Annotated in this window: 49 protein-coding genes (1 of these 49 running past the window's edge); 9 read left to right on the forward strand and 40 right to left on the reverse strand. The window is 71.2% G+C overall.

The features are described from left to right. The 6 genes from LQ940_RS18605 to LQ940_RS18630 all read right to left on the reverse strand — a co-directional run. A protein-coding gene (locus tag LQ940_RS18605; RefSeq protein ID WP_231241489.1) for an ABC transporter ATP-binding protein crosses the window boundary here: on the reverse strand, positions 1 to 253 show its 5' end (the start). The gene continues 557 nt to the left of window position 1, outside the view; 253 of the gene's 810 nt are visible here — the first part of the coding sequence; the start codon lies at positions 251 to 253; its stop codon lies off the left edge, out of view. Further along, positions 250 to 2,187 carry a dipeptide/oligopeptide/nickel ABC transporter permease/ATP-binding protein gene (locus LQ940_RS18610; protein ID WP_231241490.1) on the reverse strand — a complete coding sequence of 646 codons (1,938 nt, stop codon included), beginning with the start codon at positions 2,185 to 2,187 and terminating at the stop codon, positions 250 to 252. The genes LQ940_RS18605 and LQ940_RS18610 overlap by 4 nt, the downstream gene beginning before the upstream one ends. 2 nt (positions 2,188 to 2,189) lie before the next feature. Then, positions 2,190 to 3,188, reverse strand: coding sequence for an ABC transporter permease (locus LQ940_RS18615; RefSeq protein ID WP_231241491.1), 999 nt, complete (start codon positions 3,186 to 3,188; stop codon positions 2,190 to 2,192). 3 nt (positions 3,189 to 3,191) lie between these two features. Then, positions 3,192 to 4,739 carry an ABC transporter substrate-binding protein gene (locus LQ940_RS18620; RefSeq protein ID WP_231241492.1) on the reverse strand — a complete coding sequence of 516 codons (1,548 nt, stop codon included), beginning with the start codon at positions 4,737 to 4,739 and terminating at the stop codon, positions 3,192 to 3,194. Positions 4,740 to 4,787: 48 nt separating this feature from the next. Next, positions 4,788 to 6,176 carry a serine hydrolase domain-containing protein gene (locus LQ940_RS18625; protein ID WP_231241493.1) on the reverse strand — a complete coding sequence of 463 codons (1,389 nt, stop codon included), beginning with the start codon at positions 6,174 to 6,176 and terminating at the stop codon, positions 4,788 to 4,790. Positions 6,177 to 6,290: 114 nt separating this feature from the next. Further along, positions 6,291 to 7,481, reverse strand: coding sequence for a saccharopine dehydrogenase family protein (locus tag LQ940_RS18630; protein ID WP_231241494.1), 1,191 nt, complete (start codon positions 7,479 to 7,481; stop codon positions 6,291 to 6,293). Between the two features lie 102 nt (positions 7,482 to 7,583). On the opposite strand from LQ940_RS18630, the gene LQ940_RS18635 reads away from it, so the two are divergent. The 4 genes from LQ940_RS18635 (at position 7,584) to LQ940_RS18650 (ending at position 11,288) form a co-directional block, all read left to right on the forward strand. After that, positions 7,584 to 8,108, forward strand: coding sequence for a SigE family RNA polymerase sigma factor (locus LQ940_RS18635; protein WP_231241495.1), 525 nt, complete (start codon positions 7,584 to 7,586; stop codon positions 8,106 to 8,108). Continuing rightward, positions 8,105 to 10,099, forward strand: a complete 1,995-nt coding sequence (locus LQ940_RS18640; protein WP_231241496.1) for a beta-propeller domain-containing protein — start codon at positions 8,105 to 8,107, stop codon at positions 10,097 to 10,099. The genes LQ940_RS18635 and LQ940_RS18640 overlap by 4 nt, the downstream gene beginning before the upstream one ends. 91 nt (positions 10,100 to 10,190) lie before the next feature. Further along, the gene (locus tag LQ940_RS18645; protein ID WP_231241497.1) at positions 10,191 to 10,460 is read left to right on the forward strand and encodes a DUF2277 domain-containing protein; all 270 of its coding nucleotides are present in this window, start codon (positions 10,191 to 10,193) and stop codon (positions 10,458 to 10,460) included. 6 nt (positions 10,461 to 10,466) lie between these two features. Then, positions 10,467 to 11,288, forward strand: a complete 822-nt coding sequence (locus LQ940_RS18650) for a Sir2 family NAD-dependent protein deacetylase (RefSeq protein ID WP_231241498.1) — start codon at positions 10,467 to 10,469, stop codon at positions 11,286 to 11,288. 10 nt (positions 11,289 to 11,298) lie between these two features. Here the strand turns inward: LQ940_RS18650 and LQ940_RS18655 are convergent, their stop codons facing one another. Beyond that, the gene (locus LQ940_RS18655; protein ID WP_231241499.1) at positions 11,299 to 11,988 is read right to left on the reverse strand and encodes a metal-dependent transcriptional regulator; all 690 of its coding nucleotides are present in this window, start codon (positions 11,986 to 11,988) and stop codon (positions 11,299 to 11,301) included. Between the two features lie 47 nt (positions 11,989 to 12,035). On the opposite strand from LQ940_RS18655, the gene LQ940_RS18660 reads away from it, so the two are divergent. The 3 genes from LQ940_RS18660 to LQ940_RS18670 are packed head-to-tail and all read left to right on the forward strand — an operon-like array spanning position 12,036 to position 15,693. After that, positions 12,036 to 13,358 (forward strand): cryptochrome/photolyase family protein, encoded by a 1,323-nt coding sequence (locus LQ940_RS18660; protein ID WP_231241500.1) that lies wholly within the window; start codon positions 12,036 to 12,038, stop codon positions 13,356 to 13,358. Beyond that, positions 13,355 to 14,131, forward strand: coding sequence for a hypothetical protein (locus LQ940_RS18665; protein WP_231241501.1), 777 nt, complete (start codon positions 13,355 to 13,357; stop codon positions 14,129 to 14,131). The genes LQ940_RS18660 and LQ940_RS18665 overlap by 4 nt, the downstream gene beginning before the upstream one ends. After that, positions 14,128 to 15,693: a glycoside hydrolase family 13 protein gene (locus LQ940_RS18670; RefSeq protein ID WP_231241502.1), complete on the forward strand. Its 1,566-nt coding sequence runs from the start codon at positions 14,128 to 14,130 to the stop codon at positions 15,691 to 15,693. Before LQ940_RS18665 ends, LQ940_RS18670 begins: the two co-directional genes overlap by 4 nt. Here the strand turns inward: LQ940_RS18670 and LQ940_RS18675 are convergent. The 9 genes from LQ940_RS18675 to pdxH form a co-directional block, all read right to left on the reverse strand. Further along, positions 15,680 to 16,255: a hypothetical protein gene (locus tag LQ940_RS18675; RefSeq protein ID WP_231241503.1), complete on the reverse strand. Its 576-nt coding sequence runs from the start codon at positions 16,253 to 16,255 to the stop codon at positions 15,680 to 15,682. The genes LQ940_RS18670 and LQ940_RS18675 overlap by 14 nt on opposite strands. An 88-nt stretch (positions 16,256 to 16,343) precedes the next feature. Continuing rightward, positions 16,344 to 16,952: a signal peptidase I gene (locus LQ940_RS18680; protein ID WP_231241504.1), complete on the reverse strand. Its 609-nt coding sequence runs from the start codon at positions 16,950 to 16,952 to the stop codon at positions 16,344 to 16,346. Between the two features lie 3 nt (positions 16,953 to 16,955). Then, positions 16,956 to 17,507: a hypothetical protein gene (locus tag LQ940_RS18685; protein WP_231241505.1), complete on the reverse strand. Its 552-nt coding sequence runs from the start codon at positions 17,505 to 17,507 to the stop codon at positions 16,956 to 16,958. A gap of 265 nt (positions 17,508 to 17,772) precedes the next feature. Then, complete coding sequence (locus LQ940_RS18690) at positions 17,773 to 18,264, reverse strand: MarR family winged helix-turn-helix transcriptional regulator (protein ID WP_231241506.1); 492 nt, start codon at positions 18,262 to 18,264, stop codon at positions 17,773 to 17,775. Beyond that, positions 18,261 to 19,865 carry an MDR family MFS transporter gene (locus tag LQ940_RS18695; protein WP_308217421.1) on the reverse strand — a complete coding sequence of 535 codons (1,605 nt, stop codon included), beginning with the start codon at positions 19,863 to 19,865 and terminating at the stop codon, positions 18,261 to 18,263. The genes LQ940_RS18690 and LQ940_RS18695 overlap by 4 nt, the downstream gene beginning before the upstream one ends. A gap of 365 nt (positions 19,866 to 20,230) precedes the next feature. Further along, complete coding sequence (locus LQ940_RS18700; protein WP_374229485.1) at positions 20,231 to 22,099, reverse strand: ABC transporter ATP-binding protein; 1,869 nt, start codon at positions 22,097 to 22,099, stop codon at positions 20,231 to 20,233. Next, entirely contained in the window at positions 22,096 to 23,829 is a 1,734-nt protein-coding gene (locus LQ940_RS18705; RefSeq protein ID WP_231241507.1) for an ABC transporter ATP-binding protein, read from the reverse strand. Before LQ940_RS18705 ends, LQ940_RS18700 begins: the two co-directional genes overlap by 4 nt. Beyond that, positions 23,829 to 24,410 carry a TetR/AcrR family transcriptional regulator gene (locus LQ940_RS18710; protein WP_231241508.1) on the reverse strand — a complete coding sequence of 194 codons (582 nt, stop codon included), beginning with the start codon at positions 24,408 to 24,410 and terminating at the stop codon, positions 23,829 to 23,831. The genes LQ940_RS18705 and LQ940_RS18710 overlap by 1 nt, the downstream gene beginning before the upstream one ends. A gap of 137 nt (positions 24,411 to 24,547) precedes the next feature. Then, positions 24,548 to 25,204 carry a pyridoxamine 5'-phosphate oxidase gene (gene pdxH / locus LQ940_RS18715; protein ID WP_231241509.1) on the reverse strand — a complete coding sequence of 219 codons (657 nt, stop codon included), beginning with the start codon at positions 25,202 to 25,204 and terminating at the stop codon, positions 24,548 to 24,550. A gap of 77 nt (positions 25,205 to 25,281) precedes the next feature. Here pdxH and LQ940_RS18720 point away from each other — a divergent pair, with 77 nt between their 5' ends. Further along, positions 25,282 to 26,385, forward strand: coding sequence for a citrate synthase 2 (locus tag LQ940_RS18720; RefSeq protein ID WP_231241510.1), 1,104 nt, complete (start codon positions 25,282 to 25,284; stop codon positions 26,383 to 26,385). A 54-nt stretch (positions 26,386 to 26,439) separates the two neighbouring features. On the opposite strand, the gene LQ940_RS18725 is transcribed toward LQ940_RS18720, so the two are convergent. Continuing rightward, a complete protein-coding gene (locus tag LQ940_RS18725; protein WP_231241511.1) occupies positions 26,440 to 26,910 on the reverse strand; it encodes a GNAT family N-acetyltransferase in 471 nt (156 codons plus the stop codon). Positions 26,911 to 27,012: 102 nt separating this feature from the next. Here LQ940_RS18725 and serC point away from each other — a divergent pair, with 102 nt between their 5' ends. Next, a complete protein-coding gene (serC, locus tag LQ940_RS18730; RefSeq protein WP_231241512.1) occupies positions 27,013 to 28,137 on the forward strand; it encodes a phosphoserine transaminase in 1,125 nt (374 codons plus the stop codon). A 70-nt stretch (positions 28,138 to 28,207) separates the two neighbouring features. Here the strand turns inward: serC and LQ940_RS18735 are convergent, their stop codons facing one another. The 23 genes from LQ940_RS18735 to rplJ all read right to left on the reverse strand — a co-directional run bounded on the left by LQ940_RS18735 (position 28,208) and on the right by rplJ (position 57,519). Then, entirely contained in the window at positions 28,208 to 28,705 is a 498-nt protein-coding gene (locus tag LQ940_RS18735; protein WP_231241513.1) for an O-acetyl-ADP-ribose deacetylase, read from the reverse strand. Position 28,706: 1 nt separating this feature from the next. Continuing rightward, positions 28,707 to 29,711 (reverse strand): DNA topoisomerase IB, encoded by a 1,005-nt coding sequence (locus tag LQ940_RS18740; protein WP_231241514.1) that lies wholly within the window; start codon positions 29,709 to 29,711, stop codon positions 28,707 to 28,709. Positions 29,712 to 29,761: 50 nt separating this feature from the next. Next, entirely contained in the window at positions 29,762 to 30,763 is a 1,002-nt protein-coding gene (locus LQ940_RS18745) for a hypothetical protein (protein ID WP_231241515.1), read from the reverse strand. Further along, positions 30,760 to 31,965 (reverse strand): class I SAM-dependent methyltransferase, encoded by a 1,206-nt coding sequence (locus LQ940_RS18750; protein ID WP_231241516.1) that lies wholly within the window; start codon positions 31,963 to 31,965, stop codon positions 30,760 to 30,762. Before LQ940_RS18750 ends, LQ940_RS18745 begins: the two co-directional genes overlap by 4 nt. Positions 31,966 to 32,047: 82 nt before the next feature. Continuing rightward, positions 32,048 to 34,810, reverse strand: coding sequence for an FAD-binding and (Fe-S)-binding domain-containing protein (locus LQ940_RS18755; protein ID WP_231241517.1), 2,763 nt, complete (start codon positions 34,808 to 34,810; stop codon positions 32,048 to 32,050). A gap of 21 nt (positions 34,811 to 34,831) precedes the next feature. Beyond that, entirely contained in the window at positions 34,832 to 35,725 is an 894-nt protein-coding gene (locus LQ940_RS18760) for an NUDIX hydrolase (RefSeq protein ID WP_231241518.1), read from the reverse strand. Beyond that, entirely contained in the window at positions 35,722 to 36,960 is a 1,239-nt protein-coding gene (locus LQ940_RS18765; protein ID WP_231241519.1) for a geranylgeranyl reductase family protein, read from the reverse strand. The genes LQ940_RS18760 and LQ940_RS18765 overlap by 4 nt, the downstream gene beginning before the upstream one ends. Positions 36,961 to 37,013: 53 nt before the next feature. Continuing rightward, positions 37,014 to 37,136 carry a hypothetical protein gene (locus LQ940_RS21795; protein ID WP_269214355.1) on the reverse strand — a complete coding sequence of 41 codons (123 nt, stop codon included), beginning with the start codon at positions 37,134 to 37,136 and terminating at the stop codon, positions 37,014 to 37,016. A gap of 156 nt (positions 37,137 to 37,292) precedes the next feature. Further along, positions 37,293 to 41,174, reverse strand: coding sequence for a DNA-directed RNA polymerase subunit beta' (locus LQ940_RS18770; protein ID WP_231241520.1), 3,882 nt, complete (start codon positions 41,172 to 41,174; stop codon positions 37,293 to 37,295). Positions 41,175 to 41,262: 88 nt separating this feature from the next. Then, entirely contained in the window at positions 41,263 to 44,754 is a 3,492-nt protein-coding gene (gene rpoB, locus LQ940_RS18775; RefSeq protein WP_231241521.1) for a DNA-directed RNA polymerase subunit beta, read from the reverse strand. Between the two features lie 237 nt (positions 44,755 to 44,991). Beyond that, entirely contained in the window at positions 44,992 to 45,738 is a 747-nt protein-coding gene (locus LQ940_RS18780) for a J domain-containing protein (RefSeq protein WP_231241522.1), read from the reverse strand. Beyond that, positions 45,735 to 46,382 (reverse strand): hypothetical protein, encoded by a 648-nt coding sequence (locus LQ940_RS18785; RefSeq protein WP_231241523.1) that lies wholly within the window; start codon positions 46,380 to 46,382, stop codon positions 45,735 to 45,737. Before LQ940_RS18785 ends, LQ940_RS18780 begins: the two co-directional genes overlap by 4 nt. After that, positions 46,379 to 47,635 carry an MCE family protein gene (locus LQ940_RS18790; protein WP_231241524.1) on the reverse strand — a complete coding sequence of 419 codons (1,257 nt, stop codon included), beginning with the start codon at positions 47,633 to 47,635 and terminating at the stop codon, positions 46,379 to 46,381. The genes LQ940_RS18785 and LQ940_RS18790 overlap by 4 nt, the downstream gene beginning before the upstream one ends. Beyond that, complete coding sequence (locus LQ940_RS18795) at positions 47,632 to 49,068, reverse strand: MCE family protein (RefSeq protein ID WP_231241525.1); 1,437 nt, start codon at positions 49,066 to 49,068, stop codon at positions 47,632 to 47,634. The genes LQ940_RS18790 and LQ940_RS18795 overlap by 4 nt, the downstream gene beginning before the upstream one ends. Then, a complete protein-coding gene (locus LQ940_RS18800; protein WP_231241526.1) occupies positions 49,065 to 50,204 on the reverse strand; it encodes an MCE family protein in 1,140 nt (379 codons plus the stop codon). Before LQ940_RS18800 ends, LQ940_RS18795 begins: the two co-directional genes overlap by 4 nt. Then, complete coding sequence (locus tag LQ940_RS18805) at positions 50,201 to 51,166, reverse strand: MCE family protein (protein ID WP_231241527.1); 966 nt, start codon at positions 51,164 to 51,166, stop codon at positions 50,201 to 50,203. The genes LQ940_RS18800 and LQ940_RS18805 overlap by 4 nt, the downstream gene beginning before the upstream one ends. Further along, a complete protein-coding gene (locus LQ940_RS18810) occupies positions 51,163 to 52,197 on the reverse strand; it encodes an MCE family protein (protein ID WP_231241528.1) in 1,035 nt (344 codons plus the stop codon). The genes LQ940_RS18805 and LQ940_RS18810 overlap by 4 nt, the downstream gene beginning before the upstream one ends. Beyond that, the gene (locus LQ940_RS18815) at positions 52,197 to 53,480 is read right to left on the reverse strand and encodes an MCE family protein (protein WP_231241529.1); all 1,284 of its coding nucleotides are present in this window, start codon (positions 53,478 to 53,480) and stop codon (positions 52,197 to 52,199) included. Before LQ940_RS18815 ends, LQ940_RS18810 begins: the two co-directional genes overlap by 1 nt. Before the next feature lie 4 nt (positions 53,481 to 53,484). Continuing rightward, positions 53,485 to 54,312, reverse strand: a complete 828-nt coding sequence (locus tag LQ940_RS18820) for an MlaE family ABC transporter permease (RefSeq protein WP_231241530.1) — start codon at positions 54,310 to 54,312, stop codon at positions 53,485 to 53,487. Position 54,313: 1 nt separating this feature from the next. Further along, the gene (locus tag LQ940_RS18825) at positions 54,314 to 55,096 is read right to left on the reverse strand and encodes an MlaE family ABC transporter permease (protein ID WP_231241531.1); all 783 of its coding nucleotides are present in this window, start codon (positions 55,094 to 55,096) and stop codon (positions 54,314 to 54,316) included. A gap of 16 nt (positions 55,097 to 55,112) precedes the next feature. Next, on the reverse strand, positions 55,113 to 56,066 hold the full coding sequence (locus tag LQ940_RS18830) for an ABC transporter ATP-binding protein (protein ID WP_231241532.1): 954 nt from the start codon (positions 56,064 to 56,066) through the stop codon (positions 55,113 to 55,115). 264 nt (positions 56,067 to 56,330) lie between these two features. Then, a complete protein-coding gene (gene rplL / locus LQ940_RS18835; protein WP_231241533.1) occupies positions 56,331 to 56,720 on the reverse strand; it encodes a 50S ribosomal protein L7/L12 in 390 nt (129 codons plus the stop codon). Positions 56,721 to 56,802: 82 nt separating this feature from the next. Continuing rightward, on the reverse strand, positions 56,803 to 57,519 hold the full coding sequence (gene rplJ / locus LQ940_RS18840; protein WP_231241534.1) for a 50S ribosomal protein L10: 717 nt from the start codon (positions 57,517 to 57,519) through the stop codon (positions 56,803 to 56,805). Positions 57,520 to 57,671: the final 152 nt, after the last annotated feature.

Below are 57,671 nucleotides of genomic sequence, written 5' to 3' on the forward strand. Positions count from 1 at the left end.
TCTGCAGCGGGCGCCGGCGACCGCGCTGGGGCACCGGCTCGCCGCCCAGCAGGATCCGGCCGCCGGAGAGCGGGGCCAGTCCGACCGCGGCGCGGGCGAGGGTCGACTTGCCGCAGCCAGACTCCCCCACCAGACCGACGACGGCGCCGGCCGGCACGGTCAGGCTGACGCCGTCGACGGCGGTGAAGGACCGGCCGGCGCCCTCGTAGCAGACCGTCACGTCCTCGAAGCGCAGATCGCTGGTGGCGCTCATCGGGGCTCCATCTCCACGAGCTCGCCGGTGCGCTCGCTCAGCTCGAGGGGCTCGCCCGCGTGCCAGCAGGCGACCAGGCTCCCCCCGCCGACCGGGGCCAGCGGGGGCTCCACCTCGCGACAGTGGGCGTCGGCGAGCGGGCAGCGGGCGGCGTAGGCACACCCCGGCGGCACATCGGAGGGGTCGACCGGGCGACCGGGCACGACGGCCAGCGGCCGGTCCAGATCGGTGTCCATGTCGGGGACCGCGGCGACCAGGGCGCGGGTGTACGGGTGCTGGGCGACCGTGGCCAGCCCGGCGGCCGGCAGGTCCTCGACGATCTTGCCGGCGTACATGACGAGCACCCGGTCGCAGACCTCGCCGACGACGGTCACGTCGTGGCTGATCAGGATGAGCGCGACGTCGTCGGCCTCGCGGATCGAGGCGAGCAGGTCGAGCACCTGCTGCTGGACGGTCACGTCCAGCGCGGTCGTGGGCTCGTCGGCGACGATCAGCGCCGGGTTGCCCATCACCCCCATGCCGATCATCGCGCGCTGGCGCATGCCGCCGGAGAACTCGTGCGGGTACTGCCGCGCGCGCTTCTCGGCGTCGGGGATGCGCACGGCGCGCAGGCGGTCCACCGCACGGGCGAAAGCCTGCTTGCGGTCCATGCCCTGGTGGTGGCGCGCCACCTCGGCGAGCTGGTTGCCCATCCGTCGGGTGGGGTTGAACGACGTCATCGGGTCCTGGAACACCATCGCCAGCGACGTGCCGAGCAGGTGCCGGTGGGCCGGAGCGCCGCCGTCACGCAGGTCGGTGCCGAGCAGCTCCAGCCGGCTGGCCTCGACCCGCCCGGTGTCGTCGATCAGCTGGGAGACGGCGAGCGCGGTGAGCGACTTGCCCGACCCCGACTCCCCCACGACGCCGACGGCCTCGCCGCGGCGCACGGAGAAGGAGACGCCGCGCACGGCACGGATCGGGCCGGTCGGGCCGGGGAACGTGACCCGCAGGTCGCGCACGTCGAGGACCAGACCGGGCTCGATGCCGTCGACGGCCTCCTCGGGCTCGCTCTCGCTGAGGCGGTCGACGGAGCCGGCCTCCTCCTCGTCCTCGGCGCGCAGCGGGACCCCCGCGACGGTGGACAGGCCGAGGCTCGTGGCGACCGACTCGCCGAACAGGTTGAACGCGAGGCCGGCGAGCAGGACGGCCGCGCCCGGCGCGAGCGCGGCTGCCGGGTTGACGTAGATGGAGCCGACGCCGTCGAAGAGCAGCCGGCCCCAGTCGTACTTGGGCTGCTGCACGCCGAGGCCGAGGAACGAGAGGCCGGCGAAGGAGAGCAGGGCCCCCCCGGCGCCGATGGTGGCGTTGACGACGAGGGGCTCGGCGATGTTGGGCAGTACGTGACGCAGCAGGATGCGCACCCGGCCGACGCCGGCGACCTGTGCCGCGGCGACGTAGTCGCGGGAGGCGACGCTGGCCACGAGGGTCTGCGTGAGGCGCCCCATCGTCGGTGCGCCGGCGAAGCCGATGGCGAGCACCGCACCGGTGGCGCCGACACCGAACACCACCGCGAAGAACAGCGCCAGCAGGATGCCCGGGAAGGCGACGGCGATGTTGATGCCGGCGCTGACCAGCCGACCGGCCCGGCGGCCCAGCAGGAACGAGCCCGCGCCGAGGATCAGGCCGGCGACCACGGCGATCGCCGTCGCCGCGAGCGCGAGCTGGACCGAGAGCCGCGTCGCCACCAGGGTGCGGAAGAAGATGTCGCGCCCGAGGTTGTCGGTGCCGGCCCAGTGGTCGCCGGAGGGCCCGGCCAGGATGTTGCCGGTGTCCACGGCGTTCGCGTCGTCGGTCCACAGGATCGGCGCCACCACGGCCAGCAGCAGCACCCCGAGCGTGAGCACGCTCGCGGCCAGGCCCAGGGGGGTGCGGAGCACTCTCAGCCAGCGGCGCATGGTCAGTCCTCCCGGATCGTCGAACGGGGGTCGAGCAGCGCCAGCGCCACGTCGACCGAGGTGTTCACGAGCAGCACGCCGACGCCGTACACGATCACGATCGCCTGCACGACCTGGTAGTCCTTGTTGAGGATCGAGGAGACGATGGTGCTGCCCAGCCCGGGCCAGGCGAACACGTTCTCGACGAGCACCGTGCCGGCGACCATGGCGCTGAGGATCAGCCCGCCCAGGGTGAGCGAGGCGGTCAGCGCGTTGGGCAGGGCGTGACCGAGGTAGACGGTGCCCGACGGCAGCCGCTTGGCGCGTGCGGTGCGGATGAAGTCGGCCTGGAGCACCGACACCATCTCCACCCGGACGATCCGCGACAGGATCGCGGCCGGGCCGATGGCGAGCGAGAGCACCGGCAGCACGTAGGCGTCCGGGCTGCCGTTGCCCGCCACCGGGAGCCAGCCGAGGTTGACGCCGAAGACGTAGACCAGGCCGACGCCGATCAGGAAGTCCGGGATGATGCCGAGGATCACGCTGGTGGTGGTGAACGCGAGCTCGGTGCGCCGACCGTGGCCGCGCCGGGTCAGGACGCCCATCGCGACGCCCATCGGCACCGCCACGACGATCGCGACCAGGAACGCCAGCAGCGCGAGCTGCAGCGTCGCCGGCAGCCGCTGGGACACGATCTGCGACACCGGCAGCTGCGAGACCAGCGAGGTGCCGAGGTCACCGGTGAAGAGGTGCTGGAGGTAGTGCCAGTACTGCACGGGCAGCGGGTCGTCCAGGCCCATCTCCGCGCGCCTGGCCGCGACCAGGCCGGCCGGCGCCGTCGGTCCCAGGGCCGCTCGCACCGGGTCGCCCGGGATCAGGTGGATCATCAGGAACGACGCGGTCACCAGGACCCACAGGGACACCAGCAGGCGCCCGAGACGGCGTACCCCGAACCGCACCCACGGGTGGGTGGTCAAGCCCACCCGTGGGGTCGACGGGGCGAGCGTGGTCGCCTGGGTCATGGGCTACTTCGCCAGCATCCGGATGCTCGTGGGCACGAGCTGCCCCGGGTACTCGAACTCGGCGCCGTTGCCGAAGGTCTTCACCTGGTTGTTGGCGAAGGGCACCAGGTCGGCCGCGGCGACCAGGTTGGACTCGGCCTCGAGCCAGGTGTCGCAGCCCTCGACGCCGTTCATCGCGGTCGCCTCCTGCACCGCCGCGGTGTAGTCGGGGTTGTCGATCCCGGCGAAGTTCGTGCCGCCCTCGGCCACGCCGGGTCCGGACAGGAACGGCACCAGCTGGTCGGGGCTGCTCACGTTGAGCGGGACCCACGCGATGTCCCAGTCGCCGGTGCCGAAGATGACGCCCTGGAGGGCCGTCTCGTCCAGTGCCTTGGTCGTGACCTTGGCGCCGGCCGCCTCCCACTGCTGGGCGGCGAGCTCGGCCGCCGCGGACACGGCGGTGCCGGCGGCGCTGGAGTAGAGGAAGGTGACCTCCCTGCCGTCGAGGGCGGCCTTGGCCGCGTCGACGTCCTGGGCGGGCAGGGCCTCGGAGATCGAGTCACCCGGGCACGAGGTGGGCGCCAGGGAGGCCAGGGTCGTGGCCGGCGTGCCCTCGCCGGCGGTGGCCACCGACGCGAGCTCGTCGAGGTCGAGGGCCGTGGTGAGCGCCATCCGCACCTCGGCGTCGCTGGTCTCGCGGCCCTCGTTGTGGTTGTACCACTGCTCACCCACCATGGCGGGGGTGCTGTTGGAGAAGAGCTTCGCACCGTCCAGGCGCTTGACGTCCGGCCCCTGGATCGTGGCCGCGTTGACCTCGCCGGAGAGCAGCAGGTTGGCGGCGGTGCCCTCGTTCTGGACGACCTTCATGATCACGGTGTCCGGCATGCCGGTCTCGTCGGTGCTCGCACCGTCGGGTCCCCAGGCGTAGCCGTCGCGGATCTGGTAGGTGTAACGGTCGCCCGGGACCGCCTCGGTGAGCTCGTACGGCCCGGTGCCGGCGGTCTCCGCGGCCAGCGACGGGCGGTCGGCCAGCCCCGACTCGCACACCATCGGCAGGCTGGCGAAGCCGTTGAGGACGAACGGCGCGGGCTGCGCGAGCGTGACGGTCACGGTGCCCGCGGCGTCGTCGGCCTTGGCGGTGGCGCCCGCCGGCAGGAAGGTGCCGAGGTACGGGCTCTTGCTCTTCGGGTCGCCCACGTAGGCGATGTTGTCGACGACCGTGGTCGCGGTGAAGTCGCTGCCGTCGGCACAGGTGATGTTGTCGTTCAGGGTGAACGTGACCGTCGTGCCGTCGACCGTCCACTCGGATGCGAGCTGCGACTCGATCTCGCCGTCCCCGTTGACCGCGACCAGGTTGTCGTAGGCGAGCTGGTTGACGGTGAACAGCTGGGTGCTGGCCGACGAGTGCGGGTCGAGCTTGCCGGGGTCGCCGGCGATCGCCATCGTGAACGTGCCGCCGTCGACGACGTCGCCTCCTCCGGACGGCGAGCCGGGGTCGTCACCGCCCCCGCCGCAGCCGGCGAGCAGGGCAGTGGTGACGCTCAGGCCGAGAGCAGTGGCGGTCAGCTTCATGGGGTTCCTCTGGTGACGTGGTGCGTGGTTGCGGAGTGGGTGGACGGGTCAGGCACCGGCGCGGCGTACCGCGCGGCCGACGTGGAGATACAGCGCGTGACCCGCGCCGTCGTCACCGAGAAACGCGTGCGGCATGAACATGCCTCGGTCGGCCTCGATCGGGATGAGGCTGTCGCCGTCGTAGTGGACGAGCTCCTTGCGCTCGGGCTTCTCGCCCAGCTCCTCGGCGATGCCGCTCGGCTTCAGGTCCATCCAGATCCGCCCGTCGTCCCCCTGGGAGATGTCGATGTCGAACACCTCCGCGGAGTAGGTGCCGACATAGCGGGAGGCGTCGATGGCCTCCGCCTCGGCGGGCGGCGCCGGCAACGCGGGCAGGGTGACGTCGGCGAGCTGGAGGAGCAGGTGGGAGTAGAGGTCGCGGTAGAGGGAGAAGGCGTCGCCGCCGTTGGTGAGCAGGGCGATCGCCACCCCGCGCTCGGGCACCGTGCGCAGGAACGCCGCCTGGCCGATGGTGTTGCCGTCGTGGCCGACGAGCACGCCGTCCGGCGTCTCGAACAGCTCCCAGCCCAGGCCCCAGTGCGTGCCCATCAGGCCGAGGTCGGGCAGCGCCACCTGCGCCTCCTGCATCGCCGCGACGCTCGCGGGCGAGAGCACCTGCGTGCCGTCGGCGGCGACCCCGCCCTCCAGGTGCATCCGGGCGAAGGTCACCAGGTCGCGCGGGCGCATCGCGAGCATCGAGCCGGCCGGGCTGTTCGAGCGGGCCATCGCCCAGACCGGCGCCGCCTCGTACGGCGCGTCGGGCGCGGGCTGCAGGTGGCCGACGGCGGCGCGGAACAGGATCGCCTCGTAGGGGCCGGTGGCAGCGTGGGTGAGCCCCAGCGGCGCGAACAGGTGGTCGCGCAGGCAGGCGTCGTACGGCTTCTCGCGCAGCACCTCGACCAGGCGGCCCAGGACGCAGTAGCCGGCGTTGTTGTAGGAGAAGAGCTCACCCGGAGGGAACAGCTGGGGCACCTCGTGCAGGACGTCGAGGTACTTCTCGACGCAGTCGTCGCCCGTGCCGGTGTCGGTGAAGATGTCGCCCTCGAAGCCGGCGGTGTGCGAGAGCAGCTGGCGGGTCGTGATCTTGACCGCGGCCGCCTCGTCGGCGATGCGGAACTCCGGCAGGTAGGTGCGGATCGGCAGCTCGAGGTCGAGCCTGCCCTCGTCGACGAGCTGCATGACCAGGGTCGCGGTCCAGACCTTGGTGACCGAGCCGATCTGGAAGACCGAGTCCGGGGTCGCCTCCACGCCGGTGGCCCGGCTCAGGAGACCTGCCGCGTGGTCGACCACCTCGCCGCCGGCCAGGACGGCCACTGCGGCACCGGGGACGTCGTACTTCTCGATGAGCGCCGGGAGCTGCTCGGCGATCCAGGTCTCGACGTCGGTGAGTGCTGTCATGTACATCACGCTAAGGAGCGAGGCCCCCTGCCGTGTTGGTCCGGCGCCACAAGGCGCGCGGGAGCGATCCGTCGCCACGGACAAGTCGGACGCCACACCGAGGCGGCCGAGAGATCACCCCACGACCTCGAACCGCAGGCCGGCGCGCTGCAGGCGGGACAGGAGGTGGTCCCCCATCGCCTGTGCCGTCGTCACCTGTCCGGCGGTCTCGGGGTTGTCGTCCAGGACCAGGCACAGGGCCGACTCGCCGAGCATCTTGGCGGTCTCGCCGTAGCCGGGGTCGCCACCGGAGACCCGAGTGTGCACGGTGCGGCCGTCGCCCTCCCCCACGAAGTCGACCGTGAACCACGACCGGGCCCGCTTGGCCTCGTCGGGACCCTCCCCCTGCGCGACCCGGCCCAGCAGCAGCTTGCGCAGCGCAGGCACCTGGGCCGACAGCGCCATCGCGGCGACGGCGGCCGTGCCACCGGCGGCATAGCGCAGCGTCTTGGTGCCCGCGTAGTGGGAGTAGCGGAAGCTCGACCCGTACGCCGGCAGCGCGGCACCCGAGCGCGCCACCACGAACGGGTCGAGGGTCGGCAACGGCAGCAGCCAGAAGCCGAGCTGTCGGTCACGGTGCGGCTTGCCCGCGACCGCGCGGGAGGACCGACCGTCGGCCGGCTTCGGCTCCAGCCGGCGCCGGGCCGCCCAGGCCTCCTTGGACTGCTTCGGCCGCGACATCGCGTTGATGGCGGAGTGGAAGGTGCCGCCGGAGAACATCCCGCTCGCGCGCACGACGCCGCGCAGGGTCACCGCACCCGAGGCGGCGAGCTGCTGCACGGTGAAGTAGGCGCCCAGGTCGTGCGGGATCGAGTCGAAGCCGCAGGCGTGGACCAGCCGGGCGCCGGTGCGCACGGCGGTGGCGTGATGGGCCACGTACATGCGGTCGACGAACTCCGGCTCGCCGGTGAGGTCCACGTAGTCGGTGCCGGCCTCGGCGCAGGCGGCGACCAGGGGCTCGCCGTGCTCCAGGTAGGGCCCGACCGTGCTGATCACCACGCGGGCGCGGCCCGCGACGTCGGCCAGCGAGGCGGGGTCCGTGACGTCGGCGGGCAGCAGGTCGAGGCCGGCCAGCTCCGCGCGCTCCGGGTGGGCCTCGGCCAGCCTGTGCCGTACCTGCTCGAGCTTGTCGGGGCTCCGGCCCGCGAGAGCCCAGCGCAGGCCCTCCGGTGCGTGCTCGGCGAGGTACGCGGACGTGAGGCCGCCGGTGAACCCGGTCGCTCCGAAGACAACGACGTCGTACTCGCGAGACTCTGGTGAGGGCATGGGTCATCGTGGCACTGACCAAGATCTGGAGGGAACCGGGTCCGGTGGCCACCTCGTCGTACCCCTAGCCGACCCCACGAGCCCCGAGGACGACACCACCGCATGGATCCCGACACCGAGTTCGCCGCCTACGCCGAGGAGGCGTGGCCGGCCCTGGTCCGCTCGGCGGTGTTCCTCGGCTGCCGGCTGCCCGAGGCCGAGGACCTCGTCCAGACCACGCTGGCGCGCTGCTACTCCGCGTGGTCGAAGGTGCGAGCGGCCGACAACCGGGACGCCTACGTCTACCGGATGCTGGTCAACGGCCTGCGCGACAGCAAGCGGCGGCGGTGGTGGGGCGAGCAGGCGACCGAGGTGCTGCCCGAGGGCCGCACCGGAGCCCGCGACCTCATGGCCGACGTCGACACCGCCGACGCCATCCACCGGGCCATGGCGGGGCTCAGCAAGGTCAACCGGGACGTCGTCGTCCTGCGCTACTTCGCGCAGCTCACCGAGCAGCAGACCGCCGAGGCGCTCGGCGTGCCGCCCGGCACCGTCAAGAGCCGCCTGTCCCGGGCGCTCGCCCAGCTCGCCTCCGACCACCACCTCGCGGACCTCAGCGACAGCCGCAGCCCGAGGAGGGCGCCATGAACGACCTCGAACGCCTCTGGGACGACCTGCCCGTCGGACCGGCGCCCGTCGCCGACATCATGCGGGCCGGCGGCCGGCGTCCCGCCCGCCGACGGGTCGTGCGGCCGCTGGTGCGCGGCGCGGTCGTGGCGGGGATCGCCGCGGCCTTCGTCGCCGGGGTCCTGGTCGGCCAGCCGTCGCCGGACGGCGGCCGCCCCGGACCGGTCCCGCCGGGCGGCGACACGGCGCCAATCACGCCGGCGGCGTTCCACGGCGACCTGCAGCCGGCCGCCTCGTGCGAGGCGCTGCGGACCTCCTACGTCGAGCGGGCGCTGGAGATCGTGGGGCCGTTCGGGTGGCAGGAGTACGGCTACCGCGGGCCGTGGATGCTCGACGGGGCCATGGCGCGTGGCGGACTCCCGTCACCGTCCCCTGCGGGGGCGGCCAGCTCGCAGGTGGCGAAGTCCTACCAGTCCCTCAGCAGCGCCACCGGCACCAACGTGCAGGAGGCCGGCGTCGACGAGCCGGACCACGTCAAGACCGACGGCGAGGTGCTCGTTCGGGTCGAGGGCGACCTGCTGACGACGTACGACGTCGGTGGCGAGGAGGTCTCCGAGCTGGCCTCGCTGGACCTGGGCGACCTGCTCGACGCCGAGATCCTGCTGGCCGGCGACACGGTCGTGGCGATCGGCCGCCTCGGCCGGGACGGCGCGGGGACCCGGGTGGTCACCGTGGACGTCGCCGACCCGGCGACGCCGGTCGTGGTCGAGACCGTCGACTACACCAGCGCGCTGGTCACCGCCCGCCAGCACGGGCAGGACGTGCGGCTGGTGCTGCAGTCGGGGCTGCCCGACCTGCCGTTCGTGGAGCCGCGCCGCGGGGGCGGCACGGGCAAGGAGCGGCGACGTGACGCGCTGCGCGCCAACCGCGAGGTCGTGCGGGCCTCCACCCTCGACGACTGGATCCCGCGCGTGGCCGGCGAGGCCGGCACCGAGCAGCTCGTGGCGTGTGGCGACGTCGCGATCCCCGAGGCCGACCTCGCGCTCGACACGATGGCGGTGGTGGGCTTCGCGGCCGACTCCCCCGCCGAGCTCCGCACGCTGGGACTGGCCGGCTCCGCCCCCCTGGCCTACGAGTCGCCCGACCACCTGTACCTCGCCACCCAGGCCGACCCCTGGGGCTGGTGCTGCTTCGACTCGATCATCGGCGCTCCGCGGACGGTCGTGCCCGTGGACGACGGCGTCACGCACGTCTTCGACTTCGCGCTGGACGGCGTCGGGGCGTCGTACGTCGGGTCCGGGGAGGTGGAGGGCGCCGTCGCCGACCGCTGGTCGATGGACGAGCACGACGGCGTGCTGCGGCTGGCCGTCGGCCCGACGCAGGAGACGGGCGACTTCAACTCGGTCGTGACGCTCCAGGCGCAGGGCGACGAGCTGGTCGAGATCGGCCGCCTCGACCACCTCGGCGACGGCGAGCAGATCCAGTCGGTGCGATGGTTCGGGTCCCTGGCGATCGTCGTCACCTACCGCCAGATCGACCCGCTCTACGCCGTCGACCTCACCGACCAAGCCGCGCCGCGCCTCGGCGGCGAGCTCAAGATCCCCGGCTTCTCGGAGTACCTGCACCCGCTCGGCCAGCACTGGCTGGTCGGCATGGGCCAGGGCCCGGGCGAGCGCGGGCGCTGGGGTGCGCAGGTGTCGCTGTTCAACATCCACGACCTGGCGCGGCCGCGACGCCTCGACGTGCTGAAGTACGCCGGCGGCTCGACCGCGATGGCCGGCCAGGACCCCCGCCAGTTCACCTGGCTCGGCGCCGAGCGGGTCGCGCTCACCGTCGTCGAGCGGGGCCGCACCGGCTACGTCTCGGTCCTGTCCTTCGCCGGCGAGGAGATCGCCAACCGCATGGTGGAGGTCGATCACGGCAGGGACGTCGCCGACATCCGTCTCGTCCCCCTCCCCGAGGGCCGCGTCGCCCTCGTCACCGCCGACGACGTCGAGCTCTTCCCCCTCTGAGCACCGACCCGTCACCAACTCACGCCATTCCCCGCTGACCCGTCAGAAAGTTTCTGACGGGTCAGCGGGGAGGCGACGTAAACTCGGCCGCATGTGCCGCAACATCCGCCCGCTCAACAACTTCGAGCCGCCGGCCACGCGCGACGAGGTCACGGCGGCGGCGCTGCAGTACGTCCGCAAGGTGTCGGGGACGACCAAGCCGTCGCAGGCCAACCAGGCGGTCTTCGACCGGGCCGTGCAGGAGATCGCGCACCTGACCCAGCACCTGCTCGACGACCTGGTGACCACCGCGCCGCCCAAGGACCGCGAGGTCGAGGCGGCGAAGGCGCGGGCGCGCGCCGAGCTGCGCTACGCGCGCTGAGGGCTCATGACCGCCCTCCCGACCGGCACGACGTACGACGCCGCCTGCGCCCTCCTGGCCGGCGGACCGCTCGTCGTGCTCACGGGTGCCGGGCTCTCGACCGACTCCGGCATCCCGGACTACCGCGGGCCGGGGTCGCCGGCGCGGGCCCCGATGACCTACCAGGAGTTCGTGTCGGGACCGGCCGCCCAGCAGCGCTACTGGGCGCGCAGCCACCTGGGCTGGGGCCGGATGCGGCACGCCGCCCCCAACGACGGCCACCGAGCCCTGGCCAGGCTCGACCCCGAGCTGCTCATCACCCAGAACGTCGACGGGCTGCACGAGGCGGCCGGGTCGCGGCGGCTGGTCGCGCTGCACGGGCGGATCGCCGACGTCGTGTGCCTGAGCTGCCGGGCGACCTCGTCGCGGGTGGCCCTGCACGAGCGGATGACAGCGCTGAACCCCGGCTTCGCCGAGCGCCACGCGACCGCCGAGGCCCGGCCCGACGGCGACGTGGAGCTCGACGACACCGCCGGCTTCGTGGTGCCGGCCTGCGAGGGGTGCGGCGGGGTGCTGAAGCCCGACGTCGTCTTCTTCGGAGAGAACGTCCCGGCGCCCCGCGTCGAGCGCTGCTACGCGGCGGTCGAGGCGCTGGCGTCCGCGGGCGGCACGCTGCTCGTGGCCGGGTCCAGCCTGACCGTGATGAGCGGCCTGCGGTTCGTCCGCCGGGCCGCGAAGCTCGGCGTGCCGGTGGTGATCGTCAACCGCGGCACCACCCGAGGCGACGAGCACGCGACGTACAAGCTGGATGTCGGGTGCTCGGAGTTCCTGGCGGCGCTGGCGGGCTGAGCGGCGAGCGTCAGAGCAGCCGCTTGACGAAGATGTGATCGGCGGCGTCGGGGACGATCTCGGCGGTCTCGCCTCCGGAGCCGACGAGGACGCCGTCGTCCGTGGCGACGACGGTGACGGTCTTGTCGGGCAGGGCGCCGACGCGGCGCATGGCGCTCATCAGGGCCTCGTCCTTCTGCATCTCCTCGGAGATCCGGCGCACGAGCACCCGCCCCTCCTCGGCGCCGGCGGCCTGGGAGAGCGACTCCACGCCGTCCATGAAGTCCTCGCCGACCTCGACCTGGCCGAGCTCCTCGAGACCGGGGATCGGGTTGCCGTACGGCGAGGCGGTGGGGTGGTCGAGCAGCTGGAGCAGGCGGCGCTCCACGGTCTCGGACATCACGTGCTCCCAGCGGCACGCCTCCTCGTGGACGAGCTCCCAGTCGAGGCCGATGACGTCGGTCAGCAGCCGCTCGGCGAGCCGGTGCTTGCGCATCACCCGGGTCGCGAGCTGGAGACCGACATCGGTGAGCTCGAGGTGCCGGTCGCCCTGCACGGTGAGGAGTCCGTCGCGCTCCATCCGGGCCACCGTCTGCGACACCGTCGGGCCGCTCTGGTGAAGCCGCTCCGCGATGCGGGCACGCAGCGGCACGATGCCCTCCTCCACGAGCTCGTAGATCGTGCGGAGGTACATCTCGGTGGTGTCGATCAGGTCGCTCACGCACCCATTCTGACGCATGCGTGGATGTCCCTGGCATCGTGGAGGCGATGCCCGCCGTCATGTGGTTCCGCCGCGACCTCCGCACCCGCGACAACCCCGCCCTCGCGGAGGCGTGCGCCGAGGCGGAGGTGCTCCCGCTGTTCGTGCTGGACCCGGCTCTCTGGGGCCCCGCCGGCCCCTCCCGTCGCAGCCACCTGACGGCCTCCCTGCGCGCCCTGGGCGCCGCCGTCCCGCTGGCGGTCGTGCACGGCGATCCCGTACGGCGCGTGGTCGAGGCCGCCCGGGAGGTCGGCGCCCAGCGGGTCCACGTGGCGGCCGACTTCGGCCCCTATGGTCGCGCCCGCGACGCCGCCGTCGAGCGCGCGCTCGCCGACGTCGGCGTCGAGCTCGTCCGCACCGGCTCGCCGTACGCCGTCGCGCCGGGGCGGGTGACCAACGGCAGCGGGGAGCCCTACCGGGTCTTCACCCCGTACTCGAAGGCCTGGGCCGAGCACGGCTGGCGCGCGCCCGTCGACGCGCCGGCCGAGCCGGCCTGGCTGCGCCTGCGCGAGACGACCGGCCTGCCGGACACCCGGCTGCCGGAGGGGCTCGACCTGCCGGAGGCGGGCGAGGCCGCGGCGCACCGTCGCTGGGCGGACTTCCTGGACGTGGTCGCGGGCTACGGCGACGAGCGGGACCGGCCGGCCGTCGACGGGACCTCCCGGCTCTCGGCGCACCTCAAGTACGGCGAGATCCACCCCCGCACGCTGCTGGCCGACCTGGCGGCGCTGCCCGGCCCCGGCGCGGCGAGCTACCGCAAGGAGCTGGCCTGGCGGGAGTTCTACGCCGACGTCCTGCTCGCCCGGCCGCGCACGGCCCGGGACTACCTGCGTCCCGAGTACGCCCGGATGCGCTACGACGACCCCCGCGACCAGCTCGAGGCCTGGCAGGAGGGCCGCACCGGCTTCCCCGTGGTCGACGCGGGGATGCGCCAGCTGCGCGCCACCGGCTGGATGCACAACCGGATGCGGATGGTCACGGCCAGCTTCCTGGTCAAGGACCTGCACGTCGAGTGGCAGCACGGGGCCCGCCACTTCATGCGCTGGCTGGTCGACGGCGACCTGGCCTCCAACCAGCACGGCTGGCAGTGGGTGGCCGGCAGCGGCACCGACGCCTCGCCGTTCTTCCGGGTCTTCAACCCCACCAGCCAGGGCCGCCGCTTCGATCCGGAGGGTGCCTACGTACGCCGGTGGGTACCCGAGCTGACCGACGTCGCCGATCCGCACGACCCGGGCCCCGACGACCGCGACCGGGTGGGCTACGCGCACCCGATCGTGGATCATGCGCAGGAGCGCCGCGAGGCCCTCGCCCGCTGGGAGGAGATCCGATGAACCCGCCGACCGACCGGCTGATCGTGCCCCGACGCTTCTGCGGACCGCCCTCGTCCGGCAACGGCGGCTGGACCGCCGGCGCCCTGGCGGCGACGATCCCGCACGACGCCGGCCGCGGTCACTCCTGGCCCGCGGTCACCGTGGCGCTGCGCCAGCCGCCCCCGTTGGACGTCGCGCTGCCGCTGACCGACGACGCCGGCGCCCGCGTCGCGACGTACGACGGCCGGCCGGTCGCGCAGGCCTGGCTCACCGAGCGCGACCTCGAGCCGGTGGGGCCGGTGCCCGCCGACGAGGCGCGGGCCGCCGAGGCGGCGTACCCCGGTCTGCGCTCGCACCCCTTCCCCACCTGCTTCGCCTGCGGCACCGAGCGCGAGGCGGGCGATGGACTGCGGATCTTCCCCGGCGAGGTGACCCCGGAGGACGGCCAGACCCGCGCGGCCGGGACCTGGACGCCGCGCCCGAGCCACGCGGAGGACTGGCACGAGTACCGCGACGACGTGCCGCACGCGTCGCTGCCGGTCACCTGGGCGGCGCTCGACTGCGTCGGCGCCTGGGCCGCCGACATGGCCGACCGGCCGATGGTGCTCGGGACCATGACGGCGCGGGTGGACGCCCTGCCGGTGATCGACGAGGAGCACGTGGTGGTCGGAGCCGCTCGCGGCCAGGAGGGCCGCAAGACGTTCACGGCCTCGACGCTCTACGACGCCGACGGACGGGTCGTGGCGTGCGCCGAGCACGTCTGGATCACCATCGAGCCGGCGGCGTTCGCATGAGCGGGCGCGAGTGGTGGCGCCAGGCGGTCGTCTACCAGGTCTACGTGCGCAGCTTCGCCGACTCCGACGGCGACGGCGTCGGTGACCTGCCCGGCATCACCTCGCGGCTGCCGTACCTGCGCGACCTCGGTGTCGACGCGGTCTGGGTGACGCCGTTCTACCGCTCCCCCCAGCACGACCACGGCTACGACGTCGCCGACTACACCGACGTCGACCCGCTGTTCGGGACGTTGGCCGACGCGGACGCGCTGGTGAGCCGCGCGCACGACCTCGGGCTGAAGGTCATCGTGGACCTGGTGCCCAACCACACCTCGCACGAGCATGCCTGGTTCCAGGCCGCGATGGCCGCCAGGCCCGGGAGCCCGGAGCGGGCCCGCTACCTCTTCCGCACCGGCCGCGGCGCCGACGCCGGCGAGCCGCCCAACAACTGGCTCTCCGTCTTCGGCGGCCCCGCCTGGACCCGCGTGGGCGACACCGACCAGTGGCACCTCCACCTGTTCGACAGCACCCAGCCCGACCTCGACTGGCGCAACCCCGAGGTCGCGGCGATGTTCGCGGACGTCCTGCGCTTCTGGCTGGACCGCGACGTCGACGGCTTCCGCGTGGACGTGGCGCACGGGCTGCTCAAGGAGGAGAGCCTGCGCGACCAGCGCGGGCAGCGCACCGAGGTCGACCACTTCGAGATGGGCGGCCTCGCCGAGGACGCCCCGATGTGGGACCAGCCCGAGGTCCACGAGGTCTACCGCCAGTGGCACCGCATCCTCGCCGAGTACGCCGGCGACCGAATGGCCGTCGCGGAGGCCTGGACCAGCACCGTGGAGGCCAACGCCGCCTACGTGCGCCCCGACGAGCTGCACCAGGCGTTCAACTTCGACTGGGTGCTGGCGCCGTGGTCGGCCCCGGCCTTCGCGGAGGTGATCGAGCGCACCCTCCCGGCCATGGCGGCGGTCGGCGGCACGCCCACGTGGGTGCTGAGCAACCACGACGTGCAGCGCCACGCGACCCGCTACGGCGGCGGAGCGGTCGGGCGGGCGCGGGCCCGCGCGGCGACCCTGCTCTCGCTGACCCTGCCCGGCTCCGCCTACCTCTACCAGGGCGAGGAGCTCGGCCTGGAGGACGTCGAGGTGGCGCCGGAGCACCGCCAGGACCCGTCCTGGTTCCGCACCGGCCAGCCGGGGCGCGACGGCTGCCGGGTGCCCATGCCCTGGTCGGGCGACCGACCGCCGTACGGCTTCGGGCCGGGCACCGGCCAGCCCTGGATCCCGCAGCCCGACGACTGGGCGCCGCTGACGGTGGCGGCGCAGGAGGCCGACCCGGCGTCCACGCTCGCGTTCTACCGACGCGCCCTGGCGCTACGGCGGGAGTGGCTGCGCGACGCCGGCGACGACGTCACCCTCACCGTGCTCGACGACGTCCTCACCGTGCGCCGGGGCCAGGTGACGCTGGCGGTCAACTGCGGCTCGCGCGCCGCTCCGCTGCCCGCAGGCGAGACGCTGCTGGCCACCGGGCCCGCCGACGGTGGGCTGCCGCCCGACACCGCGATCTGGGTCAGGACGAGCTGACGGAACCGGACTGCTCCCGACCGGGCTGGTCCCGACCGGGCTGCTCGGTCCCGCTCGGGCCGTCACCGTCCCGGTGCGATGCGGTCATAGGCTCGAAGTAGGTGCCGCCGAACGGCGAGAAGCCCGAGGGGTACGTCGTGAAGGTCAGGACGGGCGCGGACCAGTCGACGCTCCGGGCGCTGTCCATCTGCACGGTGCCGATTGGCCAGTTCCACGCGGAGCTGTACTTGGACAGGTCGACGCTCACGCGGGCGACTCTGTCGTTGCTCGGCTGGAAGCCGCTGATGGCCACGCTGAACCTGGTCCCCTGATTCCAGGCGTCGCTGAACGTCACCCCGTCGACGTTGCAGGTCCCGATGACCTCGCCGGTGAAGTTGCTCAGCACCTCGCACTTGTCGCCACCCCCGGTCTCCCAGGTTCCCGACGTCGCCTGCGCGGTGAACGCGGCCCCGTCGCTCCACCCCGCGGCCGTCCGGGTCGCGGTCGTCGCGACGACGAGGACGGCGGCAAGGAGGGCGCCGATGGCGGCGAACAGGCGCCGGCACGTGGCGGGCCAGGTCATGCGCTGGCTCCCTTCTCTGATCACGTTGTCACTGGTTCGAGTGCAGACCTGGGTGCGGCCGTGCCGGGCACGGCCGCACCCAAGGCCGTTACCGGTCCTGACCCGACGAGGCACCGACCAGGTCACGCGCCTCGTGGTCCTGCTGCGGGTCGCGCGCCACGTCCTGGTGCCTGCCCGCCGGACCAGAGTCGGAGCGGCGCATCAGGCTCAGCGCGAGGATCGCTGCGACCCCGATCATCAGCGGGATCGCCACGCTCGGCTCCTTGAGCCGCATCAGCGCCTCCCCCAGGCCGGCGAACTGCCAGCGCGGGGACAGCACCGTGTCGTCGGTGACGACGTACTCACCGGCGTCGGGGCTGTCGTTGGCGTCGCCCTGCATGCGGACGTGCCACGAGCCGTCGTCGTGCTGCGTCACCTCGGTGACGCGGTGCGTGACGAGCCGGTCCGTGACGTCGTTGCGCAACGACAGGACGTCCCCGACCTCGACCTCGTCGATCGGGACGGGGGTCGCGACCAGCAGGTCGCCCGTCTCGATCTCCGGCTCCATGGACCCGGAGACGACGACGAGCGGCTGGATCACTCCCAGCGTGCTGGCGGCCCACACTCCCAGGCTGAAGACCCCGAGGACCGCGAGGACCCACACCAGGATGTCAGCGGCCGTGCGCACGAGGCGCACGGCCACCGCGCGGCCCGCCATCTATCAGGACTCTCCGGTGAACTGCAGGGTCAGCGTCCCCTCGGCGCCCTGGTACTCCTCGGGCCAGTCGTCCGGGGTCGTGACCTGCAGGATCACCGTGTCGGTGGCACCGGCGTCGAGCTCGAAGGTCGACGGGTCGTGGATCGTCGCCGACGCCGGCGCGTCTCCGTCGAACAGCGCACCGTCCGTGGTCAGGACGCCCTTGCCGAGCGTCAGCGGCACGCTGCTGGCGTTCTTCAGCTGCAGCGCGATGCTCTCGTCGGCACCCTGGTTGAGGTTCTCGAACGCGGAAGCGGGGATCGCCACGGCGTTGTCCACGGTGTCCGCGTCGAACCAGGTGTTGCCACCGTCGACGCTGGCCTGCAGCTCGACCTTCTCGACGGCGCTCGCGCTGCCCGCGAACCAGGCGTCGTCGGTCCAGGTCGCACTGGTCAGCGCGGCTCCGACGCCCAGGACAGCGACGCCGGCGAGACCGAAGCGGACGATCGCGCCGCGGCGGCGGCGCTTGTCGCGCTCCTGCTCGGTGGCTGCGACATCGGTCGCAGTCGTACTCATGTCCTACTCCTCTCTCTTCGGCATAGGCAGGACACAGTCGGCGCGCGCCACGACGTCCGGGCATGACCCACCGACCTCCCGCTGGTGTGCGCCAGGCGGTCGCCCCGCCGGGAACGCCCGGCGGAGGAGGTCGCTGCACGACCGGGGCGGCGGAGCCGCGGCCCGACGGCCGTCATAGACGCTGCGCGACTACCACAATTCTAAGCAATCCGGCACCCCGCCCAACGCGCGTGCCCATGAGGTTGGTCACGCGTCGCGGCCCGGGTCAGGGCTGGTCGATCGGGTCCGCTGCCGGGCCGGCCCGGTCGATGACCTGCGGCGACCTGCTGAGCACCTCGTTGTAGTCGCTGAGCAGGCTGGTCAGGTGCTCCAGGCGCTCGTCGGGCCAGTCGCCGAGCCGCTCGTCGAGCCACTTGCGGCGGTGCGCGGCGACCTCGGCGAGGCGCGCGACCGCGTCGTCGGTGGCCGAGACCAGCCAGGCCCGGCGGTCATCGGGGTCCGGCAGCCGGACCACGAGCCCGAGGTCCACCAGGTGCTGCACCTGACGGCTGATCGCGCCCTTGTCCGTGGAGAAGATCTCCGCCATCGAGGAGGCTCGCAGGGGGCCGTGCTCGGCGACGTAGCCCAGCATCAGGTACGCCGCCGGCTGCAGGTCCTCGTGCACGAGCTCGGCCCTGACGGCCACGACCCGCTTGACGCGGCGCATCATCACGCCCACCTCCTGCTCGAGGTGGCGCAGCAGCTCGGCTCTGGTCACCGGGAGGCCGGCTCTTCGGCCTCGGCGGCCACGAAGTTGGAGGTGCGCAGCGGCACCTCCTTGATGAACAGGACGCAGATCAGCGCGGCGACCGCGAACGGCGTGGCGACCAGGAACACGTGGCCCACGGCCTCACCGAACGACGCCTCGTACAGCGCCCGGATCGGCGCGGGCAGCGTGTCCAGGTCGGGGATCGCCCCGCTCGAGTGCGAGTCGGGCCGGATGTGCATCTTGGCAAGTCCGTCCTTGACGCTGTCGGCGACCTGGGTGGCCAGGATCGCGCCCAGCGCGGAGACACCGGTCGCGCCGCCGAGCGAGCGGAAGAACGCGACGACCGAGCTGGCGGCGCCCATGTCCTCGATGGGGGTGTTGTTCTGCACCGAGAGCACGAGGTTCTGCATGGTCGCGCCCAGGCCCACACCGACCAACGCCATGAAGGCGCCGACGACGACGAGGTCGGTCTTCTCGTCGATGGTGCCGAGCAGGAACAGCCCGGCGATCACCAGCACCATCCCGCCCACGAGCCAGCGCTTCCACAGGCCGGTGGTGGTGATGATCCGCCCGCTGACGATCGAGGAGACCAGCAGCCCGCCGACCATCGCGATCGACATCAGGCCGGCCTCGGTGGGCGACATGCCTCGGGCGAGCTGGAAGTACTGGCTGAGGTAGACCGTCGAGCCGAACATCGCCACGCCCACCATGACCGACGCGATCGTGGCCAGGGCGGTCGTGCGGTCGCGGAAGAGGCGCAGGGGGATGATCGGGTCGGCGGCGACGCGCCACTCGACATACACGGCGACGGCGATGACGGCGATGCCGGCGCTGAGCATCAGCACGGTCGTGCGGGAGGCCCAGTCGAACTGCTGCCCGGCCAGGGAGACCCAGACCAGCAGGATGCTGACCCCGCCCATGATGAGGGTCGCGCCGAGGTAGTCCACGTGCACCTTGCGCCGTACGACGGGCAGGTGGAGGGTCCGCTGGAGGACGACGAAGGCCAGTGCGGCGATGGGCAGGCCCACGAAGAAGCAGCCGCGCCAGCCGAGGGGGCTGTCGACGATCAGGCCGCCGATGAGCGGGCCGCTGACCGTGGCGACCGCGAGGACCGCGCCGATGTAGCCGGAGTAGCGGCCGCGCTCGCGCGGGCTGACCATGCTGGCGATGACGACCTGCACCAGCGCGGTCAGGCCGCCGACGCCGAGGCCCTGCAGGGCACGGGCGCCGATCAGAACCCCCATGGTGGGTGCGAAGGCGGCGACCAGGGAACCGGCCGAGTAGATGACCAGCGCGGTCTGGACGAGCAGCTTCTTGCTGAACAGGTCGGCGAGCTTGCCCCACAACGGCGTGGTGGCCGTCATCGTCAGCAGCGTCGCGACGACCACCCAGGTGTAGCCGGTCTGGCTGCCCTTGAGGTCGGTGACGATCACGGGCAGCGCGTTGGACACGACCGTGCTCGACATCATGGCGACGAACATCGCGAGCAGCAGGCCGCTCAGGGCCTCCAGGATCTCGCGGTGGGTCATCTGGACCGGGGCCTGCCCCGCCCGAGTGGACGCGGTGGACGGCGGGGTGGACGCGGCGGACGGGGGGACTGCCTGTGACACGGAAGCTCGATTCATGCTAGAAGGTTGCCGAGATCAACTATATCCCGTGCTTGCCGTCACCGGTATCCACTGTGTCGAGGCCCACGCCGGGCGGGAAATGCAGCGACCCGCAGGCGTGGCCTTCCGGAGAAGACCGCTCCGGGGGACGTGATCCCGGATCGCCTGCGGGTCGGGTAGCTGCTAGGAATTCGTCAGCAGCCTGCCGGGCGCTTCCACCCGGCATGATGCTGGGCTGCTAGCGGGCAGCCACCTCACGCGTCCTCAAAGAACTCATTCTTCGGACCACCTCCTTTCCCGTGTCCCTCCACCGTAGGTCGCCGCGGCCCGCCGCTCAAGGGGATATCCAGCCCGGGCAGACCGCCCCCTCACGCGAGCGCGGCGGCGAACTGGGAGCGGTAGAGCCGGCTGTAGGCGCCGCCGGCCGCGAGGAGCTCGTCGTGGGTGCCCTGCTCGACGATCCGCCCCGCCTCCATGACCAGGATCAGGTCGGCGTCGCGGATCGTGGAGAGGCGGTGCGCGATCACGAACGACGTCCGGTCGCTGCGCAGCGCGGCCATCGCGTGCTGCAGGAGCAGCTCCGTGCGGGTGTCCACCGAGGAGGTCGCCTCGTCGAGGATCAGCAGTGCCGGGTCGGAGAGGAAGGCGCGGGCGATCGTCACCAGCTGCCGCTCGCCGGCCGAGAGGTTGCCGCCGTCCTCCTCGATCATCGTGTCGTAGCCCTCGGGCAGCGAGTGGACGAAGCGGTCCACGAACGTCGCCCGGGCCGCCTCGAGGATCTCCTCCTCGCTCGCGCCCGGGCGCCCGTAGGCGATGTTGTCGCGGATCGTGCCCTTGAAGAGCCAGGTGTCCTGCAGGACCATCCCGATGCCGCCGCGCAGCGTGGCGCGCGGCATCGCGGTGATGTCGACGCCGTCGAGGGTGATCCGCCCGCCGTCGAGCTCGTAGAAGCGCATGACCAGGTTGACCAGCGTGGTCTTGCCGGCACCGGTCGGCCCCACGATCGCGACCGTCTGCCCCGGCCGGGCGACGAGCGAGAGCCCCGAGATGAGCGGCTCGGCGGGGTCGTAGGAGAAGGAGACGTCCTCGAAGGCGACCTGACCGCGGCCGTCGAGGAGCGGCTCCCCCGCCACGTCCGGCACCTGCTCCTCGGCGTCGAGCAGCTCGAAGACCCGCTCGGCGGACGCGACGCCGGACTGCAGCAGGTTCATCATCGAGGCCACCGTGGTCAGCGGCTGGGTGAACTGCCGCGTGTACTGGATGAAGGCCTGCACCTCCCCCAGCGACAGCGTCCCGTTGGCCACGCGCAGGCCGCCGACGACGGCGATGACCACGTAGTTGAGGTTCCCGATGAACATCATCAGCGGCATGATCAGCCCGCTCACGAACTGCGCCTTGAACGACGCGTCGTACAGCTCGTCGTTCTCGACGGCGAAGGTGCGCTCGACCTCGGGACGCCGGCCGAACACGGTCACGAGGGCGTGACCCGAGAAGGTCTCCTCGATGTGGGCGTTGAGGCGGCCGGTACGCCGCCACTGGGCGATGAACTGGCCCTGCGAGCGCTTCATGATCCGGGTGGTGGCATACATCGACACCGGCACCGAGACCAGCGCGATGAGGGCCAGCACCGGCGAGATCCAGAACATCATCGACAGCACCGCCAGCACGGTCAGCAGGGAGGTGAGCAGCTGGCTCATCGTCTGCTGCAGCGTCTGGCTGACGTTGTCGATGTCGTTGGTGACGCGGCTGAGCAGCTCACCGCGCGGCTGCCGGTCGAAGTACTGAAGCGGCAGCGCGTTGACCTTGTCCTCGACGTCGGCGCGCATGTCGCGGACCGTGCCCTGTACGACGTCGTTGAGCAGGTAGCCCTGCAGCCAGGCCAGCACCGACGCGCCGACGTAGATCGCGAGCACGCCGAGCAGCACGTCGCGCAGGGCGTCGAAGTCGATCGGCTCCTGGGCGAGGTAGCCGTCGAAGATCAGGTCCGTGGCCTCGCCGAGGATCCGCGGACCGAGCGACATCAGACCGACGCTCACGACGGCCAGCGCAACGACGGCGTACGCCTGCCGGCGCCGCGGCGCCATCCGGCGCAGCATGCGGCGGGCCGAGGGGCCGAAGCTCATCGCCTTCTGGCCGACCATGCCGCCGGCCATCGGACCGCGGCCCGGGCCACCGGCCGGCTGGATGCGCTCGGTCTCCTTCATCGTGCCCGCGGTGTCGCGGGGCGGGGCGCTCATGCCGCCTCCTCCGCGCTCAGCTGGGAGGTGACGATCTCCTGGTACGTCGGGTTGCCCGCGAGCAGCTCGTCGTGGGTGCCGCGCCCGACGACGTGGCCGTCCTCGAGCACGAGGATCAGGTCGGCGTCGCGGATCGAGGAGACGCGCTGCGCGACCAGGACCACCGTGGCGTCGCGGGTCTCGGGGCGCAGCGCCGCGCGCAGGCGGGCGTCGGTCGCGAGGTCGAGCGCGGAGAACGCGTCGTCGAACAGGTAGATCTCGGGACGGCGTACCAGCGCGCGGGCGATGGCCAGGCGCTGGCGCTGGCCGCCGGAGACGTTGGTGCCGCCCTGGACGATCGGCGCGTCCAGGCCCTCCGGCATCGCCTCGACGAAGTCGCGCGCCTGCGCGATCTCCAAGGCCTGCCAGAGCTCCTCGCCGGTGGCGTCCGGCTTGCCGTGGCGCAGGTTGGAGGCGACGGTGCCGGTGAAGAGGAACGCCCGCTGCGGCACCAGGCCGATCTTGGACCACAGCATGGTGGGGTCGAGATCGCGGACGCCCACGCCGTCGACGCGCACCTCGCCGGCAGTCGCGTCGAAGAGCCGCGGCACCAGGTTGAGCAGGGTCGACTTGCCCGCACCGGTCGACCCGATGACGGCGACCGTCTGCCCCGCGCGGGCCTGGAAGCTGACGTCGCTCAAGACCGGCTGCTCGGCGCCGGGGTAGGTGAACCCCACGCCGTCGAGCTCCAGCACGCCGCGTCCGGTCACCTCGTGCACCGGATCCGCGGGCGGGACCACGGACGAGTCGGTGGCCAGCACCTCGGCGATCCGGTCGGCACAGACGGCCGAGCGCGGCACCATCATCAGCATGAACGTGCCCATCATCACCGACATCAGGATCTGCATCAGGTAGCTCAGGAAGGCGGTCAGGGCCCCGACCTCCATCTGCCCCTGGTCGACGCGGTGGCCACCGAACCAGATCACCGCGACGCTGGACACGTTCACGACGAGCATCACGAGCGGGAACATGGTGGCCATCCACCGTCCCGCCCGCACTGACACCTCGGTGAGGTCGTCGTTGGCCCGCGCGAACCGGCGGGTCTCGTGCGGCTCCCGCACGAACGCACGGACGACCCGGATGCCGGTGATCTGCTCGCGCAGCACCCGGTTGACCCCGTCGATGCGCTCCTGCACCAGCCGGAAGCTCGGCACCATCCGAGAGACGACGAAGCCGACGGAGACGAACAGCGCGGGTACGACGATGGCCAGCAGCCAGGACAGGCCGAGGTCCTCGCGCATCGCCATCAGGATCCCGCCGACCATCATGATCGGCACCGAGACGGCCATCGTGCAGGTCATCAGCGTCAGCATCTGCACCTGCTGCACGTCGTTGGTGTTGCGGGTGATCAGCGACGGGGCACCGAACTGCGCCAGCTCGCGCCCGGAGAACGAGCCGACCCGGTGGAAGACGGCCGCGCGCAGGTCGCGCCCGAACGCCATCGCCGTACGCGCCGAGAACCAGACGGCCACGACCGAGCACGCGATCTGCACCAGCGAGACGGCGAGCATCACGGCGCCCACGCGGACGATGTAGTCGGTGTCGCCGACCGCCACGCCGTCGTCGATGATGTCGGCGTTGAGGCTCGGCAGGTAGAGCAGGGCGACCGTGGAGACGAGCTGCAGGACGACGATCACCGACAGTGAGGCGCGGTAGGGGCGCAGGTAGGTGCGCATCAGCTGGAGCAGCATCAGTCCCTCCTCCCGAGACCGAGCAGCACGGTCTCGACGATCTGCTCGGGCGTGAGCAGCCGCCCCTCGGTGACCTTGGGATGGCTGCCCGCGAAGGTCAGCAGGCGCAGTACGTGCAGGAAGTGGTCGACGGGCACGGCGAGCTGGTCGCCGTCCTCGCCGACCAGGTCGGTGAGCAGCAGCGTGAGCCGGGCTCGCCACTCCTCGGCCTCCTCGGAGTCGTGCACGTGGCGCGGCGGCCCCACCAGCTCGACCTTGAGCATCAGGTCGAAGGTGGCGCGGAAGCGCTGCTGCAGCACGCCGACCAGGTCGAGCAGCCGCGCGCTCAGCGGCTGGTCCCGGTCGATGCCCTCGATGCGGGCCACGAGGTCCCCCGGCTCGAAGGCCCGCGCGAGCGCCGCGTCGACGAGCTCCTCCTTGGAGGCGAAGACCCGGAAGATCGTCCCCTCCGCGACCCCCGCCGCCTCCGCGATCTGGCGCGTCGTGACCGCGCGACCGTGGACGCGCAGCAGGCCCAGCGTCACATCGGTCAGCTCGGCGCGACGCTCGTCGGCCGCCATCGGCCGGGCACGGGGTGGCATGAGTGCAACAGTAACTGAGTGAGCGCTCACTCACAATCCGGCGGCAGGGTTATCAGCAGATGCTGATAACCCTGCGCTTCTGGGGCAGAACAACGGCCCCGAAGCGCAGGGAAAGGCCCGGAGGCGCCACCCGAGGCCTACGGCGCCAGCCGCTCCGTCGTCCAGCCGCCGTCGCCGCGGCGATAGACCAGCCGGTCGTGCAGGCGCCCGCGGCGGCCCTGCCAGAACTCCACAGCCTGCGGGCGGACGAGGTAGCCGCCCCACTGTGGCGGCACCGGCACGTCGTCGGGAAAGCGGTGCTCGGCCTCGGCGTAGGCGTCTTCTAGCGCGCCGCGGTCCGCGACCGGCTGCGACTGGTGGGAGGCCCAGGCGCCGAGTTGGGAGCCGCGGGGTCGCGAGGCGAAGTACGCCTCGACCTCGTCGCGCGACAGGAGCTCGGCGGTGCCGTCGATGCGGACCTGCCGCTCCAGGAGGTGCCAGGGGAACAGCAGCGCGCAGGCCGGGTTGGCGGCGAGGTCCTCGCCCTTGCGCGAGGCGGTGTTGGTGAAGAAGCGGAAGCCCTCGTCGTCGTAGCCCTTGAGCAGGACCAGGCGCGACGAAGGCCGGGAGTCGACGCCGACCGTGGAGACGACCATGGCGTTGGGCTCGTGCAGCCCCGCGGCGCGTACGTCGGCGAACCACCGTCCGAACATCGCCACCGGGTCCGCGGCCAGGTCGGCCTCCGCGAGCCCTCCGGCGGCGTACTCCTGGCGCAGCGCCGCGATGTCGGAGTCGTCGTGAGTGTTGTCTCCCATGACCTGCAGGCTAGGCCGTGGTGCAGAATGCCTGCGGCGCGCCCGGCACCCGGGCGCCAGACGAAGGAGTCGCCACAATGACCGAGGTACACCACGGACTGGAGGACGTCATCGCCTTCGAGAGCGAGATCGCCGAGCCCGACAAGGAGGGCTCCGCGCTTCGCTACCGCGGCGTCGACATCGAGGACCTCGTCGGTCGGGTGCCGTTCGAGAACGTGTGGGGCCTGCTGATCGACGGCAGCTACACCCCCGGCCTGCCGCCGGCCGAGCCCTACAACCTGCCGGTCCACACCGGTGACGTGCGCGTCGACGTCCAGGCCGCCGTCGCGATGCTGGCCCCGGCGTTCGGCTTCGGCCAGACCTACGACATCTCCGACGAGCAGGCCCGCGAGGACCTCAGCCGCGTGGCCGTCATGGTCCTCTCGTACGCCGCCCAGTCGGCGCGCGGCCTGCAGCAGCCGGTCGTCCCCCAGCGGCTCGTCGACGAGGGCGGCAGCCTCGCCGAGAAGTTCCTGATCCGCTGGAAGGGCGAGGCCGACCCCAAGCACGTGCACGCCATCGACGCCTACTGGTCGTCGGCGGCCGAGCACGGCATGAACGCCTCCACGTTCACCGCGCGCGTCATCACCTCCACCGGAGCCGACGTCGCGGCCGCCTTCTCGGGTGCGATCGGCGCGATGAGCGGACCGCTGCACGGCGGCGCCCCCTCGCGGGTGCTGGGCATGATCGCCGACGTCGAGGAGTCCGGTGACGCCGGCGCGTACGTCAAGGGCCTGCTCGACCGCGGCGAGCGGCTGATGGGCTTCGGTCACCGCGTCTACCGCGCCGAGGACCCGCGCGCCCGCGTGCTGCGCCGTACGGCCAAGGAGCTCAACGCGCCCCGCTACGAGGTCGCCGAGGCGCTGGAGAAGGCCGCGCTGGCCGAGCTCCGCGAGCGCCGGCCCGACCGCGTCTTGGAGACCAACGTGGAGTTCTGGGCCGCGATCGTCCTCGACTTCGCCGAGGTGCCGCCGCACATGTTCACCTCGATGTTCACCTGTGCGCGCACCGGCGGCTGGTCCGCGCACATCCTGGAGCAGAAGCGCACCGGGCGCCTGATCCGGCCCTCGGCGATCTACACCGGCCCGAGTGCCCGCGGCGCCGACGAGGTGGACGGCTGGAAGTCGGAGTGGGCCGGCTGAGCCGAGGCGGGCCACGCTGCGGGCGAGCTGCACGGGAGCAGCGTCGCGCCCTCCTCAGACGAGCGGCTTGCCCAGCGTGCGGCTGAGCGGCGAGTCACGGTAGTAGCCGTAGCCCGGGATCGCCACGTACCCCGACGACTCGTAGAGCGCGATCGCCTCCGGCTGCTTGATCCCGGTCTCCAGCACCAGCGCCCGGGCGCCCGCGGCGCGCGCCGACTCCTCCAGGTGGGCCAGCATGCGGCGCGCGAGGCCCTGGCCGCGGGCCGCCGCCACGACATACATGCGCTTGACCTCACAGGTCTGCGTGGTGCCGAAGGCCTCGACGGTCGAGCGCCGCCAGGCCCCGGTGGCCACGGCGACGTCGTCGACGTAGCCGACGAAGAAGCTGCCGTGCGGCCGCTCGAACTCCAGCGGGTCGACCGGGGAGTCGTCCTGGCCGCCGTAGCGCACGACGTACTCGGCCTGCACATCGGCGACCAGCCGTACGGCGTCGGGGTGGCCGTAGCCGACGCGCTCGATCCGCACAGCAGTCCTCCGATTTATCGCGCGTGCAACGGTGCTGACACAATAGGGACCTCCCTGACAGCGTCGTCAGCACCCACCCCTCCCAACTCGGAAGGTTGCCACGTGAGCGACGCCCTCCAGATCCCCGCAGACCTCCTGCCCGCCGACGGCCGCTTCGGCGCCGGCCCGTCGAAGATCCAGACCAGCCACCTCGACGCACTGGCTGCCACGGGCTCCTCGCTGATGGGGACCTCGCACCGCCAGGCCCCGGTGAAGAACACCGTCGGCCGCGTGCGGGAGGGCCTGGCCGCGCTGTTCTCGCTGCCCGAGGGCTACGAGGTCGTGCTCGGCAACGGCGGCGCGACGGCGTTCTGGGACATCGCGACGTTCGGCCTGATCCAGACCAAGAGCCAGCACCTGTCGTTCGGCGAGTTCTCCTCCAAGTTCGCCAAGGCCGCGGCCGACGCGCCCTGGCTGGACGCGCCGTCGGTGATCAAGTCCGCGCCCGGCTCGCGTCCCGACGCCGTGGCCGAGGCCGGTGTGGACGCCTACGCGTGGGCCCACAACGAGACCTCGACCGCTGTGATGGCGCCCGTCGTACGCCCCGAGGGCGCCGACGAGGGCTCGCTGGTGCTCGTCGACGCGACCTCCGGGGCCGGCGGCCTGCCCGTCGACCTGACTCAGGTCGACGCCTACTACTTCGCCCCGCAGAAGTGCTTCGCCTCCGACGGCGGCCTGTGGATCGCCCTGATGTCGCCGGCCGCCCTCGAGCGCGCCGCGACGATCGCGGCGAGTGACCGCCACATCCCGGCGTTCTTCGACCTGCCGACCGCCATCGACAACTCCGCGAAGAACCAGACCTACAACACCCCGTCGGTCGCCACGCTCTTCCTCATGGCCGAGCAGCTGGACTGGATGAACGCCCAGGGCGGCCTCACCGGCATGGTGGAGCGCACCACCGCCTCCTCCGACGCGCTGTACGGCTGGGCCGAGAAGACGTCGTACACCACGCCGTACGTCGCCGACCCCGACTCCCGCTCGCTGGTGATCGGCACCATCGACTTCGACGACGCCATCGACGCGGCCGCGATCGCCAAGACCCTGCGCGCCAACGGGATCGTCGACACCGAGCCCTACCGCAAGCTCGGCCGCAACCAGCTCCGCATCGCGATGTACCCCGCCATCGACCCCGCCGACGTCGAGGCCCTCACCGCCTGCATCGACTACGTCGTCGAGCACACCGCCTGAGCCCCGCCTGTCGGGATAGTCCCTAACGATTTCGTGGTCGCCGCGCCTGCCAGCGCAAATTTGTTAGGGACTACCCCGACAGCGCAGCCACCACCGCGTCGTACGTCGGCCCGTCGAAGGCCACGATCCTCGCCTCCTCCACCTGCGACTCGGTCGCGCGGAGGGTGTCGACGGCGGCGGCGATCGCGTCGTCCTTGGGCCAGCCGTAGATGCCGGCGCTGACGAGGGGGAAGGCGACGGTACGGGCGCCGAGCTCGTCGGCGACGGCGAGGGCGCGCTCGTAGCAGGACGTCAGCAGCGACCGGTCGGTCTGGCCGGCGCGGCGGTTGGGGCCCACCACGTGGATCACCCAGCGCGCCGGCAGGTCCCCCGCGGTCGTCCAGCCCGCCTCACCGGTGGCCAGGCCCTGCGGGAAGCGGCGCACGCAGTCCTCGAGCACGGCCGGGCCGCCGACGCGGTGGATGGCGCCGTCGACGCCTCCCCCGCCGCGCATCGCCGGGCTGGCGGCGTTGACGACGGCGTCGACGTGCTGCTCGGTGATGTCGCCGCGGACGGCGGTGAGCTCCACGTCAGGTCTGCTTGAGCAGCTTGAGGGTGGCGCGCTCGAGCGCGGCCTGACGCTCGTCGGGGGTGTCATAGGTACGCCGGGTGGTGCCGCGGATCGTCTTGCCCTCCTCGTAGGCCTCGATGACCCGCGGGTCGACGTAGGAGGAGCGCGCGAGGGTGGGGGTGTTGCCGAGGAACTCCGAGACCTCCTTCATCGCCCCGGCCACCGCGCGCTTGCGCGACGCCTGGGTCTCGCCGTGCTCTCCGGTCTCGGCCAGCGCGGCCGCGGCCAGCACCGTGGCATGCCAGGTCCGGAAGTCCTTGGCGGTGGCCTCCAGCCCGGTGCTGGCCCGGACGTACTCGTTGACCAGGTCGGGCAGGATCGAGCGCCAGGAGCGCCCGTTCTTGTACGCGAGCAGCCGCAGGTCGCCGCCCCGGCGGCGGCGCATGATCTCGATGGCCTCGATCACGGTGGCGTCGTCGATCTCGATGCGGTGGTCGACGCCCGACTTGCCGACGAAGGCGAAGACCAGCCGGTCCTGGCGCCGCTTCACGTGCCGGCGCTCCAGCGTGGTCAGGCCGAAGCTGCCGTGGGTATCGGCGTAGATGTCGTTGCCGATCCGGAAGTAGCCCAGGTCGAGGAGCCGCACCGCCGCGGCGCACGCCCGCTCCAACGGCATCCCCTCGCGGCCCAGGTCGTTGACCACGAGCTCGCGCGCCCGGACCAGGGCCCGGCCGAAGTCCTGCATCCGGTCGAACTTCTCCGCGTCCCGCTTCGCACGCCAAACGGGGTGGTAGAGGTACTGGCGGCGCCCGGCGTCGTCGGTGCCGACCGCCTGCAGGTGCCCGTTCTCGTGCGGCGTCACCCAGACGTCCTTCCACGCCGGTGGGATCACCAGACCGCGGACCCTCTGTGCGTCCTCGTCGGGGAGCCTCTGGCCGGCCTGGTCGAGGTAGACGAAACCCCTGCCCGCCCGGCGGCGGGTCCAGCCCGGCTGGTCGGGCGACGTGCGGCGCAGTCGTGGCACCCGGCGACCTTATGCCGGACGCGCGCGCACGCGTCTCACCCGCAGGGGTCTCATCGGCGGCGCAGCGCATAGAGCAGGGCCACGATCACGCCCAGGCCGAGCCACCCGGTGAGGAACCACGGCCAGAACGGGCGCTCGTCCGACGCCTCCTCCGGCAGCTCGCGGCCCTCGCGGCCCTCCGTCGCGGGCGCCGGCTCCCCGGTCGTGCTCGCACTCGGGCTGGGCGTAGGGCTGGGCGGGGGCGGCGTGACCACGTCCCGCAGCGCGCGAGGCAGGGCGATGCGCAGCACCTCGCTGCGCTGGCCCTCGCTGCTGACGTAGACGGTGCCGGACTCGTCGACCGCGATCCCCTCGCCCTGCTCCTGCCTCGGCAGGTCGATCTCCGCCACCGGCTCCAGCGACGGGTAGGCGTAGACGACGGCCCGGCCGTAGTCGCGCAGCACCAGGTGCCGGCCGTCGGGGAAGAACGCCCCGTCGGTCACGAAGCCGAGCACCGGGCCCAGGGGCCGCAGGCGGTTGGGCCGCGAGGTGCTGAGCTCGCGCGGGGCGGCGTACAGGGTGCCGCCGAGCAGCTCCTTGGACGCGACCAGCACCCGACGGGTCACCGGGTGGACGAGCAGCGCCTCGGCGTCGACCGGCCCACCGGGGTAGGTCACCTCGAACACCTCCGGGGCGACCTCCCGCTGCTCACGCTCGAGCGGCACCCGCAGCAGCCGCACCGAGTCGCGGGCGCGGCGGTTGTCGCCGATGTCCCCGACCAGGACCCGGTCGCGTCCCCACGGCGCGACGGCCTCGACGTCGGTGGCCTCACCCCAGGACGCGCCGCCGACGGTCTTGCCGTCGCGCTCCACGACGAACGTGCGGCCCTCGTCGCCGGAGTCGTTGACGGTCACGAACAGCCCGCCGGAGGCGACCAGGCCGCTGGACTCGACGATCTGGGGATCGGCGAACTCGAGGACGACGTGGCGGCGCTCGGCGTCGCCGGAGGTCAGCCCCAGGGCGAACGGCACCACCATCGCCCCGGCCAGCAGCCGCTCCACCACGAGCATCATGCGTCGAGCAGCACGGCCAGTCGCGGGGTGATCCCCCATTGCTCGACCAGCTCGTCGTACTCGCGGCGCACGCCGTCGTCGGAGTCCGGCGCACCGGTGCGGACCGCGCGCAGCAGCGTGTTGCGAGGGGTGTGCTTGCTCTCCACGAACTGCATCACGTCGACCCGGTAGCCCTGCGTGCGCATCAGCGAGGACCGCAGGCCGTCGGTGAGCGTGTCGGCCAGGCGCTCACGCAGGATGCCGTGGCGGGTGAGCATGGCGTACGGCGTGGGGGTGGCGGCGCTGCGCAGCTGGGCCGCGATGTCGTGGTGGCAGCACGGCGCGGCGAGCACCAGGCTCGCGCGCCACTCGACCGCCCTCGCGAGAGCCTCGTCGGTGGCGGTGTCGCAGGCGTGCAGCGCGAGCACGACCTCCGGCGCCGGGTCGAGCTGCACCCCGGAGATCGAGCCGACCACGAAGTCGGCGCTGACGCCCAGCTCGGCGGCGATCGCGGCGTTGTGGTCACGCGACTGCTCGCGCACGTCGACGCCGGTGAGGTGGACCGGCAGCCCGCGCACCGAGGTCAAGAACCGCTCCGCTGCGAACGTGAGGTAGGCGTTGCCGCAGCCGAGGTCGGCGATGCGCAGGGGCTCCTCGGGGGTAGGGCGGCGCAGCCTGCCCTTGGCGATCGCGTCGGTGATCGAGGAGTCGAGCAGCCGCAGGAACTCCTCCACCTGGCGGTACTTCGCCTGACGGCTCGGCTTCATCCGGCCCTGGGCGTCGCTGAGGCCGAGGGCTCGGAACACCGGGTCGCTCTCCGGCAGCAGCCGGTCCTTGTCCCGGTCGTGGCCGCGGTCGACCTCGGCCGCCTCGGCCCGGGCGCTGGTGTGCGCCATCGCCTCGAGCTTCTTGGTGACCCGGATCTGGTGGACCTCGGTGAGCGTCTCGACATGCCAGTTGCCGAACGGCTCCCGGAGCAGCTCGTCGACGGCCGCCGGCGCCGCCGCCAGCGCGTGGTTGCTGGTATGGGCCTGGGTCTCGTCGTAGGCCACGACCTGGAGGTGCCGACCTGCCTTGAGATCGACGTAGCGCAGCTCCACTCGGCGCCAGCGCGGCGGCTGTCGGCCCTTGTGCCGACCCGACGCCACGGCGCGCACGAGGGTGTCGGGGTCGAGCAGGAGCCCGCGCACCCGGTCCATCACGACCAGCAGCGGCTCGCTCATCCGCGCACCAGCGCCGTGATCACGACGAGCAGCAGCAGACCCACCAGGGCGACCGGGATGACCAGTCGGCGATAGCGTGGGTTCATCCAGGCAGTCTAGGAGCGAGCAGCTCGGCGAGGTGCATCGCCCGTACCCCCGCGAGGTCGTCGAGCTGCAGTCGGCACGACAGTCCGTCGGCGAGCACCACCGCCCCGGGGGCCGCGGCACGCACGGCCGGCAGCAGGTGGGTCTCGGCCACCGCGACCGAGACCTCGTAGTGGCCCTGCTCCATCCCGAAGCTGCCGGCCAGCCCGCAGCAGCCCGCGACCCGGGTCACCGAGGCCCCGGTCGCGGCCAGCAGCCGATCGTCGGCGTCCCACCCCAGCACCGAGGCGTGGTGACAGTGCGGCTGCGCCACCACCTCGGTGCCGGTCAGGTCGGGCAGCGGCCAGCGCAAGCGCTCCCACAGCTCGGCCAGCGTGAGCACGCCACCCGCCACCACCGCTGCCCGCGGGTCCTCGGTCAGCTGCACCGCGTCGCTGCGCAGCGTCGCGAGGCAGGACGGCTCAAGGCCGAGCACCGGCACCCCCGACGCGACGTACGGCGCCAAGGTCGCCACCGTCCGCGCCAGGATCGTGCGGGCGCGGTCGAGCTGGCCCGTGGTCACCCAGGTGATCGCGCAGCAGGCGTCCTCGGGGATGACCCGGGCGGTGAGCCCCGCCGCCGCGAGCACCCGCACCGCCGCCGTGCCCGCGACCGGGTGGAAGTGGTCGGTGAAGGAGTCGGCCCACACCCAGACGTCCGGAGCGCCGGGCTCGGCGGACCGGGCCTGGGCGCGCAGCGTCCGTCGGGCGAAGGCCGGCAGCGAGCGCCTGCGGTCGATGCCGGCGCCCGCCTTGGCCAGCCGCGCCACCGCGCCGAACCGCAGCAGGGCGTTGGCGACGCCGGCCGCGGGCGCCACCCGGTCGGCCCACGCCGGCAGCCGGCCGAGCGTGTAATGGCCGCGCGGGCGTCGTCGTCCCCGGTAGGTCTGGTGGAGCACCTCCGCCTTGTAGGTGGCCAGGTCCACGCCGGTCGGGCAGTCGGACGCGCAGCCCTTGCAGGACAGGCACAGGTCGAGCGCCTCGTGCACCGCGGGATCGGCCAGTCCGTGGACCAGGGTGCCGTCGAGCGCCTCCTGCAGGACCCGGGCCCGCCCTCGGGTGGAGTCCTTCTCCTCGCGAGTTGCCTGGTAGGAGGGGCACATGACGTCGGCCGAGGTCGCGGCGACGCACTTGCCGACGCCCGTGCACCGGTGGACCGCGTCGCCGAGCGAGCCACCGTCGTGGGTGAGCCGCAGGGCCGGCGAGATCGACAGCCGCGGCCGGCCGGGCCGGAGGTCCGCGTCCAGGGGGGCGGGCGCGACCAGCACCCCGGGGTTGAGCAGGCCGTCGGGGTCGCAGGCGGCCTTGACCGCCCCGAACAGCGCCAGCGAGTCGGCGTCGTACATCAACGGCAGCAGCTCCGAGCGTGCGCGTCCGTCGCCGTGCTCGCCCGACAGCGAGCCGCCGTGCTCGCGCAGGCGCAGCGCGCTCGCCGTCAGGAAGTCGCGGAAGACCCGCCGCCCACCGGTCGCGTCGTGGAAGGGGAAGTCGATGCGCACGTGGACGCAGCCGTCGCCGAAGTGCCCGTAGGGGACCCCGTCCAGGCCGTGCTCGCGCAGCAGCTCGTCGAAGTCGCGCAGCCACGCCCCGAGCCGCTCGGGCGGCACGGCCGCGTCCTCCCAGCCGGAGTAGGCCGGTGTCGCCAGGCTGCGCGCGGCCAGCCCGGCGCCGTCCTCGCGGATCCGCCACAGCTGGGCAACCTCCCCCGGGTCGCTCACCCGCCGCCGATCCAGGCAGCCCGACGCCGCCTCCAGGTCCGCCAGCAGGCTCTCGGCGTCCTCGCCCGCGACCTCGACGAAGAGCCAGCCCGCGCCCCGGGGCAGCTCCGGCACGGCTCGGCGCGCGCGGACCAGGTCGACGATCCGGGAGTCGAGTCCTTCGCATGCCACCAGCCGACCACCGGCCGCCGACAGTCGCGGCCGGCTCTCCACAGCCAGCAGGCTCGGCACCGCGTCGGCGGCCTCGATCATCGACGGGTAGCCCAGCACGACCAGGTGCCGCGTCTCCTCGGCCACCAACGACACGGTCACGTCGCGCAGCAGCGCGAGCGTGCCCTCCGAGCCCGCCAGCAGCCGGTCGACCCGGCGCCCGTTCTCCGGGAGCAGCTGTTCCAGCGCATAGCCGCTGACCTGCCGGGAGAACCGCCCGAAGTGGGTGCGCAGGTGTGCCAGGTGCGCGTCGGCAAGCGCCCCCAGAGCGGCGGACACGTCGGTCTCGCCGGAGCCGAAGAGGGCGTCGACCGCGACGACGTTGTCCGACGTACGCCCGTAGCCCAGCGCCCGTGAGCCGCACGCGTTGTTGCCGACCATCCCCCCGATCGTGCAGCGGGTGTGGGTCGACGGGTCGGGCCCGAGCCGGAGACCGTACGGCGCCGTCGCGGCCTGCAGCGCCGCGTGCACGACCCCCGGCTCCACGCGTGCCGTCCGGGCCTCCGGGTCGATCTCGAGGATCCGGCGCAGGTGTCGGGAGGTGTCGACGACGATGCCCTCCCCCACGGCGTTGCCGGCGATCGACGTCCCGGCCCCGCGCATCGTCACCGGCACCCTCGCGCTCCTCGCCACGGCGAGCACCGCATCGAGCTCGTCGCGGTGGCGCGGGCGCACCACCACCCGCGGCACGACGCGGTAGAGCGAGGCGTCGGAGGAGTAGAGCGCCCGGGCCAGGGCCGAGTCGTCGACGTCCGCGATCCCCTCACGCCGCAGCGCGGCGACCAGGTCGCTCACCCTCGCTCCCGGTTCACCTCGTCAAGATAGCCCGCCGTTGCGGGCGCGCAGCGCCGAGCGCACGAGCGGCACGACCGGCACCGCACCGCTCTCGATCTCGGAGACCGGCACCCACGCGACCGCGTCCGTGGTGCCGCCCACCTCGGTCACCAGCGGCCCCGGCTCTCCCACGACCGTGGCGGTGAAGACCAGCCCGACCGCGTGCAGCTCCTCGTCGCGGCCGGAGGGGGCCGTGCCGCGGATGCGCTCGTCGTCCACGGTGAGCACCTCGCCCACCTCGACCTCGACGCCGGCCTCCTCGCGCACCTCGCGCACGACCGCGTCGCGCGGGGGCTCGCCGTGGTCGATGCCACCGCCGGGAAGGGACCACAGCCCGGTGTGGAAGCCCCGCGGCGAGACGCGGGCCAGCAGCACCGCACCCTCGCGCTCGACCAGCGCGTACGCCGCCACCCGCTGCAGCCGGAAGGTCTCGTGGGCCGACAGCGCCTCACGGACCAGCGAGACCGTGGGCACGGTCCCGTCGAGTACGTCGGCCAGGGGCTGCCAGGCCGCTTCCGCCGTCGACCCGTCGACCTCGACGACGTGGGGCTCCGGCGCGTCGACCGGCACCCAGCCGTCGTACACCAGGCGGATGCTGTGCGCGTTGACCCGGCGACCCTGGCGCCAGGTGTCGGGCAGGTACAACGAGAACGTGTGCGCAGTCTCCCCGACGGTGACCGGCAGCCCGGTCTCCTCGTAGACCTCGCGGACGACGGCCTCCCGTGGGTCCTCACCGTGCTCGACGCCGCCGCCGGGGAGCGTCCACGTTTCACTGCGCGCGAGCTTCGGCGACAGCCGGCTGAGCAGGATCTGCCCCTCCCGCAGGATGACGGCGTACGCCGCCACCCGTTGGACCCGCTCGGACCGGCGGCTCACGTGAACGGCGGTCGCGAGTCGCGCGCGAGCGAGCGGCGTCCGGCCCAGCGCCACACGCGCGCGGCGCGGTCGCGGTCCTCGTCGGTCACCAGGTTGCCCATCCACCGCAGGGCCAGCGTCATCAGCCAGTCCGAGCGCATACCCGCCGGCCCGAGCGTGGGCAGCAGCCGCGGCACGGTCACGAGCCCCGCCAGGCGGCGCGCGATCGAGAACGACTCGCCGTAGTGCTCGCGCAGCAGCGCCGGCCACACGCTCGCGAGGTCGTCGGTCTCCGTCATGACCTGGGCGACCAGGCGCCCGGTCTCGAGGCCGTAGTCGATGCCCTCGCCGTTGAGCGGGTTGACGCAGCCGGCGGCGTCGCCGATCAGCGCCCAGTTGGCTCCGGCCACCTGGGAGACCGCGCCGCCCATCGGCAGCAGCGCCGAGGTGGGCATCCGCAGCTCGCCGGACAGCCCGAACTCCTCGCGGCGCTCGTCGGCGTAGAACGACATCAGAGGCTTGATCGCGATGTTGGCGGGCCGTTTGGCGGTGGCCAGCGTGCCGACGCCGATGTTCACCTCGCCGGTGCCCAGCGGGAAGATCCAGCCGTAGCCCGACAGGATCTCGCCGTCCTCGCCGCGCAGCTCGAGGTGAGAGCTGATCCACGGGTCGTCGGACATGGTGGAGCTGACGTAGGAGCGGCCCGCCACCCCGTAGACGGTGTCGCGGTGCCACTCACGACCCAGCAGCTTGCCGAGGGGCGAGCGCACGCCGTCGGCGACGACGAGACGGCGGCAGGCGATCTCGAAGCGCTCCTCGCCGCGCTGGAACACCACGGCCGCGACCCGCGCGCCCTCACGCCGTACGTCGACCGCACGGATGCCGTCGATGGCGGTCGCGCCGGACTTGATCGCCGTCGTGCGCAGGTGGTCGTCGAGCTCGGTGCGGGCGACCGCGCTGCCCCACGACGGCAGCGTGCCGCCCGGCCACGGCAGCAGCAGGGTCTGGCCGAACCCGTGGGCACGCAGCCCCTGGTTGACGGTGTGGGCGCGCAGCCAGTCCTCGAGGCCGAGCCGCTGCAGCTCGCCGATCGCACGGGGCGTCAGGCCGTCGCCGCAGGTCTTGTCCCGGGGGAACACCGCCGCGTCGGCGAGCACCACGTCAGCGCCGCCGCGCGCCGCCCAGGCCGCGGCCGCCGACCCGGCCGGACCGGCGCCGACCACCAGGATGTCGGTCTGCGTCGGCGCCTGGGTCACGCCCCGATTCTCTCAGTTGCCCCGCTCACACACCGAATCACCCCCTCGACCCGTCAGCGAGAAGCCGGAAGGACGGGCACCCGGCGGTCGCGGCCGGTGCCGAGGGTGGGGTAGACCGCGCGCGCCCCGCCGACCGGTGCCGTGGCGTCGAGGATCGTCGCGCCGCGCCAACTCATCGCCTCCGGGAGAGTCGAGAGTCGAGAGTTGAGAGTCGAGAGCATTGTCCCGCGCCTGTGACTGGATCTCGACGCAGCAACGCCCGCCCACGCAAGCGTGGGCGGGCGTTGCTTTGCTCGATCTGGGTCCTGGCTTACCAGACCTAGGACTTCGTCCTAGTTCTGATACGACCCAAAGTCGAAGTCGTCGAGGGCGACGGCCTGACCGGAGCCGGCGTTGCCGAACTCGTAGTCGTAGGAGTCGTAGCCGGTGACGGAGTACGCCGCGGCGCGGGCCTCCTCGGTGGGCTCCACCCGAATGTTGCGGTACCGCTCCAGGCCGGTGCCGGCCGGGATCAGCTTGCCGATGATCACGTTCTCCTTCAGGCCGCGAAGCGAGTCGGAGCGACCGTGGATCGCCGCGTCGGTGAGGACGCGGGTGGTCTCCTGGAAGGAGGCCGCCGAGAGCCACGACTCGGTCGCCAGCGAGGCCTTCGTGATGCCCATGAGCACCGGACGACCCGAGGCCGGCTTGCCGCCCTCGGAGACGACCCGACGGTTCTCCTCCTCGAAGCGCACCCGGTCGACCAGGTCGGAGGGGAGCAGGTTCGTCTCCCCCGACTCGATGACCGTGACCCGGCGCAGCATCTGCCGCACGATGATCTCGATGTGCTTGTCGTGGATCGACACGCCCTGGCTGCGGTAGACCGCCTGGACCTCGTCCACCAGGTGCTCCTGCGCCTTGCGCACGCCGAGGATGCGCAGCACGTCCTGCGGGTCCGGCGTACCGGACGTCAGGTGGTGCCCGACCTCGATGTGCTGGCCGTCCTCCACGTTGAGGCGCGAGCGCTTCGACACCGGGTACTCCTGCACCTCGGAGCCGTCGTCGGGGGTCACCAGGACCTTGCGGGCCTTGTCGGTGTCCTCGATCTCCACGCGACCGGCGGACTCCGAGATCGGGGTCCGGCCCTTGGGCGAGCGGGCCTCGAAGAGCTCGACCACGCGGGGCAGACCCTGCGTGATGTCGTCGGCCGAGGCCACACCACCGGTGTGGAAGGTACGCATGGTCAGCTGCGTGCCGGGCTCGCCGATCGACTGGGCGGCGATGATGCCAACCGCCTCGCCGATGTCGACGAGCTTGCCGGTGGCCAGCGAACGGCCGTAGCACTTGGCGCACGTGCCGGTCTTGGCGTCGCAGGTCAGCACGGAGCGGACCTTGACCGTCTCGATGCCGGCGGCCACGAGCTCGCCGATCTTCACGTCGCCCAGGTCGCCGCCCGCCTCGACCAGCACCTCGCCGGTCTCGGGGTGGGTGACCTCGCTGGACGCGGACCGGGCGTACGCCGCGGTCTCGGCGTTGTCGTCCTTGCGGACGACCCCGTCGGCGCCACGGACGCCGATGACCTTGGGCAGGCCACGCTCGGTGCCGCAGTCGTCCTCACGGATGATGACGTCCTGCGACACGTCGACGAGACGACGCGTCAGGTAGCCCGAGTCCGCCGTACGGAGCGCGGTGTCGGCCAGACCCTTGCGGGCACCGTGGGTCGAGATGAAGTACTCGAGCACCGACAGGCCCTCGCGGAAGTTGGCCTTGATCGGGCGCGGGATGATCTCGCCCTTCGGGTTGGCCACCAGACCACGCATGGCGCCGACCTGACGGATCTGGTTCATGTTTCCGGACGCGCCCGAGTCGACCATCATGTAGATCGGGTTGGAGCGCTCGAACGTCGCCTCCATGGCGTCGCCGACCTCCTTGGAGGCCTCCGTCCAGATCTCGATGAGCTCCTGGCGGCGCTCGTCGTCGGTGACCAGACCGCGCTCGAACTGCTTCTGGACCTTGGCGGCCTGCTCCTCGAAGCGCGACAGGATCTCGATCTTGTTGACCGGCGTCGTGACGTCGTCGATGGAGACGGTGACACCCGAGCGGGTGGCCCAGGTGAAGCCGGTGTCCTTGAGCGCGTCGAGCGAGGCCGCGACCTCGACCTTGGTGTAGCGCTCGGCGAGGTCGTTGACGATCGCGCCCAGAGCCTTCTTGCCCACCTCGTAGTTCACGAAGGGGTAGTCGGCCGGCAGGGTCTCGTTGAACAGCGCGCGACCCAGGGTGGTGTCGAGGGTCAGCGTCTGACCCTCCTCCCAGTCCGGGCCGACCTCGAGGTCCAGCGGCGGCACGATGTCGTTGAAGCGGATCTTGACCTTGCTCTGCACCGAGATCTCGCCACGGTCGTAGGCCATGATCGCCTCGGCCGGGGACGAGAAGGCACGGCCGGCGCCGGGCTCGTCCTCACGGTCGGTCGTCAGGAAGAACAGGCCGATGATCATGTCCTGGGTGGGCATGGTGACCGGACGGCCGTCCGACGGCTTGAGGATGTTGTTGGTCGAGAGCATCAGGATCCGCGCCTCGGCCTGGGCCTCGGCCGACAGCGGCAGGTGCACCGCCATCTGGTCGCCGTCGAAGTCGGCGTTGAACGCCGTGCAGACGAGCGGGTGGATCTGGATGGCCTTGCCCTCGATCAGCTGGGGCTCGAAGGCCTGGATGCCGAGGCGGTGCAGCGTGGGCGCACGGTTGAGCAGCACGGGGTGCTCGGTGATGACCTCTTCGAGGACGTCCCACACGACCGGGCGGGCGCGCTCGACCATGCGCTTGGCCGACTTGATGTTCTGCGCGTGCGAGAGGTCCACGAGGCGCTTCATCACGAACGGCTTGAAGAGCTCGAGGGCCATCTGCTTGGGCAGACCGCACTGGTGCAGCTTGAGCTGCGGGCCCGACACGATGACCGAACGACCCGAGTAGTCGACGCGCTTGCCGAGCAGGTTCTGCCGGAACCGGCCCTGCTTGCCCTTGAGCATGTCGGACAGCGACTTGAGCGGGCGGTTGCCCGGCCCGGTCACGGGGCGGCCACGGCGACCGTTGTCGAACAGCGAGTCGACGGCCTCCTGCAGCATCCGCTTCTCGTTGTTGACGATGATCTCGGGCGCGCCGAGGTCCAGCAGCCGCTTGAGCCGGTTGTTGCGGTTGATCACGCGGCGGTAGAGGTCGTTCAGGTCGGAGGTCGCGAAGCGGCCACCGTCGAGCTGGACCATGGGGCGCAGGTCCGGCGGGATGACCGGAACGGCGTCCAGGACCATGCCCTGGGGCTTGTTGCCGGTCTTGCGGAAGGCGTCGACGACCTTGAGGCGCTTGAGGGCGCGGACCTTCTTCTGGCCCTTGCCGTTGGCGATGGTGTCGCGCAGCGACTCCACCTCGGCCTCGATGTCGAAGCTCTCGAGGCGCTTCTGGATCGCCGTGGCGCCCATGTGGCCCTCGAAGTACTTGCCGAACCAGTTCTTCATCTCGCGGTAGAGGAGCTCGTCACCCATGAGGTCCTGGACCTTGAGCGACTTGAAGGTGCTCCACACCTCGTCGAGCCGGTCGATCTCGCGCTGGGCGCGGTCGCGGACCTGCTTCATCTCGCGCTCGGCACCGTCGCGGACCTTGCGGCGCGCGTCGGCCTTGGCGCCCTCGGCCTCGAGGGTCGCCATGTCCTCCTCGAGCTTCTTCATGCGGTCCTCGAGCGTGCTGTCGCGACGCTTCTCGAGGCGCTCGCGCTCGAGCTGGACCTTGCCCTCGAGCGAGGACAGGTCACGGTGACGGGCGTCCTCGTCGACGGCCGTGATCATGTAGGCCGCGAAGTAGATGACCTTCTCGAGGTCCTTCGGCGCCAGGTCGAGCAGGTAGCCGAGCCGCGAGGGGACACCCTTGAAGTACCAGATGTGGGTCACGGGCGCGGCCAGCTCGATGTGGCCCATGCGCTCGCGGCGCACCTTGGAGCGGGTCACCTCGACGCCGCAGCGCTCGCAGATGATGCCCTTGAAGCGCACGCGCTTGTACTTGCCGCAGTAGCACTCCCAGTCCCGGGTGGGACCGAAGATCTTCTCGCAGAAGAGGCCGTCACGCTCGGGCTTGAGCGTGCGGTAGTTGATGGTCTCCGGCTTCTTGACCTCGCCGTGGCTCCACGTGCGGATGTCGTCCGCCGTGGCCAGGCCGATCTTGAGCTGGTCGAAGAAGTTCACGTCGAGCACGATGGCTGCAACCCTTCGTAGTACTTAAAAGATAAAGAGAATGGGGGGCGGAGGCCGGCGCCCCTGGCGGTGCAGGGGCGCCGGCGACTCACACCTCTTCGACCGAGCTGGGCTCGCGACGCGACAGGTCGATCCCGAGCTCCTCGGCGGCGCGGAAGACGTCCTCCTCCGCGTCCCGGAGCTCGATCTGCGTGCCGTCCTGGCTGAGCACCTCGACGTTCAGGCAGAGCGACTGCATCTCCTTGACGAGCACCTTGAACGACTCGGGAATGCCGGAGTCGGGGATGTTCTCGCCCTTGACGATCGCCTCGTAGACCTTGACGCGACCGGGCACGTCGTCGGACTTGATCGTGAGCAGCTCCTGCAGGGCGTAGGCGGCGCCGTAGGCCTCCATCGCCCAGACCTCCATCTCGCCGAACCGCTGGCCACCGAACTGGGCCTTACCGCCCAAGGGCTGCTGCGTGATCATCGAGTAGGGGCCGGTGCTGCGCGCGTGGATCTTGTCGTCCACGAGGTGGTGCAGCTTGAGGATGTACATGTAGCCGACGGAGACCGGGTCCGCGAACGGCTCGCCGGAGCGGCCGTCGAACAGGTTGGCCTTGCCGGACTCGCCGATCATCCGCACACCGTCACGGTTGGGCGTGGTGGCGCCCAGCAGGCCGGTGATCTCGTCCTCGCGGGCGCCGTCGAACACCGGCGTCGCCACCTTGGTGTTGGGAGCGGCCTTGTCCGCGTGGATCCGGATCAGGCGCTGCTTCCAGTCGGCGTCGGACTTGTCGTCCGCGAAGTCCAGGTCCCAGCCCTGCTTGGCGAGCCAGCCGAGGTGGAGCTCGAGGATCTGGCCGATGTTCATCCGTCGCGGCACACCGAGCGGGTTGAGGACCACGTCGACCGGGGTGCCGTCCTCCATGAACGGCATGTCCTCGATCGGCAGGATCTTCGCGATGACGCCCTTGTTGCCGTGGCGACCGGCGAGCTTGTCGCCCACCGAGATCTTGCGCTTCTGGGCGACGTAGACCCGCACCAGCTGGTTGACGCCCGGGGGCAGCTCGTCGCCGTCCTCGCGGTCGAAGACCCGCACGCCGATGACCGTGCCGGACTCACCGTGGGGCACCTTCATCGAGGTGTCGCGCACCTCGCGCGCCTTCTCGCCGAAGATCGCGCGGAGCAGGCGCTCCTCGGGGGTGAGCTCGGTCTCGCCCTTGGGCGTGACCTTGCCGACCAGGATGTCGCCCGTGGTGACCTCGGCGCCGATGCGGATGATCCCGCGCTCGTCGAGGTCGGCCAGCATCTCCTCGGAGACGTTGGGGATGTCGCGGGTGATCTCCTCGGGGCCCAGCTTGGTGTCGCGGGCGTCGACCTCGTGCTCCTCGATGTGGATCGAGGTGAGGACGTCCTCCTGCACCAGACGCTGGCTGAGGATGATCGCGTCCTCGTAGTTGTGACCCTGCCAGGGCATGAACGCGACGAGCAGGTTCGTGCCGAGCGCCATCTCGGCGTTGTCGGTGCACGGACCGTCCGCGATCGGGGTGCCGACCTCGAGCCGGTCGCCCTCGGCCACCAGCGGACGCTGGTTGATGCAGGTGCCCTGGTTGGAGCGCTTGAACTTGGCCAGCTTGTACGTCGAGTACGTGCCGTCGTCGTTCATCGTCTCGATGACCTCGGCGGAGACGTCCTTGACCACACCGGCCTTGTCGGCCACGACCACGTCGCCGGCGTCGACCGCGGCGCGGTACTCGATGCCAGTGCCGACCAGGGGCGAGTCGCTCGTGATGAGCGGCACGGCCTGGCGCTGCATGTTGGCGCCCATGAGTGCGCGGTTGGCGTCGTCGTGCTCGAGGAAGGGGATCAGGGCGGTCGCGACCGACACCATCTGGCGCGGCGAGACGTCCATGTAGTCGACCTCGTCGGCCAGGATCTCGGAGACCTCACCGAAGCGCTGGCGGACCAGCACCCGCTCCTCGACGAACTTGCCGTTCTTGTCGAGCGCCGCGTTGGCCTGCGCGATGACGTAACGGTCCTCGTCGTCGGCGGTGAGGTAGTCGATCTTGTCGGTGACCCGGCCGTTCTCGACCTTGCGGTACGGCGTCTCGACGAAGCCGAACGGGTTGATCCGCCCGTAGGACGCGAGCGAGCCGATCAGGCCGATGTTGGGGCCTTCGGGGGTCTCGATCGGGCACATGCGGCCGTAGTGCGACGGGTGGACGTCGCGGACCTCCATGCCGGCACGGTCACGAGACAGACCGCCGGGGCCGAGCGCCGACAGGCGACGCTTGTGCGTCAGGCCGGAGATCGGGTTGGTCTGGTCCATGAACTGCGAGAGCTGCGAGGTGCCGAAGAACTCCTTCAGCGCCGCGACCACGGGGCGGATGTTGATCAGGGACTGCGGCGTGATCGCCTCGACGTCCTGGGTCGTCATCCGCTCGCGGACCACGCGCTCCATGCGGGCCAGGCCCGTGCGGAGCTGGTTCTGGATGAGCTCGCCGACCGTGCGCATGCGGCGGTTGCCGAAGTGGTCGATGTCGTCGGCGCCGATGTCGAGGGTGCCCTGGGGCGTCTCGAGCTGCTCGCGGCCGTCGTGCAGCGCCACGATGTAGCGGATGGCGGCCACGACGTCGGCGATCGTCAGCGTCTGGTGGTCGAAGGCCTCGAGGAGACCGAGCTTCTTGTTGATCTTGTAGCGACCGACCTTGGCCAGGTCGTAGCGCTTGGGGTTGAAGTAGTAGTTCTTCAGCAGCGTCAGCGCGGCCTCGCGCGTGGGCGGCTCGCCCGGGCGCAGCTTGCGGTAGATGTCGAGCAGCGCGTCGTCGGGACCCTGGGTGTGGTCCTTCTCCTCGGTGAGCTGGATCGACTCGTACTGGCGGAGCTCGGCCATGACGGCGTCGTAGTCGTACTCCTCGCCGATGTCCTCGGCGACGGCCTGGAGGGCCTTGAGCAGGACCGTGATGTTCTGCTTGCGCTTGCGGTCGAGACGGACGCCGACCAGGTCGCGCTTGTCGATCTCGAACTCGAGCCAGGCGCCGCGCGAGGGGATCAGCTTGGCGGTGTAGATGTCCTTGTCGGACGTCTTGTCGGCGGTGCGCTCGAAGTAGACGCCCGGCGAGCGGACGAGCTGCGAGACGACGACGCGCTCGGTGCCGTTGATGACAAAGGTGCCCTTGGGCGTCATGAGCGGGAAGTCGCCCATGAAGACCGTCTGGCCCTTGATCTCACCGGTGTCGTTGTTGGTGAACTCCGCCGAGACGTAGAGCGGAGCGGAGTAGGTGAAGTCCTTCTCCTTGCACTCGTCGACGGTGTACTTGGGGTCGTAGAAGACCGGGTTCTCGAAGGCGAGGGACATCGTCTCGGAGAAGTCCTCGATCGGCGAGATCTCCTCGAAGATCTCGGTGAGGCCGGACTTGGCGGAGACGTCCTCGCCCTCGGCGCGTCGGCGCTCGACGACGGCGTCCCACTTCTCGTTGCCGATCAGCCAGTCGAAGGCGTCGGTCTGAAGTGAGAGGAGCTGAGGAACCTCGAGAGGCTCTTCGATCTTTGCGAAAGAGATGCGGCGGGAGTTACCGGAAGTGCTGCGCGCGGCCAAGAGTTGTCCTTCGACGTGTCGCTGTGTGAGAGACGCGCCCACCCACCACAGGCTCAACCACCGGGCAGGATGACAAGTATTTGAGGGCAGGCGCAATGCGCCACGATACACCAAACGAGGGCATACGACAACCTCTGCATGCACCGCAACGATGAGCGTCGCCGAGGATCATGCGCTCCCGCGGTCCTCAGGTCAAGCACCATCGCCGCGTGCCTGTGGATTCGCGCCCTACCGGGCCTACCGCTGGGTCAGGTTGGTCGTGAAGTCGTCGACCAGCCACTCGCCCTCGTCGAGCACCATCCGCAGGGTGACCTGGTTGCGGTACGTGCGCGTCCCCTGCGCGTTGGTGGTCGGCATGTTGACGTAGAGCAGGACGTCGACCCGGTCCTCGCTGGACCTGACGACGCCGTCGGCGAGCGGCTCCTCGACGGTCACGACGGTCTTGGTCTGGGGTGCGTTGTCCTTGATCACCTGCATGGTGTCGTCGTAGTCCTTGCGGATGCGCGGCGTCATGTAGGAGCGGGCGGTCGCGGCGTCCTCGTCGAGCGTGCGGTAGTCGTAGGACAGGACGGGGACGACCGCCGCGCGGGCGGCGGCGCGCGCGGCGTCCTCGTCGACGGGCGCGGGTCGGGTCCACACGTAGCCGGTGGCGGCGACCAGCGCCAGCGCCACGACGGCCAGCACGGCGATGAGCCAGAGCGGCGCGCCCGCCCTCCGGTCGTCGCCGGACCGCTCGCCCTCGGTCTTCGGCGTCTCCTCGTTCTCCTCGTGCTCCTCGTGAACCTGGTCGACGTCCTGCGGGAGGGTGGCGTCGTACGCCGCCCGGCGCTCGGGGTCCAGGAGCACGGCCCCGGCCTCGTTGTAGACGCGGAAGCGGCGATCGTCGGGCTCCAGGTCGGCGATGGCCGACCGCCAGGCGGCCCGGATCTCCTCGGTCGTGGCGTCGCGGTCGACGTCCAGCAGGTCGTACCAGTTCGGGGTCACGGCGCCGCCTCCTGCTGGGGCTCACCGGTGAGGTCCTGGAAGTCGTCGACCAGCCAGTCGCCCTCGATCTTCTTCAGCGAGACCTCGTAGCGGAACGGGATGGCGTCGGTCGCGATCCGCTTGTCGGCGTTCTGGGGGTCGGGGTAGGAGGTGGTGAACGACCCCGCCACCAGGACCTGCGCGGAGTCGGCGTCGATGCTGGAGGTCGCGTAGGAGAACACCTCGGCCTCGCGCGCGACCCCGGCCTGCGCGACGGTCGCCTCCGCGAGGCCCGCCTGCTCCTCGAAGCCGGCTCCGAACTTGGGGGTCATCACCTCGACGACCAGCTTGCGGTACTCCGGCATGGCGTTCTTCTCGTCCAGGAGCTGGGGGCCGTAGGTGTGCACCCGGAGCGCGAACTGCTGGGCCTGCGACATCGCCTCCTCGCGCTCCTCCACGAGGGGGTCGTCGGCGCCGAACAGGGCGGACACCCGCCCACCCAGGGAGGCGCCCTCGGGCGCACGGGAGCCGGTCATCAGCAGGACCGCGAGGGAGGCCAGGCACCCCACGATGACCAGCACCAGGACGGGGACCAGCGCGCGACCGAGCGCCTGGCGAGGCGTCGAGTGGCGGTCCGGACGACGGTTGTCGGTGCTGTCGGTCACGGGCGAGGTGACGTCAGCGGCTGAAGGTAGAGCCACTTCCACGAATCCTCTCCCAGGGACGGCGGAGCCACGCTACCGCTCCCTTCCGGCCGGCCGGCCGCCGAGCCCCACTCGAGCTCGCCGGTCTCCTGGTCGAAGGTGGCCACGACCCGGTTGAGGTTCTGGGAGCCGCGGGCGTTGCTCTTGCTCGCCGGCTCGGTGCACCCGGCCTTCTCGTTCATCGGCAGGTCCTCGCGGTCCTGTGGCGTTCGCCGCTCGGTGCCCTCATAGCCTTCGTGGCACACCGGCGTGTTGGTGAGGATCAGGCCGAAGTGGGCGTCGTAGAGCCCCGAGGGCGACTTGGAGACCACGGTGAAGCCGCCCTCGACCACGTAGGGGTAGACCACCAGCACATGGGCGATCCCGTTGAGGTGCTTGACGACGACCTCGCCGGTGGTGAGCACGTTGTTGATCAGGCTGCCGAGCTCGACCTCGTTCTCCTCGAGGAACGACCTGAGCTCGGCCGCCGTGGCGGAGCCATCCTCGATCAGGCGGCGCAGGTCACCGTCGGACGCCGCGAGGGTGCCGCTGAAGCGGGAGAGCTCGCGCGCGAAGTTGCGAAGGGCGCTCTCCGAGCGCAGCTGGCCACGCAGCACGACGTTGCTGTCCTCGATCAGCCGGCTGGTCACGTCGAAGTTCTCGTTGGCCACCTCGATGAACGAGGTGCCGGAGTCGATGATCCGCTGCAGGTCCTGCCCCGCACCCGAGAAGGCCAGCCCGAACTCGTCCACGGTGGTGCGCAGGTCGTCGTTGTCGACGGAGGCGACGGTGTTCGACAGGTTCGTGAGCAGCTGGTTGGTCGAGATCGGCAGCCGGGTGTCGGCCTCGTCGATCTCGGAGTCCCCCTCCAGGTACGGGCCGTCGTCGACCTTCGGCTGCAGCTCGACGTACTGCTCCCCCACGGCGGAGCGGTTGCCGACGACGGCCAGGGTCTCGGCGGGGATCTCGTCGAAGTCGTTCTCGATTCCGAGGTGCACGTCGACGCCCTGGTCGGTGAGCACGAGCTTGTCGACTCGCCCCACCTTGACGCCGCGGTAGTTTACCTCGCCGCCGGCGAAGATCCCTCCGGACTCCGAGAAGTGCGCCACGACGGTGTAGCTGTCGTCGACCACGAGCCGGTCCAGCTTGGCGTAGCGGGCGCCGACATAGGTCACGCCGAGCAGGGTGATGATCACGAAGACCAGCAGCTGGGCCTTGGTGCGCCGGGTGATCATCGGACCACCAGTCCCGGGACGAGCAGGGAGACGAGCGCCGGGTTGTAGTGCTCCATGAGCTGTCCCATCGTGGGTCCGCGGGCGGCGCCGCCCGCGGGGTCGAAGCCCGGGCGCCCCAGACCGCCGAGACCGCCGGGCAGGCCCGGGAGCTCGGGGAGGCCGGGGAGCTCAGGGAGGCCGGGGATGCTCGGGATGCCCCCACCGCCGCCGCCACCGCCGCCGCCGGGACACAGGCCCGGGATCGGGACCTGCTTGCACACGGCCTGGATGACCGATCCGGGAAGGGCGGCGCAATTCTGCACCGTGGGGTTCTGCAGGCACTGCTGGATCGCCGCGTTGGCGTCGGCGCAGAGCTCCTCGAGGTCCGGGAGGGGCCCGGTGTCGGGCAGGTCCCCCAGGGGCGTGCACGGAAGGCCGGGCACGGGGATGCCGGGGACCTCGCCCGTCAGGTCGATGTCGAGGGTGATGGACAGGTTGGTGTAGTCGCCCATGTGCAGGTTGCGCGCGACCTGCGGGTCGCGCCCCACGACCTCGTCGACGAACGGGTAGGTCAGGAAGACGTTGAACGCCTTGACGAAGTCGTCACCGGAGTTGGCCAGCTGCGTGAGCACCGGCTGGAGCTGGCGGATCGTGTCGACCGTGGCCTCCTTCGACGTGCGGATGACATCCACTCCCACGTCTCCGAGCCGGTTGAGCGCCTGGAGCATCTTCACCAGGTCGCCGCGCTGCTTGTCGAGCGAGGTGACGGCGCTCGGCAGCTCGGCGAGGGCGGAGTTGATGGCGCCCTTCTGCCGGTCGGCGGAGATCGAGAGCCGGTTGAGCGACTCGATCGCGTCGACGATGTTGTCCTTGTTGGTCGCGAGCTGACCCATCAGCTCGTCGACCTGGGTGAGGACCGACCGGGCGCTGTCCTCGCGGCCCTCGAGGGCGAGGTTGAGCTCCTGGGTGATCGTGTTGAGCTGGGCCACCCCGCCGCCGTTGAGCAGCAGGCTGAGGGCACCGAGAACCTCCTCGACCTCCGGGTTGCGACCCGAGCGCTCCAGCGGGATCACGTCGCCGGTGGCGAGCTGACCGCTGCCGCCATCCTCGGGCGGCTTGAGGGAGACGAACTTCTCGCCGAGCAGGCTGGTCTGGCGGATCTCGGCGATCGGCTTGTCCGGGAGCTCGGTGTCGTTGCGCAGCTCGATCGTCACCTTGGCCACGTCGCCGGCGAGCTCCACCTCGGTGACCTGACCGACGTTGACGTCGTTGACCTTGACCGTGGACTGCGGCACCAGGTCGAGGACGTCGGCGAACATCACCTCGACGACGATCGCGTCGTCCCCGGCGCTCGTGCCTCCGGGCAGGGGGAGGTCGTAGACGTCGAAGTCGCACGCGCTCAGCAGCAGGCTGCCGAAGACGAGCGCGACCAGCAGGCGCAGCCGGGCCCTCACTGGTCCACCTTCACGAGACCGCCCAGGGTGGGGTCGAAGGCGGCACCGTAGCCAGTGCCGGTCCCAGCGCCGAACGGGGCGTTGCGCGGCAGGGGCAGCCCCTCGATCAGGTCGCACAGCTCCCCGTCGGGGTCTGCCTCGCCGATGAGGCTGCAGAGCAGCAGCGTGGGGTTGTTGGTGATCTCGTGCACCACGTTGCCGATGTTGGCGTTGGTGTCGAGCGTGCCGGCGTCGGGGTTGTAGGTCAGCGCCAGGTTGTTCAGCGCCAGCGGGGCGAGCTTGAGCGTCTCGTCGAGGGCGGCCCGCTGCTTGACCAGCACCTTGGCGACCCGGTTGACCTTCTTGATGTTGCGCCCCAGCACGGTCCGGTTGTCGCGCACGAAGGTGCCGACCTCGCCCAGCGCGACGGACAGGTTGCGCAGTGAGGCCGCCAGCTCCTGACGCTCGCCGGACAGCATCGTCGACACCGAGCTCAGGGAGCTGTTGAAGCTCTGGACCGTGGCGTCGTTGTCGGCCAGGGTCTCGATGAAGTTGCCGAGCCGCTCGGCGGAGCCGAACAGCTCCTCCTTGTTGTTGTCCAGGGTGGAGGTAAGGGTGCTGAAGTCCTCGATGGTCTGGTTGAGCTGCTCGCCCTGGCCTCCGAAGTTCTCGGCCGTGACCTCCAGCAGGTCGCTCAGCGACCCCTGGGCGTTGGCGCCGTCCGGGCCCAGGGCCACGGTGAGCCGGTCCAGGCTCGAGTAGATCTGGTCCAGCTCCAGCGGCACCGCCGTGCGCTCCCCCTCGAGCACGGTGTCGTCGGCCAGCACCTCGCCCTCGGTGTAGACGGGGGTCAGCTGGATGTAGCGATCGCCGACGATCGAGGGAGCGACGATGACGGCGCGCGCATCGGCAGGCACCTTGACCTTCGCGTCGTAGGTCATCGTGACCTCGACGTCGGTGCCCGACGGCTTGACGCTCTCGACCCGGCCGATCGGGACTCCCAGGACGCGCACCTCGCTGCCCTCGTAGACCGAGATCGTGCGCGGGAAGTGGGCGACCAGGCGCTTCTGGTCGTCCCCGCCGGTCATGGCGAGGACGGCGGCGGCGACGAGGACGAGGACGACCAGGGGGGCGAGGTACTTCTTGAGGGCGGTCACAGCGACGGGGTCCCGATAGGAGGCAGGTTCTGGATGTAGGTGTCGAACCACGGCCCGCTCCCGAGCGTGTTGGCGAACACCCGGTAGAAGGGCGCCATCAGCCGCAGGCTGTTGTCGAGGTTGTCCTCGTTCTTGTTGAGCACGTCGACCACCTCCTCGAGCTTCTGCAGTGCGGGCTTGAGGTCCTGGCGGGTCTGCTGCACCAGCAGGGTCAGCTCCTTTGAGAGCGTCGAGGTCGAGACCAGGAGGTCGTGCACGGCCTCCCGCCGGGCCACGAGGGCCCGGAAGAGGACGTCGGAGTCGCGCATCAGCCCGATGATGTCCTGGTCGCGCTCGTCGAGGACCGTCGAGACCCGGTCGAGGTTCTGCAGCAGGGTGTTGATCTGGGCGTCGCGCGAGGCGACCGTGCGCGAGAGTGCGGAGACGCCGTCGAGGGCGGTGCGGAACTCCTCCGGGGTGTTGCGGGTGAGGTCGGCCAGCGTGCTCAGCGAGGCGGCCAGCTGGTCGGTGTCGATGTCGGCGGAGGTCTCCGCGAGACCCGAGAAGGCCTCGACCACGTCGTACGGCGAGCTGGTGCGCTCCACCGGGATCTCGCTGCCGTCGTCGAGCTGTCCCTTGCCCGCCGGCTCGAGCGCCAGGAACATCGCGCCCAGCAGCGTCTTGACCTTGATCGCCGCCCCCGTCTGGTTGCCGAACTGGGAGTCGGTCTTCACCCGGAAGGTGACCCGGACGTGGTCACCGGCGAGCTCGACCTCCTCCACCTTCCCGACGCGCACGCCGGCGATGCGGACCTCGTCGTTGGCCTTGAGACCGCCCGCCTCGGCGAAAGCGGCGTAGTAGGTGTCGCCGCCGCCGATCAGCGGCAGGTCCTGGGCCCGGAAGGCGGCGACCAGCATCAGCACCAGGACGGTGATGCTGACGGCCCCGATGACGACCGGGTTGCGTTCGCGGAAGGGCTTCATCCGAGGTCACACCTCGCTGCCGCGGTGTCGTAGTCGAGCTGGAGTGGGGCGATGCCCGGCAGCCGGACCTGGCCCCGGAAGTTGCAGAGGTAGAAGTTGAACCACGAGCCGTAGATCGCGGTGCGGCCGACCTTCTCCAGCTTGATCGGCAGCACCTGCAGGGCCCGATCCAGCTCGCCCTTGTTGCGGGCCACGTTGGTGGCGAAGCGGCGCAGCTGCTTGATGTCCTGGACGAACGGCGGGCGGATGTCCTCCACCAGGCCCGCGGTCTCGACCGAGAGCGCCGAGATCTGGTCCAGGGAGTCCAGGATCGCGTCGCGGTCCTGGTTGAGGCCGGAGACGAACACCCGGAAGGTCTTGATCAGGTCGGTCAGCTGGTCGTCGCGGTCGGCGAGGTTGTCGAGCACCAGGTTCAGGTTGGTGATCAGGTCGCCGATGACCTGGTCGCGCGCCGCCAGCGTCGTGGTGATGGTGGCCGTGTTGCCCAGGAGGCTCTCGAGCGTCCCGCCCTCGCCCTGGAAGACCTGGACGATCTCGTAGGACAGCTTGTTGACGTCGTCGGGCGAGAGCGCCTCGAACAGCGGCTTGAACCCGTTGAACAGCACGGTGAGGTCCAGGGCGGGCGAGGTGCGGTCCACGGGGATCGTGTCGCCCTCGTCGAGCACCGCGTCGTCCCCGACCTGCTGGGTCAGCGAGATGTAGCGCTGGCCGACGAGGTTGCGGTACTTGATCTGGGCGTGGGTGGACTCGGTGAGGCGGGTCTCGTCCTCGACCGTGAACGACACCCGCGCCCGCGTCCGGTCGATGATCTCGACGTCCTTGACGGTGCCGACCTTGACCCCGGCGATGCGGATGTCGTCGCCCTTGACCACGCCGGTCGCGTCGACGAACACCGCGCGGTAGTCACGCGAGCCCCCGAAGGACAGGTTGCCGATGGTGATCACCAGGACGCCGGTCGCCAGCGTCGTGACGACGATGAAGACCAGGAGCTTGACCAGGTCGCCGGTGGTGCGCTTGTCGAGTCGGGGCATCAGCGCAGGCTCACTTCCGCGCCACGCGCCATCGGCGCGACGAGCAGGACGCTGAGGTCGGACACCTCGGAGGCGGGGACGCCGAAGCCGGGGCCGATCAGCTCCTTGAGCAGGTCGGACTCCTCGACGCTGCCGGGCTCACCGGCCCCGTCGAAGAAGTAGCCGGGCGATACCCGCGAGGTGCCCTTGCCGGTGGGCTCGTCGACCCCGTCGTCGAGGTTCGGCTGGTTGCGCAACGGGTTGGCCTGGCTCCACGGCGGGTTGGGCAGGTTCAGGCAGTCGGGGCCGCGGTCCTCGGCGATCCGCGGCTTGTCCTGCGGTCCGTAGGCACGCGGCTGGCGCGGCAGCGTCTCCAGCACGATGTGCAGCGTGAAGCCGCGGAACGCCTCCGCCTGGAGCTTGCCGGCCTTGACGATGCCGGCGGTCAGGCAGGGGAACACCTTGGCGTACTTCGCCAGCACCCGCAGCTGTTGGGAGCCCACGTCGGCGAGCCGCGTGATGTTGTCGCCGTTCTCGGCGAGGAAGCCCCGCGCGGTGTCGGAGAAGGACGCGACCTCCGTGAAGAGCGCGTTGAGCTGGGGGGCGCGGTCCTCGAGCGTGCCGGTGGTGGTGACGGTGTCCTCCAGGATCTGGGCCACCTCGGGCAGCACGTCGCTGTAGACGTCGGAGACCTGGGCGGTCAGCCGCAGGTCCTCCACGAGCCCGGGGATCTGCGGGTTGAGCCGCTTGAGGTAGGCATCGACGGTCTCGAGGTTCTCGCCGATCAGCTCGCCTCGGCCCTCCAGGGCGGTGGCGACGGCGTTGAGCGTCATGTTGAGCTCGGCGGGCTGTACGGCGCGCAGCAGCGGGTAGAGGTCGGACAGCACCTGCTCGACCTCGGTGCTGACCGCGGTGCGGTCGATGACCGCGTCGGTGCGCAGCCGGCCCTCCGGGCCGCTCTCGGGGATCTCCAGGCTGACGTACTTCTCGCCGAAGAGCGTCTTCGGCACGATGGAGCCGGTGACGTTGGCGGGGATGGTGTCCATCTTCTCGGGGAAGATGCCCAAGGTGAGCTCCGCGCCGTCGGCGCGGGTCTGGGTCTCCAGCACCTCGCCCACGATGACCCCGCGGATCTTGACGTCGGCCCGGCTGGGCAGCTGCAGTCCGATCGAGGAGGTCTCGAGCCGGACCTCCTCGTAGTCGACGAACTTCTTGGTGAACACCGCGTAGGTCGCGTAGACGCCGAAGACCAGCAGCGCCAGGAAGGCGATGCCCAGGACCTTGTGGTTGCCGAGGATCCTCATGCCCTCACCCCGCCAGTCTCACGGTGGTGGTGGTGCCCCAGATGGCCATGGACAGGAACAGGTCGAGGACGTTGATGGCGACGATGCTCGTGCGCACGGCTCGGCCTACGGCCACGCCCACGCCCGCGGGCCCGCCGGAGGCGTTGTAGCCGTGGTAGCAGTGGATCAGGATCACGACGACGGCGAAGACCAGCACCTTGCCGAAGGACCACAGCACGTCGCCGGGTGGCAGGAACTGGTTGAAGTAGTAGTCGTAGGTCCCCGAGCTCTGGCCGTAGAACTGGGTGACGATCAGCCGGCTCGCGAAGTACGACGACAGCAGCCCCACGACGTACAGCGGAATGATCGCGATCAGGCCGCCGACGACCCGCGTGGCGACGAGGAAGGGCATCGAGGGGATGGCCATCGTCTCCAGTGCGTCGACCTCCTCGGAGATGCGCATGGCGCCGAGCTGGGCCGTGAAGCCACAGCCGACCGTGGCCGCCAGCGCGATGCCCGCGACGAGCGGGGCGATCTCGCGCGTGTTGAAGTAGGCGGACACGAAGCCGGAGAACGCCGCGGTGCCGAGCTGGTTGAGGGCGGCGTACCCGGAGAGCCCCACCTGCGCACCGGTGAAGAACGTCATGCCGGCGATGACGCCGACGGTCCCGCCGATGACGGCGAGCGACCCGGAGCCGAGGGTGACCTCGGCCAGGATCCGCATGATCTCCTTGGGATAGCGCTTGACCGAGCGGGGGATCGCACGGAGCACGCCGAGGTAGAACGCCAGCTGGCCGCCCAGCTCGTTCAGGGAGCCGAGGGGCTTCTCGTAGACCGCCTTCAGGTTCGCCATGTCAGCCCGTCTTCGGTGGGATGACTTGGAGGTAGATCGTGCTCATGACGAAGTTGACGACGAAGAGCAGCAGGAACGTGATGACCACGGACTCGTTGACCGCGTCGCCCACGCCCTTGGGCCCTCCGCCGGCGTTCATCCCCTTGTAGGCGGCCACGATCGCGGCGATGAACCCGAAGACCAGCGCCTTGAGCAGGCCGACCCACAGGTCCGGCAGCTGGGCGAGCGCGGTGAAGCTGGCGAGGTAGGCACCCGGGGTGCCGTCCTGCAGGACCACGTTGAACACGTAGCCGCCGGCGACGCCGACGACGCTGACCAGGCCGTTGAGGAAGAACGCCACCATCATGCAGGCGAGCACGCGGGGGACGACGAGCCGTTGGATCGGGTCGATGCCCAGCACCATCATGGCGTCGAGCTCCTCGCGGATCTTGCGCGCCCCGAGGTCGGCGGCGATGGCCGACCCGCCGGCCCCTGCGATGAGCAGCGCAGTCGCGATGGGCCCGGCCTGCTGGATCACCGCCAGGACCGACGCCGAGCCCGTGAAGGACTGGGCGCCGAACTGCTTGATCAGGCCGCCGACCTGCAGCGCGATGACCGCACCGAACGGAATGGCGACCAGCGCCGTCGGAATGATGGTGACCGAGGCGATGAACCAGGCCTGCTGCAGGAACTCGCGCAGCTGGAAGGGTCGCCGGAACAGCGCCCGTCCGACGTCGAGACCGAAGGCGAAGAGCTGGCCCGCGGTGCCGACCGGGGCGAGTACCCGGGTCGCGGTGGATGCCACGAGGTGGTCGTCTCCCTCAGGTCCCGATAGCCATGGACATGTTCGGCTCGAACGATCCGGGGGGCGGCGTCACGCCGTTCTCCCGGCACCAGGCTCCGGGCTCGCGCTGGCTGCGTCGGGGGATGCCGTTGGAGGGCTCCTGCTGCATCGGGATGGGCGGCAGCGGCGGCAGCTCCTGGCCCTCCTCCGCCGCGAGCTCGTCGGCGTCCTTCTCCTCCGACATGCCGATCGGGCCGACGCGCTGGGCGTTGAGGAACTGGCGTACGACCGGCTCCTCGGAGCTGAGCAGCATCTCGCGGGGGCCGAACATGGCGAGGTGCTTGTGGTAGAGCAGGCCGATGTTGTCGGGCACCGTGCGGGCGGTGTTGATGTCGTGGGTGACGATCAGGAAGGTCGCGTCGATCTGCGCGTTGAGGTCGATGATCAGCTGGTTGAGGAACGACGTGCGGACCGGGTCCAGCCCGGAGTCGGGCTCGTCGAAGAGCACGATCTCGGGATCCAGGACGAGGGCGCGGGCCAGGCCGGCGCGCTTGCGCATGCCCCCCGAGATCTCGCCCGGCAGCTTGTCCTCGGCCCCGAGCAGTCCGACCAGGTCCATCTTCTCCATGACGATGTCGCGGATCTCGGACTCGGACTTCTTCGTGTGCTCGCGCAGCGGGAAGGCGACGTTGTCGTAGAGGTTCATCGAGCCGAACATGGCGCCGTCCTGGAACAGGACGCCGAAGAGCTTGCGGATCTCGTAGAGGTCCTTCTCCGAGCAGGTCGCGATGTCGGTGCCCTCGATGACGATCGAGCCCTTGTCGGGCTTGAGGAGGCCGATCAGGGTCTTCAGGAAGACCGACTTCCCGGTGCCGGAGGGGCCGAGCATCACGCAGATCTCGCCGGCGGGGATGGTGAGCGTCACGTCGCCCCAGATCAGCTGCTTGCCGAAGGACTTGGTGAGGTCCTCGACCTTGATCTCTACGCCCATGTCGTCTCTCTTCCCCTCGGACCGAGCCGGCCCGTCCCCAGCTGGACCCCGTTCAGTGCACACACGGACCACTCGTGAGTAACAACGGTGTTACCGCGGTGAGGTTACGCGGCTTTGTGCTCCCCGTCACGCCGGGTGTGCACTACCCCGGGCGTGGTCCGAGCAAACGCCGGAACGCACGATGGGCGGCCACCCCCGGAGGGGTGGCCGCCCATCGTGGCGGTGCAGGTGCTCGGCGGTGTCAGCCCCCGGCGAGCGGGTGGGTCACTTCAGGGTGACGGTGGCCCCGGCGCCCTCGAGCGCCTCCTTGGCCTTGTCCGCGGTGGCCTTGTCGACCTTCTCGACGACTGCCTTCGGCGCGGCCTCGACCAGCTCCTTGGCCTCCTTCAGGCCGAGGGAGGTCAGGGCGCGCACCTCCTTGATGACGTTGATCTTCTTGTCGCCGGCAGCCTCGAGGATGACGTCGAACTCGTCCTGAACAGCGGCCTCCTCGCCACCGCCGGCGCCGCCGGCAGCAGGGGCGGCGGCAACCGCGACGGGAGCAGCGGCGGTCACGCCGAAGGTCTCCTCGAACTGCTTCACGAACTCCGAGAGCTCGATGAGGGTCATTTCCTTGAACGCGTCGAGCAGCTCGTCGGTGCTGAGCTTCGCCATGGTGGCGGTTCCTTCCATTCGGTGGCCCGCCGGGGTTGGGCGGCGGGCCTGGTTTCAGGTGGTGGGGTACCGAGGTCCTGGGTCAGGACTCGGTGGCTTCGCCCTCATCGGAGGTGTCGGCCTCGGCGGGAGCCTCGTCGGCCGCGGGGGCCTCGGGGGTCTCGTCAGCCGGAGCCTCGGCCTCGTCTGCGGGGGCCTCGTCGGCAACTGCCTCCGGGGCCTCCTCGGCGGCGACCGGCCCAGAGTCAGACTCTTGGGAAGCACCACCTGCGAGGATCGAGGGGTCCTGCTCGGCCTTCGCCTGGAGCGCACCGGCGAGCCGGGCGGCCTGGGCGAGCGGGGCGTTGAGCAGGTAGACGGCCTGGCTGAGGGAGGCGAGCATGGCGCCCGCCATCTTGCTCAGGAGCACCTCGCGCGACTCGAGGTCGGCGAGCTTGCCGATCTCCTTCGCGTCGAGGATGTTGCCGTCCAGGACCCCGCCCTTGATGACCAGGGTGGGGTTGGCCTTGGCAAAGTCACGCAGACCCTTGGCCGCCTCGACGACGTCACCGCGGATGAAGGCGATGGCGGTCGGGCCGGTCAGCAGGTCGTCGAAGCCGGAGATGCCCACCTGGTTGGCGGCGATCTTGGCCAGCGTGTTCTTGACCACGGCGTAGTTGGCGTTCTCACCGAGGGAGCGGCGCAGGTTCTGCAGCTCCTTGACGGTCAGACCGCGGTACTCGGTCAGCACGGCACCGGCGGCGTCGTTGAACGAGTCAACGATCTCCGCGACGGCGGCGTCTCTGTCTGCCCGCGCCATGGGTCTCCTTCCGGACTGGGAGACCACCGCGCCGGGTCCGCCGAAATGACGGACGCCCTGAGCGCAGATGCTCAGGGCGTGGACTTCGCGGCGAGCCGCGGGTCTTGCTCTGTCACCTGCGCAGGCCGTCCGCATCGCTGCGGAACCTTCGG

The sequence above is a fragment of the Nocardioides sp. cx-173 genome (assembly GCF_021117365.1).
Lineage (GTDB): Bacteria > Actinomycetota > Actinomycetes > Propionibacteriales > Nocardioidaceae > Nocardioides.

Coding starts and splice junctions, on each gene's coding strand:
- LQ940_RS18610 (WP_231241490.1), bottom strand. CDS start 2,187: ATGCGCCGCTGGCTGAGAGTGCTCCGCACCCCCCTGGGCCTGGCCGCG.
- LQ940_RS18615 (WP_231241491.1), bottom strand. CDS start 3,188: ATGACCCAGGCGACCACGCTCGCCCCGTCGACCCCACGGGTGGGCTTG.
- LQ940_RS18620 (WP_231241492.1), bottom strand. CDS start 4,739: ATGAAGCTGACCGCCACTGCTCTCGGCCTGAGCGTCACCACTGCCCTG.
- LQ940_RS18625 (WP_231241493.1), bottom strand. CDS start 6,176: ATGACAGCACTCACCGACGTCGAGACCTGGATCGCCGAGCAGCTCCCG.
- LQ940_RS18630 (WP_231241494.1), bottom strand. CDS start 7,481: ATGCCCTCACCAGAGTCTCGCGAGTACGACGTCGTTGTCTTCGGAGCG.
- LQ940_RS18635 (WP_231241495.1), top strand. CDS start 7,584: ATGGATCCCGACACCGAGTTCGCCGCCTACGCCGAGGAGGCGTGGCCG.
- LQ940_RS18640 (WP_231241496.1), top strand. CDS start 8,105: ATGAACGACCTCGAACGCCTCTGGGACGACCTGCCCGTCGGACCGGCG.
- LQ940_RS18645 (WP_231241497.1), top strand. CDS start 10,191: ATGTGCCGCAACATCCGCCCGCTCAACAACTTCGAGCCGCCGGCCACG.
- LQ940_RS18650 (WP_231241498.1), top strand. CDS start 10,467: ATGACCGCCCTCCCGACCGGCACGACGTACGACGCCGCCTGCGCCCTC.
- LQ940_RS18660 (WP_231241500.1), top strand. CDS start 12,036: ATGCCCGCCGTCATGTGGTTCCGCCGCGACCTCCGCACCCGCGACAAC.
- LQ940_RS18665 (WP_231241501.1), top strand. CDS start 13,355: ATGAACCCGCCGACCGACCGGCTGATCGTGCCCCGACGCTTCTGCGGA.
- LQ940_RS18670 (WP_231241502.1), top strand. CDS start 14,128: ATGAGCGGGCGCGAGTGGTGGCGCCAGGCGGTCGTCTACCAGGTCTAC.
- LQ940_RS18675 (WP_231241503.1), bottom strand. CDS start 16,255: ATGACCTGGCCCGCCACGTGCCGGCGCCTGTTCGCCGCCATCGGCGCC.
- LQ940_RS18680 (WP_231241504.1), bottom strand. CDS start 16,952: ATGGCGGGCCGCGCGGTGGCCGTGCGCCTCGTGCGCACGGCCGCTGAC.
- LQ940_RS18685 (WP_231241505.1), bottom strand. CDS start 17,507: ATGAGTACGACTGCGACCGATGTCGCAGCCACCGAGCAGGAGCGCGAC.
- LQ940_RS18700 (WP_374229485.1), bottom strand. CDS start 22,099: ATGAGCGCCCCGCCCCGCGACACCGCGGGCACGATGAAGGAGACCGAG.
- LQ940_RS18705 (WP_231241507.1), bottom strand. CDS start 23,829: ATGCTGCTCCAGCTGATGCGCACCTACCTGCGCCCCTACCGCGCCTCA.
- LQ940_RS18710 (WP_231241508.1), bottom strand. CDS start 24,410: ATGCCACCCCGTGCCCGGCCGATGGCGGCCGACGAGCGTCGCGCCGAG.
- pdxH (WP_231241509.1), bottom strand. CDS start 25,204: ATGGGAGACAACACTCACGACGACTCCGACATCGCGGCGCTGCGCCAG.
- LQ940_RS18720 (WP_231241510.1), top strand. CDS start 25,282: ATGACCGAGGTACACCACGGACTGGAGGACGTCATCGCCTTCGAGAGC.
- LQ940_RS18745 (WP_231241515.1), bottom strand. CDS start 30,763: ATGATGCTCGTGGTGGAGCGGCTGCTGGCCGGGGCGATGGTGGTGCCG.
- LQ940_RS18750 (WP_231241516.1), bottom strand. CDS start 31,965: ATGAGCGAGCCGCTGCTGGTCGTGATGGACCGGGTGCGCGGGCTCCTG.
- LQ940_RS21795 (WP_269214355.1), bottom strand. CDS start 37,136: ATGAGTTGGCGCGGCGCGACGATCCTCGACGCCACGGCACCGGTCGGC.
- LQ940_RS18790 (WP_231241524.1), bottom strand. CDS start 47,635: ATGATCACCCGGCGCACCAAGGCCCAGCTGCTGGTCTTCGTGATCATC.
- LQ940_RS18805 (WP_231241527.1), bottom strand. CDS start 51,166: ATGAAGCCCTTCCGCGAACGCAACCCGGTCGTCATCGGGGCCGTCAGC.
- LQ940_RS18810 (WP_231241528.1), bottom strand. CDS start 52,197: ATGCCCCGACTCGACAAGCGCACCACCGGCGACCTGGTCAAGCTCCTG.
- LQ940_RS18815 (WP_231241529.1), bottom strand. CDS start 53,480: ATGAGGATCCTCGGCAACCACAAGGTCCTGGGCATCGCCTTCCTGGCG.
- LQ940_RS18820 (WP_231241530.1), bottom strand. CDS start 54,312: ATGGCGAACCTGAAGGCGGTCTACGAGAAGCCCCTCGGCTCCCTGAAC.
- LQ940_RS18830 (WP_231241532.1), bottom strand. CDS start 56,066: ATGGGCGTAGAGATCAAGGTCGAGGACCTCACCAAGTCCTTCGGCAAG.
- rplL (WP_231241533.1), bottom strand. CDS start 56,720: ATGGCGAAGCTCAGCACCGACGAGCTGCTCGACGCGTTCAAGGAAATG.
- rplJ (WP_231241534.1), bottom strand. CDS start 57,519: ATGGCGCGGGCAGACAGAGACGCCGCCGTCGCGGAGATCGTTGACTCG.